Consider the following 56,559-nt stretch of genomic DNA (forward strand, 5'->3'; position numbering starts at 1 on the left):
CATGGCCACCCCCTGTCGTAACTGGCGGCCTTGAGGGCCTCGCCGAGTTTCTTGCGGGCGTAGAACATCCGGGTCTTGACGGTCGCCCCCGGGATGCCGAGCACCTCGCCGATCTCGGTCACCGACTGTCCATGAAAATAGGCGAGGTCGATCACCGTGCGGTGTTCTTCGGGCAAGGCGTCGATGAAACGCCGCAAGGCGGCGGCCTTGTCTTCCTTCATGGTGACGACTTCCGGCGTGTCGGCACTGTCGGGCACCGCGGCTGCGGCCTCATCGTCGATCCAGTCTTCCTTCTTCTTGCGCAGCAGCGACAGCGCCTTGAACCGGGCGATGCCGAGCAGCCACGTCGAGACTTCGGAGCGTCCTTCGAAACCCGGCGCCTGGCGCCACAATTCAAGGAACACTTCGTTCGCGATATCGTCAGCCATCATCTCCGATCCCGTCTGGCGCGCCACGAAGCGGTAGATCCGCGCGTGGTGACGCATGAACAGGAGCCGCACGGCGGCCCGGTCGCCCTTCGCGACCCGGTCGACAAGCGCGCGATCGGTCTCCGTCGCCGCCGTCATGGCCGGTCGAGCCGCCTGGCTCCTGCCTGCTCTGTCGCTGAACAGCCCAAAAAGGTTCATCCTCCGCCAAGGAATTCGCGGAGGCTAACCGAAGAGCGGGAAGGTTGCCAGAGTATCCCTTCTCCCCGTTCCACGGGGAGAAGGTGCCGGCAGGCGGATGAGGGGCAGCACGAGCGTTGGAGTGATCATATTCGACGTTTACGCTGCCCCTCACCCCTACCCGGAATGGGGGGAGGGGGCTCCAACGTCACGGCTGCCCACTCACACCAAAAACGGTTTCGCCTTCATCGTCGCCGGCACCGGCACCCCGAGCCGGCTCAACACCGTCGGCGCCAACTGCAACTGGTCGAGCAGTACATCTGCCTCCGGTCCCTTGCTGGCGCCGAAATAATACAGCGCGAAATCCTGCATCTCATCATCACGGCCGCCATGATGGCCGCGATCCGTTTGACCGTGATCGGCGGTAACCATGACCTCGTAGCCGGCCGCGATCCAGCCCGGCAGGAAGGCCGCCAGCATGCCGTCCATGGCGTAGCAGGCATGGTCCATCTCGTGGCAGTCATGGCCGAAACGGTGGCCCATAGAATCCAGCGTGCAGGTGTGCAGGATGCCATAGTCGATGCCGTGGCGTTTGGTCAGCATGGTCAGCGTCGCGAACAGGTCGACGTCGCTCGGCGTCATCTGGTTGCGGGCGTTGTAGCCGGTCATTGTGTGGAAGCGGCCATGCGTGATCGGCCCGCCGGGCTCGTCATATTCCATGTCCTCGACGAGATCGAATGGATAGGAACGGAAGAATTCCGACCAGTAGGAGTGGGTGACCGCGCCGGTCTTGCCTCCGGCCTTGCTGACTTCGCAGAAGATGTCGGGCTGCTCGACCCGGAACCGGTTCTCGTTGGACAGGATACCGTGCACCTGTGGCGACACCCCGGTGTGGATCGAAGCGTAGCAACAGGCGGAGGTCGACGGCAGCACGGAACGCATTTTCCACACTTGCGCCTCGCCGGACTGCACCCAACCTTCGAGATTGCCCATCAGCCGGCGCCAGTTCCGGTAGGGCACGCCGTCGAGGATGATCAGCAAGAGTTTGGACTTGAGTGCCATCAACTCCTCCATGCAATTCGGCGAAAAAGCGTGCGCCGCGTGTCGTTTGAACACGCGGCGCTATTCAGTCCCAGGGAGATATCAGGCGTTCAGCCAGCACTCGCCAAGCGCATAGCCGTCCATCATTTCACCGATCGGGTTCTTCACCCAGCCGCTGATCTTGCTGGTCGCGGCCGCGTCGATGAACTGGTTGAAGAATGGCACGATCAGCCCGCCTTCGTCGCGCATCAGGACGGCCATGTCGTGGTAGATCGCCTTGCGCTTGTCCTGGTCGAGTTCGCCGCGCGCCGCAAACAGCATCTTGTCGAATTCCGGCCGCTTGAAGCGTGTGTCGTTCCAGTCGGCGGTCGAGACATAGCCGGTGGAATACATCTGGTCCTGCGTCGGCCGCCCGCCCCAGTAGGAGAGCGAGAAGGGCTGCTTGTTCCAGACTTCCGACCAATAGCCGTCTCCCGGCTCGCGCTTGATCTCGATCTTGATGCCCGCCTTGGCGCAGGACTGCTGGTAGAGTTGGGCCGCGTCGACGGCGCCGGGGAAGGCGACGTCGGAGGTGCGCAGCAGGATGGAGCCGCTGTGACCCGACTTCTTGTAGGCTGCCGCGGCCTTCTCCGGGTCGAACTTGCGCTGTTCGATGGCGGTAAACAGGGGATAGGCCTCGTTGATCGGGAAGTCGTTGCCGACTGAGCCGTAGCCGCGCAGGATCTTCTCAAGCATTTCGTCGCGGTCGATGGCGAGCTTCAGCGCCATCCTCAGATCATTGTTGTCGAAGGGTGCCGTGTCGCAAAACATGTTGAACGGGTAATAGCCCCGGCCCGACACGTTCTCGATGCTGACGCCGGGAATGCGCTTGACCAGGTCGACGACCTTCGGCTCGATACGGTTGATCATGTGGACCTGGCCGCCCTGCAGCGCCGCCAGCCTGGCCGTGGCGTCGTTGATGACGACGATCTCGATCTGGTCGGCATGACCCGCTTTGTCGCCACGCCAGTAATTGGCGAAGCGCTCGCCGCCATGCCGCACGCCGGGCTGGTTGACCGTGACCTTGTAGGGACCGGCGCCGATGCCCGCGTTGGGGTTGTCTTTGCCGCCATTCGGCTGGATGACGAGGTGGTAGTCGGCCATCAGATAGGGGAAATCGGCGTCGGCGTCGCCGAGCGTGACGATGACTTCCTTGCCGCTGGCCTTGATGCCCTTGATGTTCTTGAGGACGCCGAGCGCGCCCGACTTCGATTTCTCGTCGGCGTGGCGCTCGAGCGTGGCGGCGACGTCTTCGGCGGCAACGGTCTTGCCATTGTGGAATTCGATGCCGTCGCGCACCTTGATCGTCCAGGTCTTGGCGTCCTTGGACGCGCCGATCTCCTCGGCGATCAGGTGCGTCAGGCTATTGTCCGGCATCAGCCTGACAAGATATTCGCCCCACTGCTTGCCAAAGCTGTAGGTGACCTGGCTGAGGTTCAGCGCCGGATCGAGGCTGTTGGTCGATTCGCCGCCCTGCAGGCCGGCCTTGAGGATGCCGCCCTTGACCGGCGTCTGTGCGAAGGCTTTCCCGGCCAGCGTCGTTGCCAGCGCCGCCGATACGCCCAGTGCCGCGGTGCGGCCAAGAAAGTCGCGACGCGATATCCGGCCCCGGCCGGCGAGTTCAGCGAGATGGTCGAGTTCAGTCTTCATGTCGTACCCCTTCTTGAAAAAAACAACGTCACACAGGCGACGCCCGTCCGAAGGACGGTGGCGTTCTTGTGTTGCATCTGGATGACGGCTGCCGTCCCTGATTCGGCCGATCGCTAATTCCCCGCACTTTCCATGCGCCGCCCCTTGATCGCCTTCTCCAGCCAGCCGATCTCCATTTCCGGAACCGACGACAGCAAAAGGTCGGTATAGGCGTCGAAAGGCGGTGTCAGCACCTTGCTCTTCGAGCCGTAGCGCACCACCTCGCCGCGATACATGACCGCGATCGAATCGGCGATCGACTTCACCGTCGCCAGATCGTGGGTGATGAACAGATAGGCGACCTTTTCGTGCTGCTGCAGGTTCAAGAGCAGTTTGAGGATGCCGTGTGCCACCAGCGGGTCGAGTGCGGACGTTACCTCGTCGCAGATGATCAGCTTGGGCTTGGCGGCCAGCGAGCGGGCGATGCAGACGCGCTGCTTCTGGCCGCCGGAAAGCTCGGCCGGATAGCGGTCGACAAAGCCCTTGCCCATCTCGATTTCGTCGAGCAGCTCGGCTACACGCCTGTCGCGCTCCCTGCCGCGCATGCCGAAATAGAATTCGAGCGGCCGGCCGATGATGGTGCCGACGGTCTGGCGCGGGTTCATCGCCACGTCGGCCATCTGGTAGATCATCTGCAGCTGGCGCAAATCCTCCTTCGGGCGGTCGGCAAGCCGGTTGGCCAGCGGGCGTCCATCGAAGGTGACCGTGCCTTGCTCAGGGGGCAAAAGCCCGGTGATGGCGCGCGCCAGCGTTGACTTGCCGGAGCCGGATTCGCCAACCACGGCCAGCGTCTGGCCGGGATAGATATCCACCGAGACGTTCTTCAATACCTTGACGTGGCCGCCGCCATAGGCGGCGGTGACGTTCTTGACCGACAGGAACGGCGTGGCGCCAGGGTTCTGCTCGGCATGTTCGATCTCATGCACCGAGACCAGGGCGTTGGTGTATTCCTGGCGCGGTTCCTTGATGATCTGGCGGGTGCCGCCCCATTCGACGAGCCGGCCATGGCGCAGCACCATGATCTCGTCGGAGACCTGGGCGACCACGGCAAGGTCGTGGGTGATGTAGAGCGCCGCCACATGGGTGTCGCGGATGGCATCCTTGATCGCCGACAACACGTCGATCTGCGTCGTCACGTCGAGCGCCGTCGTCGGTTCGTCGAAGACGATCAGGTCCGGCTCCGAGCACAGCGCCATCGCCGTCATCACACGCTGCAACTGGCCGCCCGAGACCTGGTGCGGAAAGCGTTCGCCGATGGTTTCGGGATTGGGCAGACTGAGCTTCTTGAACAGCGCGATGGCCCGCTTCTCGGCCTCGGCCCGTGTCGCCGTGCCGTGCAGCAGCGTTGCTTCCACCACCTGATCCATCAGCCTGTGCGCCGGATTGAAAGCCGCCGCCGCCGATTGCGCGACATAGCAGACCTCGCGGCCGCGCAGCTTGCGGAAACCTTCCTTGCCGCCTTTCAGGATGTCGCGGCCATTGAGAATGACTTCGCCGCCGGTGATGCGCACGCCGCCACGGCCATAACCCATCGACGACAGGCCGATGGTCGATTTGCCAGCACCGGACTCGCCGATCAGGCCGAGCACCTTGCCCTTCTCGAGCGTCAGCGAGACATCATGCACCAGCACGATGTTCCTTGGCGCCTCGCCGGGCGGGTATACCATCGCCTCGATGCGCAGGTTACGGATATCGAGCAGCACGCCGGGTTTCGCTTTGCTGTCTGCCATCACCCGCGTCCTCCCTTCAGGCTTGTCGTGCGGTTGAGAATCCAGTCGGCGACAAGGTTGACCGAGATGGCAAGGGCTGCAATGGCAGCCGCCGGAATGAGCGCCGCGGCTATGCCGAAGACGATGCCGTCCTTGTTCTCCTTGACCATGCCGCCCCAGTCGGCGTCAGGCGGTTGCACGCCAAGGCCGAGGAAGGACAGCGTCGACAGGAACAGCACCGCGTAGATGAAGCGCAGGCCGAGTTCGGAGACCAGCGGCGACAGCGCGTTTGGCAGGATTTCGCGGAAGATGATCCAGGTGCTGCCTTCGCCGCGCAGCTTCGCTGCCTCGACGTAATCCATGACGTTGATGTCGACGGCAACCGCGCGCGACAGGCGATAGACGCGGGTCGAGTCGAGAATGCCCATGACCAGGATCAGCGTCACCAGGTTCGTTGGCAGAACAGAGAGCACGACCAAGCCCATGATCAGCGTCGGGATCGACATCAAGAGGTCGACGAGGCGCGACAGGATGGTATCGAACCAGCCGCCGAACACCGCCGCCGAGAAGCCCAGTATGGCACCGAGCGAGAACGACAGCGCGGTGGCGAGAACGGCGATGAACAAGGTGATGCGGGCGCCGTAGATCATGCGGGACAACAGGTCGCGACCGAGATTGTCGGTACCCAGCCAATGCACAGCCGACATCGGTTCCCAGACGTCACCGACGATCTCGGCATTGTCGTGCGGCGAAATCCACGGTGCCAAGATCGCCGCCAGCACGAACAGGGCGGTCAGCACCAGGCCGATCAGGGCGGGGATGGGGATGCGTTTTATGTCAAGCATGCCCGCCCCTCACTTTGGATGTCTAAGACGCGGATTGGCGACGATCGCCGCAATGTCCGCGATGATGTTGAGGCTGATGTAGACGGCGGCGAAGATCAGGCCGACCGCCTGCACCACGGGCACGTCGCGCTTGGTGACGTGATCGACCAGATACTGCCCCATGCCGGGATAGACGAAGATCACCTCGACCACGACGACGCCGACGATGAGATAGGCGAGGTTGAGCATGACGACATTGATGATCGGCGCGATCGCGTTCGGGAAAGCGTGCTTGCGGATGACGGCGAAGGCCGAAAGCCCCTTGAGCTCCGCCGTTTCGACATAGGCCGACTGCATGACGTTGAGGATCGCCGCGCGGGTCATGCGCATCATGTGGGCAAGCACCACCAGCGTCAGTGCTGTCGCAGGCAGCGCGATCGCCTGCATCCGCTCGCCAAGGGGCATGCCGTCATAGACGGTCGAGATGGCGGGGAAGACCTGCCATTTCACGGCGAAGAAATAGACCAGGAGATAACCGACGAAGAATTCCGGGAAGGAGGTCGAGGCGAGCGCCAGCCCGGAGATCAACTTGTCGACCCAGCCATTGCGGTAGCGCACCGCGATCAGACCCAGGATGATCGCCAGCGGCACAGCCACGATCGCCGCCCAGAAGGCCAGGAACAGCGTGTTCCACAGCCGGTCCTTGATCGAGGTGGCAATATCTTGCCCGCTCGACATGGCCGTGCCGAGGTCGCCTGTGAGCACGCCGCCAAGCCAGCGGAAATACCTGATATAGGCCGGGTCGTTGAGCCCGAGCTGCTCGCGTAGATTGGCGAGCGACTCCGGCGTCGCCGACTGTCCGAGTATGGCTTGCGCGACGTCGCCGGGCAGGATCTGCGTGCCGGCGAAAATCAGGACCGATATGGCCAACAGAAGGAGGATGCCCAGCGCGATGCGCTGGGCAATTAGTTTCACAACGGGCGACGACATCTCTGCAAAGCCGGGCTCAGGCCTGCAGCCAGCACTTCGCCAAGGCGTAGCCGTTCATCAGTTCCTGGTGCGGATCGTCCACCCAGCCATCGACCTTGGCACCGGTGGCGTCGATGAACTGGTTGAACATCGGCAGGATGAGGCCGCCTTCGTCGCGCACCATGACAGCCATATCGTGGTACATCTGCTTGCGCTTGGCCTCGTCCAGCTCGGCGCGTGCGGCGAGAACCATCTTGTCGAAGTCCGGGCGCATGAAACGCGTGTCGTTCCAGTCGGCGGTCGACAGATAGGCGGTCGAGTACATCTGGTCCTGGGTCGAGCGGCCGCCCCAATAGGAGGCGCAGAACGGCTGCTTGTTCCAGACTTCGTTCCAGTAACCATCCCCGGGCTCGCGCTTGAGCTCGATCTTGATGCCGGCCTTGGCCGCGCTCTGCTGGAAAAGCTGGGACGCATCGACGGCGCCGGGGAAGGCGACGTCCGAGGTCCTCAGCAACACCGTGCCGTCATGACCGGACTTCTTGTAGTGGAACTTGGCCTTGTCGGGATCGTACTTGCGCTGCTCGATTTCGGTGAACAGCGGATAGGACGCGTTGATCGGGAAGTCGTTGCCGAGCGAGCCATAGCCGCGCAGCACCTTGGTCAGCATTTCTTCGCGGTCGATGGCGAGCTTCAGCGCCATGCGCAGGTCATTGTTGTCGAACGGCGCCGTGTTGCAATGCATGATGAACACGTAGTGGCCCGGACCGGCATGGTTGCGGATGGTCACGCCCGGCACGCGCTTGATCAGGTCGACGATCTTCGGCTCGACGCGGTTGATCATGTTGACCTGGCCGCCTTGCAGGGCCGCCGTGCGCGCCGTCGCGTCGTTGATGACGATGACCTCGATCTGGTCTGCGTGGCCCATCTTGTCGCCCTGCCAGTAGTTGGCGAAGCGCTCGCCGCCATGGCGCACACCGGGCTCGTTGGTCTTGACCACATAAGGGCCGGCCGAGATGCCGGCATCGGGCTTGTCCTTGCCGCCATTGGGCTGGACGATCAGGTGATAGTCGCTGAGCAGGTAAGGAAGGTCGGCGTTGGCTTCCTTGAGCGTCAGCACCACTTCCTTGCCATTGGCTTTGATGGTCTGGATGCCCTTCATGTAGCCGAGCGCGCCGGATTTCGACTTTTCGTCCGAATGGCGCTCGAGCGTGGCGGCGACGTCCTCGGCGGTCACGGTCTTGCCGTTGTGAAACTCGACGCCGTCGCGGATCTTCAGCGTCCACACCTTGGCGTCCTTGGACGAGCCGATCTCCTCGGCGATGCGGTTCTCGAGCTTACCCTCAGGCGACAGCTCGACGATCATTTCGCCCCAGCACTTGCCGAACGCGAACGGCACCTGCGTCATCATCAGCGCCGGATCGAGACTGTTGGTGGATTCACCGCCGACCAGGCCGGCCTTCAGCGTGCCGCCCTTGACCGGACCTGCCGCGCGCGCGGCGCTGGAAAGCAGTGCGTTGGCGAAGGGGGCGGCGATGCCGAGCGCGGCTGCCCGCCCGAGAAAATCACGACGGCTCAGTTTGCCGGACGCGACGCGCCGGCTAAGGAATTCCAGTTCGTTTGACATTTGAGTTCCTCACTCTGTTGGTTCGACTCTGCGGTCGATTTTCTTGCTTCTTGTTAAAGGGAATAATGACCGCAAGAGAAAGCGGTAAGCAAGACCGAATGCGACATGCCGTGGCGTAAATCGCACGTCGCTTTTGGACCAACAGGTTCGGCGTTCAAACCAGTGCGCGCGGGACCTTTTCCTCGAAATTGCGCTCGAAGACGAGTCTTTCCCCCTCGTAGGCTTCGATTCTGGCACTGACGATGAAATATTCAGCGTCCGATCGCATCTCCGCCCATGTCTCGGTGCGCACCGACCATCCATTTCGCGACAGGGTCTGTGTCCAGTGCGTCTTGCCCGAGGCTGACAAAGGATTGTCAGGATGGATCGCCCAGGTCTCGCGCACAATGCTGCCATTGGCCAGGCCATGGTCGAGATCACGGACTTCGCCGAAGTCGTCCGTTATCGAAAGCGCGACAATTCCGGTCTTTTCGTCGCGATCGACATGGCGCTCGGACTTGGCGGGCCGAACCGTCTCGGTCGCCCAGGGTGTAGCGCCTTCCGGCTCGGCGAACGTTACTTCGTCGCCCGCCGCCAGCGGGCGCAGCGGCAGGGATAGCGCGGCGGCCGACAAGGTCAGCTGGACCGGCTCCGGCGAGGGCCAGATGGCGGGCCAATAGGCGTTCGACACCGCGATGCGCAGGCGGTGGCCGGCGGGCACCCGGTAGGCGCACTGATCGAGCACCACGCGCGCCGACGCGGTTTCGCCCGGCGCCAACGCTTCGGGGAATTCGTGCGAGTTGCGGTGCGTCAGATTGAGCACGCCATAGGAGATCAATTCCGAAGCGCCGTCGGGATGCACGTCGCACAGCCGGATCGCAATATTGGCCTGCGGGCGGTCGGAAGCGAGCGTGACCCGAACTTCCGGCGCACCGACGATGTCGATGGCCTCGGTAAGTTCCGGCTGGTCGAAACACACCGACAGCGCATCGTCAAGGCGCTGGTCGCCCGGCAGTTCCGGGCCGAAGGTGAACGGAAAATACTCGCCGCCGGCGAGCCCGCAGCTTTGCGGCGAGGCGACTATGGCCGGCCTGCCGCCGACGGGGATCAGCTCGATCGAATGCGCCTTGATGGCTGGCGACGGCCATTGCTTCTCCGCCACCCAGCGGCCTGGCCGTTCCGGGTGCCAGCGTGCCGGGCGCACGCTGTCCATCACATAGGCACGGTAGGCGGGATCAGCCTCGACGCCGGTCTCTGAACCCTTCAGCCAATGGTCCCACCAGCGCAGCGCTTCCTGCAGGAAGCCGATGGCCGGCTGCGGCCCGGCATAATGCGGGTATTTGTGGATCCAAGGACCGACGATGCCCTTGACCGGCGCCTCGATGTTGGTGACGAGATGAGAGATCGTGTTGCGATAGCCGTCATGCCAGCCGCCGATCGACAGCACGGCCGCCTTGACCGCCGAGAAATCCTCGCAGATCGAACCGCGTTTCCAGTAGGCGTCGCGGTGCTGGTGGCTGAGCCACAGGGGCAGCAGGAAAGGCTGGTTCTCCAGCCGGCTGAGCCACAAATCGCGCCAGCGGTTGCCACCGGCAATCAGCGGATCCGGCGGCCGCGACGAATAGGAAAGCATCGTCGAGGCCCAGCCGAAATTTTCCAGCAGCAGGCAGCCGCCCTTGTAGTGGATGTCGTCGGCATAACGGTCAACGGTCGAGCACAGGCTGATCACCGCCTTCAGCGCCGGAGGCTGCTTGGCCGCCACCTGCAGGCAGTTGAAGCCGCCCCAGGAGATGCCCATCATGCCGACATTGCCGTTGCACCAGGGCTGCGCCGCCGCCCAGGCGATGACATCACAGGCGTCCTGCAGTTCCTGCTCGGAATATTCGTCGTCCATCAGCCCTTCGGAATCGCCATTGCCGCGCATGTCGACGCGGATCGAGGCATAGCCGTGGCCGGCAAAATAGGGATGCGTCAGCTGATCGCGAAAGATCGTGCCGTCGCGCTTGCGGTAGGGCAGATGTTCGAGGATTGCCGGCACCGGATCGTCGCCGGCATCTTCCGGCATCCACACACGCGCCGACAGCCGGCAGCCATCCGGCATGACGATGCCCATGTCGGGAAATTCGACGACCTTGCGGGGAAATTCGGTGACGATTTTCATGGCGCGCATAACGCCCCGTCGCGCCGCAACTTTCAATCGCGATTCGCGACTGGAGCAGCGAATTATGCGACCTGTGCCGCTACCGCAATTCATCCAGCAGTTCGGGGTGCCTTTCAAGCAGGGTCATCAGTTGAATGGTCGGGCCACTCGGCTCGATCAAACCGCGTTCATATTTGTCGAAGGCGTTCTCGCCAACCTTGAACAGAGATCCCGCCTCGCGCTGCGACAGTTTGAGTTTCGTGCGGACACGACGGATGGTTGCAGGGGCGGGGACACCGTCGATCTTTTCCTTGAGAACGCGCAGAGCCGCGTCGACAGCGATCATGTCGTCTCCGACATGCACGCCTTCGCCGCCCGATGCCGGATAGTAACCTGGCAGGTCGACAATCATGCTTTCGCCCTTATAGGTCACGGTGAATGGACGCACTCCGCGCATCAGCGGTTCTCCGGTTTCGGGAGAGATCATCGTATTCGTTTCACTGCTTTCTCTCGTCGCCATGGTCATTTCTCCTTGAACGACATAATCGTGAATTCGGTCACGACATCCGCCTGGAATTTCACGTACAGGATCAGGTCGCGTGGCGGGACATGATAGACATCCTGCCAGACCCGATGATCCGCGAAGGTAGTCATCGACTTTACGAACATCTTTCGCCGCCGATCACCTCGACCACGCCCGCGCGATCGAAACCAAGGCCAATGGCGCAGCGCCGATGTTGTGATTGCCACCGTATCGACAGACCCAAATGTCGTCTTGATCACATCAAGATCATAAGCAGGCCTGCGCTTCTCCATGGCGCAATATGCCCCCATAAAGGGGGCAATTCAAGAGACGATAATCTGCGAAATTCCGCGACCTTCAATTCAGCGGGATGTCGTTCTCGGCCTTGCTTGCCTGGTAGGCGTCCGACAGCTCGTCATAGCGCGCCGAGATTTTCCCGATGCGCGCTTCCAGCCGCTGGCGTTCGGCCTCGGGCAACGCCCGCACCAGTCTGCGTATGGAAAAGCTCTTCCAGTAGGCGTTCTCGGCATTGTAGCCGCCCGGATCGAGGGTGAAGACCTCTTTCAGGATTTTCAGGTCATGCGGAATGGCGAAGCTGTCACGCGAATCCTCGTGGCTGAACAGGTAGTAGAAATTGTCGAAGCCCGTCCAGGTGATCGCCGACAGGCAGAGCGAGCAGGGCTCGTGCGTGGCAAGGAAAATGGCGTCCTTGGTGTCGACGCGCTCGGCCTTGGGCATCTCGTAAAAGCGCTTCAGGCAATGCACCTCGCCGTGCCAGAGCGGGTTTTCGATCTCGTTGTTGGTTTCTGCCAGCACGAGCGAGTGGTCGGCTTTCCGCAGGATCGCCGCGCCGAACAGCTTGTTGCCATGCGCGACGCCATCCGCCGTCTTCGGCACGATGTCGTGCTCGACGACGTCGAGCAGGCGGTCGATCAGCGAAATCTCGGTCATGACTGGGTCTCGTCGGGAAGATGGATCTCATAGGCGTGCGAGAAATGGAATTCCTCGAGGTTTGAGCCGTCGCCGCCGCGGTCGACGATCAGGAAATCCTGAGGCTCGCCGATCGGCGTCAGCACGCCATGCCAGAGATTGCGGGAATGGTTGATGCCTTGTCCGGGCGCGGTGATGAAGGCGTGCGGTTCGCCTGGGCCTTCCTTGCCGTCATGGCATACGACGACCAGGAACGGGCGCGGCGACAGCGGAATGAACGCCTGGCTGCCGAAGGGGTGGCGCTCGACCATGGTCAGCTTCAGCGGCATCTCGTAAGGCGTACCGCGCACCATCGAGATCAGCACCCGGGCGTTAGGCCCTGTCGCTTCGGCGGTCGCCAGAGCATGGTAGCGCTCGGCCTTGCCGCCATTGATCGGATAGTGGTTGTCGCCGCCCATCTCGATGACGTCGCCGAACCCGGCAAAGGCCTCGCGGGTCAACGGCCGAGCCGTGATGCGGGTCACCGCGCGCGCCCGCCGATACCCGCCCCGCCGAGCTTGGCGTGCCGGTTGACGTCCTTGTAGAGCAGATAGCGGAATTTGCCGGGGCCGCCGGCGTAGCAGGCCTGCGGGCAGAAGGCGCGCAGCCACATGAAGTCGCCGGCCTCGACCTCGACCCAGTCCTGGTTAAGGCGATAGACGGCCTTGCCTTCGAGCACGTAGAGGCCGTGCTCCATGACATGCGTCTCGGCAAACGGGATGACGGCGCCGGGCTCGAGCGTGACGATGGTCATGTGCATGTCGTGGCGCAGATCGGCGGGGTCGACGAAGCGCGTCGTTGCCCAGCGGCCCTCGGTGCCGGGCATCGGCGTCGGCGTGATCTCCTGCTCGTTGGTGAAGAAGGCTTCCGGCGTGTCGAGACCGTCGACCACCTCGTAAGCCTTGCGAATCCAGTGGAAACGAGCGGCAGCCTTGGCCTCGTTGTGAACCGTCCAGCCGCTGCCTGGCGGCAGGAAGGCAAAGCCGCCGGGCCTTAAGTTATGCTTCTTGCCGGCGAGCATAACCGTCAGTTCGCCCTCGACCACGAACAGCGCGCCCTCGGCGCCTGCATCGGGCTCGGGCCTGTCGCTGCCGCCGCCGGGCGCGACCTCGACAATGTATTGCGAGAACGTCTCGGCAAAACCGGACAACGGACGCGACAATATCCAGACGCGGGTCTTGTCCCAGAATGGCAGGGCGCTGGTGACGATGTCCTGCATCACGCCCTTGGGAATGACGGCATAGGCCTCGGTGAAGACGGCGCGGCCGGTCAAAAGCTCGGTCTGGCCGGAATGGCCGCCCTGCGGTGCGTAGTAGGTGCGCTCGGGCATCCTGATCGTATCCATGGGTTCAAACCTATTGCGGTAGCATGTCCCTGAGGCGGAGCAGCGCGATGCGCTCGACCTGTTTACAGGCGGTCTCGAATTCCACGCTGCGGCTGTTGCCGATGCGCGCCTCGAATTCCGCCAGGATTTCCTCCTTGGTCTTGCCCTTCACCGCGATGATGAAGGGGAAGCCGAAAGTGGTGACGTAGGCGGCGTTGAGCTTGGAGAACAACTCGCGTTCCTTGTCGGTCAGCGCGTCGAGCCCGGCCGACGCCTGCTCCCGGGTCGATTCCGCCGTCAGCCGCTTGGCCTTGGCCAGCTTGCCGGCAAGGTCGGGATGGGCGTTGAGCACGCCGAGCCGCTGGGTCTCGCTTGCGGCACGGAAGATGCGGCAGAGCGCATTGTGCAGGCCACCTGATGTATCGTGCGCCGGACCGAGCTCCAGCTCATAGGCCCGCTCCGCGATCCAGGGCGAATGCTCGAACACGCCGCCAAAGGCGTGCACGAATGTTTCAAACTCCATCTTCGATGGTCTGAGTGCCGCCGGCCTGTAGGGATGGTTCTCTTGCCAATGGCGGGCGATGTCGACGCGCCGCGCCAGCCAGACCTTGTCGTGCGATTTCACATAGTCGACGAAACGCTTCAGCGCCGCTACCCGGCCCGGCCGCCCGACGAGGCGGCAGTGCAGGCCGATATTCATCATGCGCGGCCGCCCGGCCTTGCCCTCGGCATAGAGCGTGTCGAAACTGTCCTTCAGATAGGCATAGAACTGGTCGCCTGAATTGAAGCCCTGCGGCGTGGCGAAGCGCATGTCGTTGGCGTCGAGCGTATAGGGGATGATGAGCTGCGTGCCGCCCTCGTGCTCGAACCAGTAGGGCAGCTCGTCGTCATAGGTGTCCGACACATAGTCGAAGCCGCCTTCTTCAGCCACCAGGCGCACCGTGTTGACGGATGTGCGGCCCGTATACCAGCCGGTCGGGCGCTGGCCGGTCACCTCATAATGCAGTTTGATCGCCGCTTCGAGGTCGCGGCGCTCGTCTTCGGCGCTGTGGTCGCGGTAGTCGATCCATCTCAGCCCATGCGAGGCGACTTCCCAGCCGGCTTCCTGCATGGCCGTAACCTGGTCCGGCGAGCGGGCGAGCGCTGTGGCTACGCCATAGCAGGTCACGGGGACCTCGGCCTCGCTAAACAGCCGAAGCAGCCGCCAGAAGCCGGCGCGGGCGCCATATTCGTAGATCGATTCCATGTTCCAGTGGCGCTGGCCGAGCCACGGCGCGGCGCCGACGATCTCCGATAGGAAGGCTTCCGAGGCCTTATCCCCATGCAGAACGCAGTTCTCGCCGCCCTCTTCGTAGTTGACGACGAACTGCACGGCGACATGGGCACCGCCAGGCCATTTCGGATCCGGCGGATTGGCTCCATAGCCGCGCATGTCCCTGGTGTAACGCATCGTCCCTCCCGCCGGCATGGCCCGAAGTATGATCAGGATATCGAAAGGGTGCTTCTCGCATTCCCCCGAAAATTTTTGAAAGTGTTTTTGTCGCACTCCGCTCGACCGGGACTTATGCATCGCCTTTAATTGGCGCACAATTCATCAATATTGTTCTGTTGTACCAGCATGGGAGGCGGCCAGTGGCAGAAACGTCGAAAGCCGATGGCGGTCGTCTGACGACGCACGTCCTGGACACGGCCACCGGCAGGCCGGCGGCGGGATTGTCGATCGCGCTCTACCGTCTCGACGGCGACGCGCGGGCACATCTGAAGACAGTTACCACCAATGCCGATGGCCGCTGCGACGCGCCGCTGCTCGCAGGCAGTGAATTCCGCGCCGGTGAATACGAGCTGGTGTTCGCGGCAGGCGACTACCTGCGCGGCCAGGGCACGAAACTGCCAAAGCCGGCCTTCCTCGATAGCGTGCCGATCCGCTTCGGCATGGCGGAGGCAGTGCATTATCATGTACCGTTGCTGATCTCGCCCTACGGCTATTCCACCTACAGGGGGAGTTGAGGCATGGCCAAGGTCAATATCCGCAACGAGATCCGCTTCATCCTCAATGGCAGCGATGTCGTGCTGTCGTCCGTGTCGCCCGACGCGACCTTGCTCGACTGGCTGCGGCTCGACCGTTCGCTGCGCGGCACCAAGGAAGGCTGCGCCGAGGGCGATTGCGGTGCCTGTACCGTGCTGGTCGGCAAGCTTTCGGCCGATGGCCTGGTCTATGAAAGCGTCAATGCCTGCATCCGCTTCCTTGGCTCGCTCGACGGCACCCATGTCGTCACCGTCGAGCATCTGCGCGGGGAACCTGGCCAGTTGCATCCCGTCCAGCAGGCGATGGTCGATTTCCATGGCTCGCAATGCGGCTTCTGCACCCCGGGCTTCGTCATGTCGCTCTATGGGCTGTGGATGAAGTCGCCGGACCCATCGGATGCGGCGATCGAAAAGGCTTTGCAAGGCAATCTCTGCCGCTGCACCGGCTACGAGGCGATCATGCGTGCCGCGCACGCCATCTCCAGCTACGGCAAGGCGGCGAACGACCCGCTCGCCACGGAGCGTCAGGACATTACCGCACGACTGCAGGCGCTTGATGACCGAGCCCGGATCGAAATCGGGTCGGGCAAGGCGCGGCTAATCGTGCCGACCGATGTCGACGATCTCGCCACGGTGTTGGATAAGGAACCCGGCGCCACCATCGTCGCCGGTTCGACCGATGTCGGCCTGTGGGTGACCAAGCACATGCGCGACATCTCGCCGGCGATTTTCATCGGCGATCTCGACGGGCTTTGCACCATTTCGGAAGATGACGGCGTGATAACGATTGGCGCCGGCGTCACCTACACCGAAGCCTTCTCGACGCTGTCGAAACGCATCCCGGCGCTCGGGCCGCTGTTCGACCGCATCGGCGGCGAACAGGTGCGCAACATGGGCACTATCGGCGGCAACATCGCCAACGGCTCGCCGATCGGCGATACGCCACCGCCGCTGATCGCGCTTGGCGCGCGGCTGACACTGCGCAAGGGCGACAAGCGGCGCACGATCCCGCTGGAAACCTTCTTCATCGCCTACGGCAAACAGGACAGGCAGCCCGGTGAGTTCGTCGAGGCCGTCGACGTTCCGGTGCCGGCCAAGGGCACAAAGTTCGCTGTCTATAAGATCACGAAGCGCCGCGACGAAGACATCACGGCGGCCCTCGGCGCCTTTTTCCTGACGGTCGCCAAGGACGGCACGGTCGCGGATGTGCGCATTGCCTATGGCGGAATGGCGGCGACGCCGAAGCGAGCGTCGGCCGTCGAACAGGCCTTGCTGAGCAAGCCGTGGACCGAACAGACGGTCGAGGCTGCAATGGCCGAATACGCCAAGGATTTCACGCCGCTGACCGATATGCGGGCAAGCGCCGAATACCGGGCTCTGGCGGCTCGTAATCTTCTCTTGCGGTTCTTTGCCGAGACCAGCGGCACAAGCGAGCCGATCCAGGTTTCAAGGCACGAGGCAGCGTGATGGGCTTGCAGATCAACTCATTCGGCCAAGGGACCGGACGGTCGCGAATAGCGTCCTTCTCTCCGTTCACGGGGAGAAGATGCCGGCAGGCAGATGAGGGGCGGCGCCGTGCTGTGCCAGCTGCCGGAAACTTATCAGCCTTGGCGCGGCCCCTCATCCGGCCCTCCGGGCCACCTTCTCCCCCTGAACGGGGAGAAGGGAAAAGAGGCGCTCGATGAACAAGCACGCTGCCCCCAACCTCAAGGCCGAAAAAATCACCGGCGGCGTCGCCACCGACCAGCGGCATGATTCCGCGCACAAACATGTCAGCGGAACAGCGGTCTACATCGACGACATGCCGGAGCCGGCCGGCACGCTGCATGTCGGCCTCGGCCTGTCCAAGGTGGCGCACGGCATTCTCAGGAGCGTCGACCTGTCGGCGGTGCGGACCGCCGCTGGGGTCGTCGATGTCCTGACCTATGCCGACGTGCCCGGCGAGAACGATGTTTCGCCCAGCAACATGCATGACGACCCGGTGCTCGCCGAAGGCAAGGTGCAGTTCTTTGGCCAGCCGATCTTCGCCGTGATCGGCGAGACGCGTGAGGCCGCGCGCCACGCGGCGCGCCTGGCCAGAATCGAGTATGAAGAACTGCCTGCCGTGATCGGCATCTGGGATCTCGATCCGGTCAACGACAAGCAGGTGACCACGCCGCTGATCTTGCGCCGCGGCGATGCGGCCGCGGCCATCGCGGCAGCGCCACGCCGCATCAAGAACCGCATGTGGGTCGGCGGCCAGGATCATTTCTACCTCGAAGGCCAGGTGTCGCTGGCAATCCCCGGCGAGGACGATGAAGTGACCGTCTACTGCTCGACCCAGGGGCCGAGCGAGACGCAGCATCTGGTGGCCCACACGCTCGGCGTGCCGAGTCACGCGGTGACGGTGGAAGTGCGCCGCATGGGCGGCGGCTTCGGCGGCAAGGAAACGCAGGCAAACCAGTGTGCCGCGATCGCCGCCATCGCGGCCAAGAAGCTGAAGCGCGCGGTCAAGATCCGCCTCGACCGCGACGAGGACATGACCGCCACCGGCAAGCGGCATGATTTTGCCATCGACTATGAAGTCGGCTTCGACGACGAGGGCAATATTCTCGGCGTCGACTTCACCTACGCCTTGCGCTGCGGCTTCTCCGCCGATCTGTCCGGGCCGGTCGGCGACCGGGCGCTGTTCCACTGCGACAACGCCTATTTCTACCCGAACGTGCTGGCCAAATCGGCGCCGCTTTACACCAACACCGTCTCCAACACCGCCTTTCGCGGTTTCGGCGGCCCGCAAGGCATGGTCGGCGCCGAGCGTGTCATCGACGAGGTGGCTTTCGCTGTCGGCAAGGATCCGCTCGAAATCCGCAAACTGAATTTCTATGACCCGATGGAAGCGATCGGCGGCCGCAATGTCACGCCCTATCACCAGAAGGTCGAGGACTGCATCATCCAGCGCATCGTCGCCGAACTCGAGGAAAGTGCCAGTTACGCGCGGCGCAGGCGCGAAATTTCAGCCTTCAACGCCAACAGCCGCTTCATCAAGCGCGGCCTGGCGCTGACGCCGGTGAAGTTCGGCATTTCCTTCACCAAGACCGAGTCCAACCAGGCTGGCGCGCTGGTGCATGTCTATGCCGATGGTTCGGTGCACATGAACCATGGCGGCACCGAAATGGGCCAGGGCCTGCACCTCAAGGTGGCGCAGGTCGTTGCGGAAGAATTCCAGATCGACCTCGACCGGGTGAAGATCACCGCCACCACCACCGCCAAGGTGCCGAACACCGCGCCGACGGCGGCGTCATCGGGCGCCGACCTCAACGGCATGGCGGCGCAGAATGCAGCGCGCCAGATTCGCCAGCGGTTGACCGATTTCGCCGCCGAAAAGTACCAGGTGCCGATCGATCAGGTGGTGTTCCTGCCCAACCGGGTGCGGGTCGGCAACCAGGAGGTCAGCTTCAACGACCTGATCAAGCAGGCCTATATTGCGCGCGTCCAGCTTTCGGCCGCCGGCTTCTACAAGACCCCGAAAATCCATTGGGACCGCAGCAAGGGCCAGGGCCATGCCTTCTATTACTACGCCTATGGCGCGGCCTGCGCGGAGGTGTCGGTCGACACGCTGACCGGCGAATATGTCGTCGAGCGCGCCGATATCCTGCACGATTGCGGCCGGTCGCTGAACCAGGCGATCGATATCGGCCAGGTCGAGGGCGGCTTCATCCAGGGCATGGGTTGGTTGACGACGGAAGAGCTGTGGTGGGACGACAAGGGCCGGCTGCGCACGCATGCGCCCTCGACCTACAAGATCCCGCTGGCGTCGGATCGCCCGAAGATTTTCAATGTGGCGCTGACCGACTGGTCGCAAGCCTATGAGCCGACCATCCATCGCTCCAAGGCGGTGGGCGAGCCGCCGCTGCCGCATGGCATGGCGGTCCTGCACGCGCTGTCCGATGCGGTTGCCAGCGTTGCCGACCACAAGATCTGCCCGCGTCTCGATGCGCCGGCAACGCCGGAACGCGTGCTGATGGCGATCGAGCGGCTGAAGAACGAGGTCAAGGCCGGCGACTGAAGGCCGGCAAACGTGCAATCCCAGCCGAAAAACCCTATATTGCCTGTTCGGGAACGTGAACCATGAACTCGAAAGTGCAAAGCCTGAAAGCCTTTCTCGGCAGCACCGGCCGGCTTGCCCTGGTCGAGGTGGCCGGGACAAGAGGCTCGACGCCGCGTGAGAAGGGCGCCTTCATGCTCGTCTCGGCGTCGGCGATCTTTGGCACGATCGGCGGCGGCCAGCTTGAATATATGGCGATCGACAGGGCACGGCAGATGGTTGGGTCTTCACCCTCCCCCTTGTGGGGAGGGTCGGCCGGCAAGGCCGGCCGGGGTGGGGGCGCAGCGTCCGGAGAACCCCCACCCCGGACGACTGCGTCGTCCGACCCTCCCCACAAGGGGGAGGGTGAAGAAACCCGCATCGAGGTCGACGAAGTCTGCGCCACGCTGGATGTGCCGCTGGGGCCAGAAATCGGCCAATGCTGCGGCGGGCGCGTGGAGGTGCTGATCCGGCTGGTCGATGCCGCACTCGCCGCCGAATTGGTGGCGGCCGCCGAAGCCGAGGAGGCGCATCTGCCGCATGTCTATATCTTCGGTGGCGGCCATGTCGGCCAGGCGCTGGCGTCGACGGTAGCGCTTCTTCCCGTCCACGGCGTCGTCATCGAGACACGCGCCGAGGCGCTGGAAGGCATGCCGGAAACCGTCGAGACGCGGCTGACCCCGATGCCCGAGGCCGAGGTGCGCAACGCCCCGGCCGGCACCGCCTTCGCCATCCTCACCCACGATCATGCGCTCGATTTCCTGATCGTCGCCGAAGCGTTGAAACGTGACGACGCGGCCTATGTTGGCATGATCGGCTCGAAGACCAAGAAGGCCACATTCAGGAACTGGTTCCTAAAGTCGGCCGACGGCAGCGAAGCGGAATTTGCCCGCCTCGTCTCGCCGATCGGCGGCGATGCCGTCAAGGACAAGCGCCCGCCGGTGATCGCCGCACTCGCCGCCGCCGAGATCATGACGGCGCTGGTCGTGCACGGGGCGGCCTCAAGTGCCGACCGTCCCCATGACAGGGTGATGGCGAGCTAAGCTTGCGCCGCGGCTAAGCCGGCCGTTTCAAGCCGAGATGTTCACGCAGCGTGCGGCCCTCATAGTCCCTGCGAAACAGCCCGCGCCGTTGCAACTCCGGCACGACCAGCGTGGCAAAGGCGTCGAGTTCGCCAGGGAAGTAAGACGGCATCACGTTGAAGCCGTCGGCCGCACCACCTTCGAACCGTGCCTGCAACTCATCGGCGACCCGCGCCGCCGTGCCGACGATGCGCCAATGGCCGCGTGCGCCGGCGAAGTGGCGGGCAAGCTGGCGGATGGAGAGCCCGTCGCGGCGCGACTGCTCGACAACCAGCGTCTGCCGGCTTTTCATGCCCTCGCTCTCCGGCAGTTGGGGCAGCGGCCCGTTGACCGGATAGCGCCACAGATCTGAAATACTGAGATAGCTGGACAGCAGCGCGACGCCGACATCGTCGGGGATCAGTTCCTGCAATTCCTCATGTTTCTCCCGGGCTTCGGCCTCGGTTTCCGCCACCACGGGTGCTACGCCCGGCATGATCTTGATGTCGTCCGGCTCACGCCCATAGGCCGCCACGCGCCCCTTGAGGTCGTCATAAAAGGCCTTGGCTTCCTCGAAGGTCTGTGCCGCGGTGAACACGACGTCGGTGGTGCGGGCGGCAAGGTCGCGGCCGACATCCGAGGCGCCGGCCTGGACCATGACCGGCGCACCTTGCGGCGAGCGCGGCAGGTCGAGCGGATCGCGCACCGAAAAGCTCTGGCCCTCGTGAGCGGAACCCTTGCCGCTCCAAAGATCGGTAACTACTTCGGCGAATTCGCGCGCCCGCTCATAGCGGTCGGCATGCGGCTTGAGGCCCGTGGCGCCGAAATTGGCGGCTTCGATCGGGCTGGCCGAGGTGACCAGGTTCCAGCCGGCCCGGCCGCCGCTCAGATGGTCGAGCGACAGGAAGATTCGCGCCAGGCCGTAGGGCTCGTTGTAGCTCGTCGACGCCGTCGAAACGAGGCCGATGCGGCTGGTCTGGACGGCGAGCGCCGAAAGCAGGCTGATCGGCTCGAAGCCGATCGACCGCGACGTCTGGCTGGCGATGCTGACATTGGCTTCGCGCAGGCCGGCGGCGTCCTCGCAGAAGATCATGTCGAACTTGGCCGCCTCGGCCGTGCGCGCCAATTGGATATAATGGTCGATGTCGATGCCGGCCGTCACATGCGCCTTGGGGTGGCGCCAGGCGGCGATGTGATGGCCCGTCGCCCACAGGAAGGCGCCGAGCTTCATCTGGCGGGACGCGATCATTGGTCACCTCCGCCGGCAAGCCCAAGATGCGAGCGCAAGGTTGTTCCACGATAGCCCCCTCGAACGAGGCCGCGCCGCCGCAACTCCGGCACGACACGATCGACGAAATCGTCGAGCGCCGGACCCCGCGCCGGCATCAGGATGTTGAACCCGTCGCAACTCCTTGACTGGAACCGTTCCTCCAGCCTGTCGGCGATGGCGTCAGGTCTATCACCGGCGGCGAGCGAGACATTCATCAGCACCCGCACGGCGTCCGGATCGCGCCCGGCGGCCATGATGCGGCGTTTCAGATTGTCAAGGCGTACTTTTGCGCCTTCGGCCGGTCCATCGTCCAGCAGGATGACATCGGCGGTGCGGGCGGCGATATCCATGTCGGGCTCGGACAGGCCGGACAGAACCAGCACCGGCATCTCCTGCGGTGATCGTGCGATGTTGAGCGGTCCGCGCACGGAAAAGAATTCGCCCTTGTGATCGAGCAGGTGAATCTTGTCCGGATCGTGGAAGCGGCCGCCACTCTTGTCGAACAGCAGCGCATTCGCATCCCAGCCCTGCCACAGACCCTGCACGATGCCGACGAATTCCTCCGCACGGCGGCGAAAATCCTCGTCCGAAAATCCTTCGGGCTTGCTGAAGTTGGCGGCCTCGCGCGGGTTTTGTCTCAGCGATGCGTTCCAGCCGACACGGCCGTGGCTGATGATGTCGAGGGACGCGAAACGACGCGCCAGATTGTAGGGCTGGTGGACAACGGTCGAGGCCCCAGCGGCCAGGCCGATCCTGCTGGTTACTGTTGCCAGCGCCGCCACGAGTGTCGTCGCCTCGAACGGGCTACTGGAAACGGCGCTGCCAGGTCCGGAATCGGCGATAATGACCATGTCCAGGCCCGCCTCTTCCGCCTTGCGGGCAAGGCCGGCAACAAGGCCGAAGTCCGGCGTTGGCATGGATGTGAGATCAAGTGAGACGGCGAGATGCATTGTCGTGGTGTTGCCCATCGGCTGCTCGTATCTCATCCAGGTGCGGATTGCCCGGGTCAAACCGCGCAGAGGACGAAGCTAAGTTCGTCCTCTGGCAAGGCAAGCCCGGTGAATGGACCAGCAGGCAGTCACTTGCCGGCCAGCTCTATTTCCCGGCGAGAATATCCTTGATCAGCCGCTGGCAGCGCTCCGCCATGAAGTCGAGCAACAGCCGCACCTTCGGGTCTTGCAGTTTCTTGTGCGGATAGACGGCGGCGAATTGCACCGGCGTCGGTGGCGTGTTGGCGAGGATCACCTTAAGCCGCCGGTCGCGGATGAACGGCTCGACCTCGAAGCGCGGCTTGTTGATGATGCCGCGCCCGGACAATGCCCAGCCGGTCAGCACGTCGCCATCATCGGTATCGTAGGGCCCGTGCACCTCGAATTTCTGCGGCCCGGTGGGGGTCTGCAAGGTCCAGACATATTCGCGGGCACCGGAATAGCGCAGCATCAGGCAGTCATGCTTCCGGCCGATCAGTTCCTGCGGCTCCGCCGGCTCACCGCGCGCCTCCAGATATTTGGGCGCGGCCACCAGCACGCGTTCGCAGTCCATGATGCCGCGCATCCGCAGGCTGGAATCCTCGATGATGCCAAGCCGGAAGGCGACGTCGATGCCTTCCTTCATGATGTCGACATTGTGGTCGGAGAGCCTGAGCCGCACCTCGATATCAGGATATTTGTCGTGGAAATCGGGAATCCCCGAAGCCACCAGCCTGCGCCCGAGGCCGAGCGGCGCCGTCACCTTGATGGTGCCGCGTGGCTGGCCGGAGAGCGCCGAGACGGCGGCCTCCGCCTCGGTGATCGCCTCCAGCACCTGCTTGGCGCCGGCATAAAACACGGTGCCATGCTCGGTCGGCATCAATTGCCGTGTGGTGCGGTTGAACAGCCGCACGCCAAGATGCTTCTCCAGTTCCTTGATGCGGTTGGAGGCGACCGCTGGCGAAATGCGCATGTCGCGCCCCGCCGCCGACAGATTGCCGAGTTCGACGACGCGAACGAAGACGGCGATGTTGTCGAGATAGGCCATGCGGTTCCGGGGCTTTCATGCGGCTGCGTATAGCCAACCTAGTATTTTCCATTTTTTTTTGAAAGTCATCGCACACCTCGCCTCTTTTCGTTTGCGCGCCACACCGTAAAGTCAGCCAATCGGCAGGGACGACTTCAATGATGGATTTCGCGATTTTCTGGGACTGGCTGAGCTTCGCCGTGCGCTGGCTGCACGTCATCACCGCCATCGCATGGATCGGCTCGTCATTCTATTTCGTCGCGCTCGATCTCGGCCTGCGCCAGCGTCCAGGCATGCCTGTCGGCGCCTTCGGCGAAGAATGGCAGGTGCATGGCGGCGGCTTCTACCACATCCAGAAATATCTGGTGGCGCCGGCCGAGATGCCGGAGCACCTGACCTGGTTCAAATGGGAATCCTACGCCACCTGGCTGTCAGGCTTCGCCATGCTGTGCGTGGTCTATTACGCCGGCGCCGACCTGTTCCTGATCGATCCCAATGTGCTGCCCATGTCGGTGCCTACAGGCATCCTGCTGTCGATGGCAACGATCGGCGTCGGCTGGGTGGTCTATGATCTCCTGTGCCGCTCGCCGCTCGGCAAGAGCGACACCGGCCTGATGCTGGTCCTCTATTGCGTGCTGGTGTTCATCGCCTGGGGGCTGACGCACCTGTTCACCGGCCGCGCCGCTTTCCTGCATCTGGGCGCCATCACCGCGACGATCATGTCGGCCAACGTCTTCATGGTCATCATTCCCAACCAGAAGATCGTCGTCGCCGACCTCATCGCCGGCCGCAAGCCAGACCCCAAATATGGCAAGATCGCCAAGCAGCGCTCGCTTCACAACAACTACCTGACACTGCCCGTGCTGTTCCTGATGCTGTCGAACCACTATCCCCTGGCGTTCGGCACGCAGTTCAACTGGGTCATCGCCTCGCTGGTGTTCATCATCGGCGTCTTGATCCGGCACTATTTCAACACCGTGCACAAGCGTGCCGGCAATCCGCACTGGACATGGCTCGGCGCCCTTGTCCTGTTCATGGTCATCATCTGGCTGTCGACCGTGCCGAAGGTGCTGACTGGCGAACCGAAGGCTTCCGCCTCGGCGGAAGTCTATGTCGCCTCCGCGCATTTCCCAGCCGTGCGCGACACCGTGCTCGGCCGTTGCGCGATGTGCCATGCGGCCGAACCCGTCTATGAAGGCATCTACCATGCGCCCAAGGGCGTAATGCTGGACACCGATGCCAACATCGCCGATCACGCCCGCGAGATCTATTTGCAGGCTGGCCGCAGCCACGCCATGCCACCCGCCAATGTCAGCCAGATATCGGACAAGGAACGGGCGCTGCTGGTGGCCTGGTTCGAAGGCGCGGGGAAATAAGCATGACCTCGACACTTCTGCGCGGCCGCACGCTGTCCTTCGTGCGCTGGCCCGAAACCATCGACGATCATTCCGCCTGGCGCTACGAGGAGGATGGCGGCCTGCTGATAAGCGACGGCATGATCGTCGCTGCCGGCGCCTATGCCGATGTCGAGAAGCATGCCGGTGAGGGGACAACAAAGATCGATCACCGGCCGCATCTGCTGCTGCCGGGCTTCATCGATACGCACGTGCATTTCCCGCAGATGCAGATCATCGCTTCCTACGGCGCCGAACTGCTCGACTGGCTGAACACCTACACCTTCCCGGAAGAGACGAAATTCGCCAATGCGCAGCATGGCCGCCGCATCGCGCGGCTGTTCCTTGACGAGATGGTGCGCCACGGCACCACGACAGTGGTGGCTTATTGCTCGGTGCATAAGGCGTCGGCCGAGGCCTTCTTCGCCGAGTCGCATGATCGCAACATGCTCAACATCGCCGGCAAGGTGATGATGGACCGCAACGCGCCCGAGGGCGTGCTCGATACGGCGCAATCAGGCTATGACGACACCAAGGCACTGATCGCGGAATGGCACGGCAAGGGCCGCCAGCACTACGCCATCACCCCACGTTTCGCCATCACCTCCTCGCCGGAGCAGATGGAGATGGCCGGCGCACTCTGCCGCGAGCATCCCGGCCTGCACATGCAGACGCATCTTTCGGAAAATCATGCCGAGATCGCCTTCACGCAACAGCTCTACCCCTGGTCGCGCGACTACACCGACGTCTACGAACATTATGGGCTGCTGGGCAAAAAGAGCCTGTTCGGCCACTGCATCCATCTCGGGGATCGTGAGGCCGATGCGCTTTCGGATAGCGGTTCGGTGGCGGTGTTCTGTCCGACCTCGAACCTGTTCCTCGGCTCCGGCCTGTTCGACTATCAGCGCTACCGCCGTCGCGAGAAACCGTTGCGGATCGCGGCGGCCACCGATGTCGGCGGCGGCACCAATTATTCCATGCTGCGCACCATGGACGAAGGCTACAAGGTGATTGCGCTGAACGGCGAGAAGCTGAACCCGTTCCAGTCCTTCTGGCAGATTACGCGCGGCAATGCCGAGGCGCTGTCGATGGCGGAAAAGATCGGCACGCTGGATGAAGGCACCGACGCCGATATCGTCGTGCTCGATGCCAGGGCAACGCCCGCGATGCGGCTCAGGATGGAAACGGTCGAGACGCTGGCGCAGGAACTGTTTCTGCTGCAGACGCTGGGCGACGATCGCGCCGTGCGCGAAGTCTATGTCGCGGGGCAGCCGGCCAAGAGTGACCTGGCGAATTAGAGGCCTACGGTGCGTTCCTTGCTTGACCCGGCGGCAGCCATCGGTCAAAGCGTGCGGCGAAGTTGACAGGGGAACGACATGGCCGTTGCTGACGACATCGCTCTGATCAAGAGACAGGAAGAGACCCTTGTCTTTGCCGCCTTCGATGAAGCCGTTGCCTTCAAGATCGGCTCGGCCATCCGGGACCGGGCTCTCGCCGAAACCCTGCCCATCATCGTGGATATCAGGCTGTGGGGCCGGCCGCTGTTCTATGCGGCAATGCCCGGTTCCAACGCCTCCAATCCCGACTGGGCGCGGCGCAAGATCAATGTCGTCAAACGGTTCCTGCGAAGCACCTACCGCATGGTGCTGGAACAGCAGCGCCCGGACCGCACCTTCAAGGTCGGTGAGGGGCTCGACATCTCGGACTACGTGCTGGCCGGCGGCGGCTTTCCCGTCACGGTCAAGGGCGCCGGCGTCATTGGCGTGATCGCCGTCTCCGGACTGCCGGAGCGCGAGGATCATGGCGTGGTGGTCGAGGCGCTGTGCAATCACCTGGGCATCGAAGCAAGCGAGCTTGCTCTGTCGCCGGAAACAAATTCGTGACGTTGACGCCGCCCCTCATCCGCCTGCCGGCACCTTCTCCCCGTATAGGGACGGGGAGAAGGGATTTTGTCGCGACGCCAGCGACCCCCTCTCCCCGTTCTTCACGGGGAGAGGGTAAGGGTGAGGGGCGGCGCCAGCCTTGCAAGCATTCGCGAAGCATCGACGGCATCACACCATGACCGTGCTCGACCCCAAACCCTTTCTCACCTCGATCTTCAAGGCGGCCGTTGCCGCCGCCGACCCGGAAAAGACCATCAGGCATCATTTGCCGGCTAGACCCAAGGGCCGAACCATCGTCATCGGCGCGGGGAAAGGCTCGGCGCAGATGGCGGCGGCCTTCGAAAAGGTGTGGGACGGGCCGATCGAAGGGCTGGTCGTCACCCGCTATGGCTATGGCGCCAAATGCGAGCGCATCGAGATCATCGAGGCGGCGCATCCTGTACCGGATGCCGCTGGCCTCGAAGCCTCGCGGCGCTTGCTCGCAAAGGTCCACGGCCTCACGGCGGACGATCTGGTCGTGGCGCTGATTTCCGGCGGCGGCTCGGCATTGCTGCCGTCTCCGGCCGGGGGCTTGACACTGGCCGACGAGATCGCCGTCAACGAGGCGTTGCTCGCTTCCGGCGCACCGATCGCGGCGATGAACACCATCCGCAAGCATGTCTCCACCATCAAGGGTGGCCGGCTGGCCGCAGCCGCGTGGCCGGCCAAGGTGGTGTCGCTGGTTGTCTCCGACATTCCCGGTGACAATCCGGCACTTGTCGCGTCCGGCCCGACCGTGCCGGACATCGGCAGCCGCGAAGATGCGCTGGCGTCGATCTCGGCCTATGGTATGAACCTGCCGGAGGCAGTGATGGCGCACATCAGTTCGCCGGCGGCCGATGCGCCAAATCCCGATGATCAGCGCTTTTCGCGCAATGAGGTGCATCTGATCGCCTCGGCTGGCGTGTCACTGGAAGCAGCTGCGGCGGAAGCCAGGCGCCAAGGCGTCGAAGCCGTCATCCTTTCCGATGCCATTGAGGGCGAGGCACGTGAGGTCGGCGGTGTTCACGCGGCCATCGCTCGCGAAGTGGCGACGCGCGACCGGCCGTTCAAGAAGCCGGTGCTGATCCTGTCGGGCGGCGAAACCACCGTGACATTGCGGGCAAAGGGCAAGGGCGGCCGCAACTCGGAATTCCTGCTCGCCTTCGCCCTCGGTATCAACGGCGTGGAAGGCATCCATGCGCTGGCCGCCGACACGGACGGCATCGATGGCTCGGAAAACAACGCCGGCGCTTTCGCCGACGGCTCAACCGTGTCACGCATGCGCGCGGCCGGCGTCGACGCCAAGGCGATGCTGGCGGGTAACAACGCCTGGACGGCCTTCAATGCCGTCGGCGATCTTTTCGCGCCTGGCCCAACCGGTACGAACGTCAATGATTTGAGGGCGATCCTCGTCCGTTGACGGCAGGGCCTCCGACGTCGTCATCCTAGGGCGAAGTAGGAGCGAAGCTCCGTCGCGAAGACCCTAGGATCCATGCCGTTACCTTAGCCACAAAGTGCGTCGGAGCAGAAATTCTGCACCGTTGCAACGCGTGAAAGCAACGGCATGGATCCTCGGGTCTGCGCCGCGTCGCTTCGCTCCTTGTTTCGCCCAAGGATGACGAAACGATGAGCTTTCGGCTAATCTCCAAGCTCGCATGATCTCACGTCCCCATCAGCTTCTTCACCTGCTTCATATCCTTCAAAAACCGTTCGCGCTCGGCTTCCTTGTCGGCTGGCTCATGGATGCGCAGGATGAAGGAAGGGTGGATGGTGATGAAGACGCGCAAGCCATCTTCGCGCTCGATCACCTGACCGCGCATCTTGGTCACCGGGATCGCCTTGCCCAGCAGCGACAATGCCGCCGTGGCACCGAGCGCCACGGCGAGGTTAGGCTTGATGAGCGCGAACTCCCTGTCGAGCCACCAGCGGCAGGCCTGGACTTCGCCGGCATTGGGCTTTGAGTGGATGCGACGCTTGCCGCGCGGTTCGAATTTGAAGTGCTTGACCGCGTTGGTGACATAGACCTTCTGGCGGTCAACCCCCGCGTCGTCCAGGATGGCGTCGAACACCTTGCCGGCGGGGCCTACGAAAGGTTTGCCGGTGAGGTCCTCCTGGTCGCCGGGCTGTTCGCCGACGAAAACCACTTTGGCGTTGTCGGGCCCTTCGCCGAACACGGTTTGTGTCGCATCGCGCCATAAGGGACAGCGGCGACAACCCTTCGCGACTTCGCCCAACTCGGAGATGGTGCTCGCACCATCGTCCTCAAGCTCTTCGGCCGGCTGGCGCTTCGGCCATTGCTTTGCCTGCACCTTGGCGTGTTGCGGCGCGGGCGTTGTCGGCATCCTGGCGATCATAGCTTTAGCGGCCTTGTCCGCTTCTGCGATTGGATCTGGAATGAGCGAAGCCTCTGGAAGGTTCCGCCAATATTTTTTCGACATCTCCTTCTGCATGGCTTTCACCTTCAGCCGCGCCGGATTGAAGATGTTCTCGAATAGGTGCGCCACACTCATATGTTCATGGTATGTTCTAATTGGCCGCTACGCTCCCTGTTTTGAGGCAGGCGGCGAAAAGTGAACGCCGCCCCATCATCAGGTCGTCACACCTCGTGCAGGTAGAGATGATAATCCAGTTCGCTGACCGTGCGTGCCACGCGCAGATATTCGGACTGTTTGATCGCCACGAAGGTTCGGTGCAGATCTTCGCCAAGCGCCCCTTTCAGGAAGCTGGACGCTCTGGCGGCTTCGATGGCCGCCCGCCAGTCGGCCGGCATGGTGGTGCGGGTCACCTCGGCCTCATAGCCATTGCCGGTGGTCTCGGGGCCGGGGTCGAGCGCTTCGTCGAAACCCTTGATGATGCCGGCCAGCACCGTCGCTGCGATCAGATAGGGATTGGCGTCGACGCCCGACGGGCGATGCTCGATGCGCCGGTTCCTGGCGTCGCCCGCTGGCACGCGCAGCGCCACCGAGCGGTTGTTGACGCCCCAGGTGGGCGCCACCGGCGCATAGGATTGCGAGACGAAGCGGCGCCAGGAATTGGCGTGCGGCGCAAACACCAGCATCGATTCGGCCATGGTCTGGATCAGGCCGCCGAGACCGCGCAGCAGCGGCAGCGACCAGGTTTCGCCGGGGCTTTCCGAAAAGACGTTCTTGCCGTCCTTGTCCTGCAGCGAGACATGGAAATGCATGCCCGAGCCGGCATATTTCTCGATCGGCTTGGCCATGAAGCAGGCGGTGACGCCATGGCGGCGCGCCTGGGCCCGCACCAGCCGCTTCAGCATGACAAGGTCGTCGGCGGCCCGCATCACATCCTTGCGGTAGTTCAGCGTCAACTCGTACTGGCCTGGCGCATACTCGGAGATCACCGTCTCGGCGGGAATGCCTTGCGCCTTGGCGGCGGCATAGATGTCGGAGAACAGCGGCTCCATGCCGTGCAGATGGTCGACCGAATAGACCTCCGTCTTGCCCGAAACGCGGCCGTCCAGCACCGCGCGTGCCGGCTGCACCTTGCCGTCGGCATCGCGCTCGTTGGCCAACAGGAAAAATTCCAGTTCGAAGGCGCCCGCGGGATAAAGGCCCTTGCCCGCTAGGATCTCGACTTGCCGGGCCAGCGCCAGCCGCGGGTCCGACGACATTGGCTGGCCGTCGAGATGATACATCGCCATCAGCACCTGGCCGCGCGGTGGGCTGGTGCCATGGAGCGGCACCAGCGTGCCGGGAATCGGCCATGCCCTGAGATCGCCGTCGCCGGTCGTCCAGATCAGCCCGGTCTCGTGCACATCCTCGCCGGTGATGTCGAGGCCGAGGATCGAGATCGGCATGTGCCGGCCGCCCTCGAAGATGCTTTTCAGCTCGTGCCGGCGCACGATCTTGCCACGGCCGACACCATTGGCGTCGGTCAGCACGATATCGAAGGCCTCGATCTCGGGATGGGCATCGAGAAAGGCTTGCGCCTCGGTGGGCGAGGAGCCCGAAGGTGAAATCATGATGGCACTCGGGTTTGGCTGGGCCGCTTGTCTCATGCCGCAAGCTTTGCCGCAACCGCGCCGAAGGCGGCGATCAGCCGGTCCACCTGCGCGGCGCGGGTTGCCGGCGAGATCAGCATCATGTTGTGGAACGGCGCGATCAGCACGCCGCGATTGACCAGCGCGACATGGATGGCGGCCTCCAGTTCCGGCGCATGCGCGGTCTCCGCCTCGGCGCCGTTGCGCAACGGGCCGGGCGCGCAGATGAATTCGACGCGGGCGCCGACACGGGCGACATGCCATGGCAGGCCATAGCGGTCGATCGCTCCGGTCAGCCCGGCATCCAGACGCCGCGCGAGATGGTCCATGCGGTCATAATTCTCCTGCGTCATCACTTCTTCCAGCGTGGCGCGCATCGTGGCGAACTGCAGCGGATTGGCCGACAGCGTCGTGCCCATGCCGGAATAGCCGGGCTCTTTGGTCCTGTTGTAATCGGCATAGCGCGAGGCGACCTCGTCGCTCATGCCCCAGACGCTTGCCGGGACACCGCCGGCGATCGGCTTGCCCAGCACGAAGAGATCCGGATCGAGCCCATATTTCCTTGTGTAGCCGCCGGGCCCGGTCGAGATCGTGTGGGTCTCGTCGATCAGGAGCAGCGTGCCGGCTGCGCGGGTCAGTTTGCGCAGCGCGTCATGAAAGCCCGGATCGGCCAGCACCATGCAGGAATTGGTCAGCACCGGCTCGGCGATGACGCAGGCTACATCCCTGTCCTCGAGCGCGGCTTCCAGCGCGGCAACGTCGTTGAACTCGATGACCTTGGCCGTGCGGGTCAGGTCGCGGAATTCGCCCGCCAGCCCAGGCCGGTTGACCGGCTTGCCGTCGATCAGCCGCACCATCGTCTCGTCGACCGAGCCGTGGTAGCAGCCGTTGAAGACCAGGATCTTCTCGCGGCCGGTGACGGCGCGGGCGATGCGCAGCGCAAAGCGGTTGGCGTCGGTCGCCGTGGTCGCGATCTGCCAGAACGGCAGCCCGAAATGCCGCTGCAGCAGCGGCCCGATGGCGAGCGCGTCCTCTGAAGGCAGCATATAGGTCAGGCCGCGACCGGCCTGACGGCGGATGGCGCGCGCCACCGGCGGCGGCGAATGGCCGAACATCGAACCGGTATCGCCAAGGCAGAAATCGTCCAGCCTGTTGCCGTCGATATCAGTGATCGTGGCGCCCCTGGCGCTGTCGACCAGGATCGGAAACGGCGTCGGCCAGTCGTTCATCCAATGCATCGGCACGCCGCCGAAGAAGCCCGGCAGGCCGTTGCCGGCCCCGGCGTGCGATTTCGGCCGCGCCTTGCGGAAGACCTCGGCCTCGCTGTCGCGCAGTTCGGCGATGCGGTCACGGCCGATGCCGCCGATGGACGTCTTGGAACTGTCGCTGCTGTGCATGAAACCCCCTCTCGCTGGCCCCTCTTAGCCAATCAAGCTCCGCGACCGCAATTAGCCGCGCGTCCGTTCTGCATTGGCTCAGCAGTAGGGCAGTAGGGCAGTAGGGCAGTAGGGCAGTAGGGGAGGCAGTTTCCCGGCCAGGTCCGGTACATACTGCCTTACTGCCCTACTGCCTTATTCCCTCAGGCCGTGATGTCGATGACGCCGCAGTCGCCGGCCGCGCTGCCGAAGGCGACGCGGCGTTCTTCCTTGTCCCACATCATCGAGGTGATGGCGCCCTTGCCCGGCCGCCGCAGCAGCACTTCCTTGGCGTCGGCGAAGCGCACCGCCATGACCATGCCGTCGTCATAGCCGATGGCCGCGACGTCCTGGCTCGGATGGCAGGCGACCGAGGTCACCATGGCGTTGCCGCGCGTGCCGAGCTCCAGCGGCGCCTTGCCCATCGGCCCGTCCTTGCCGGAAAACGGCCAGACGATCGCCGCCGGCGCACCGGAACTTGCCAGCCATTTGCCCTTCACGCTCCATGAAAGGCTTTTGACCTTGCCGGGATAGCCGCTCATGCGCATGTGCTTGCCGTCGGCCAGCTTCCAGCCATGCAAGGCGTTTTCCTGCATGGTCGTGACCAGAAAGGCGCCATCGGGCGAGAAGGTGATCCCGGTATGGGCGCCGGCCCATTCAAGCTCGACCGGCTTGCTCTCGGCGGCCGGGAAATGCAGCGTCGCACCATTGTAGCGGGCGACACCGAAGCGCATGCCCTTGGGCGAGAACGCCAGCCCCTCGACGGAACGCGGATGGGCGAACTCCCTGGTCTTGCCGTCGGCAAAGCGCACGAAGGCGGTCTTGCCCGAGGCATAGGCGATGGTGCCTTGCGGTCCGGCTGCGACGCTGGTGATCCACTTCTTGCCGGCGCTCGCCAGTTCGGTCACTTCGCCGCCGGCCTTCACGGCCAACGTCTTGCCGTCCTCGCCGCCGGTGATCAGCCGGTCATTGGCCGCATCATGGAAGGCGCTGAGCAATCCGTCATTGGCCTGGACGGTCTTGTGGCCATTGTCGAGCCGATGAATGGCGCCATCGGCCAGCGCAAAATGCGGCACATCGCCGAGAAAGACGGCGGCGACGCAATGGCCTTCGAGATCAAGCGGGGCGATGGTTGGCATGATTATCTTTGTTCAACGGGATGAGATTACAGAGGCGGCTTACTCGACGTTTGCGGTTCGGGCAACCAGGAGGATCGCCAAGGGCCATCAAAGCAATCCCTTGGCGCGCAGGTCGGACGCGAACGTCGCCAAGGGCATCACCAAGATCAATTCCCGCCCTTGCACGCGCTCGGCTCCATAGCTGGCGTACCACCTCGCGGCTCGCTCGTTCTTGGCATCAATGATGAGCAGGATGCCGCCACCCTCGCCGGCGAGCCGCAGGCAGCGCAACGCGGCGGCGGCAAGCAGTTGACCTCCAAGCTCGTGACCGGCGACGGTGCGGTCGGTTGCGAGCCGAGCAAGCTTGAAACCGGAAACCTCGTGTCGCGCAAGGCCCTTCGTCATTGTTTCGGGCACGGTTTCATGAGCCACGGCAGACGGCGCGATGGTATGGAAACCGAAGATACGCTCCGAAGCTGTGTCATCGATCGCACAGAAGGTCTTGGCTGCGTTTTGATCGTGGCTCTGTCGCGCGAATCTTCGCAGGAAATCGTTCATTTGCGTGTCGCCGCAATCGAAAGACGTCCGATCGTGTCCCTTCGCAATCGGTTCCTCGTGCCAAGGCGGAAGCGTCACAGTGTATCCGGCAAGGTGGCGATCGCGGCCCGGAGCTTGGCGTTGGGTTTTGGCGGGTGTTCCAACAGGTTAAGGATGCGCGTGAAATCGCGGCCGGATACCGTCGTCACCTCGGCGGCTTCGATCACGGCCTGCGCTTCGGGCACGATCTTGTCGAGGATGAAATCGGTCATGTCCTTGTGCGACAGTGCTGCGGCGCGGGCAATCATCGCCTTTTGCGCTGGAGGAATGCGGATTTGGAAGCGCTCGCTTTTGTTGTCGGCTGATCTAGGCATAGACATTTCCCAGTGTCGATGTACACATACTATGTGTACATCGTGAGATATTCAACCCGCTAAGGCGCCGTGAGGCCAGGTCTACGCCTGGCAGGCGTCAAAGCTCTTCTTCAACCGTTCGGCTTCGAGCTCGCGGCCGATGAACACCAGCCGGCTCTCATGCTTTTCGCCGTCCTTCCAGGCGCGCTGGTGGTCGCCCTCGATAATCATGTGCACGCCCTGGATGACGTAACGCTCATCATCCCCCTTGAGCGCGATGATGCCCTTCAGGCGCAGGATGTTCGGACCTTCCATCTGGGTGATCTTCTCGATCCAGGGGAAGAACTTCTTCGGGTCCATCTCGCCGCCGCGCAGCGACACCGACTTCACCGTCACGTCGTGGATATCGGAAGGATGCGAATGGTCATGATCATGATCATGATGATGATGGTGGTGGTCATGCCCGTCGTGATCATGGTCGTGGTCGTGATGATCGTGGTCATGATGGTCGTGATCGTCGCGCGCTTCGAGGAAATGCGGGTCGTTTTCCAGCGCCCTGGACAAGTCGAACGCGCCGCGGTCGAGAACCTCCGACAGAGCAACGCCGGCGCGCGTCGTGCGATGGATCCTTGCCGCCGGATTGATGGCGCGGATCGTCGCCTCGACCTTGGCGAGTTCTTCGGGGGTGACGAGGTCGGTCTTGTTGAGCACGACGACGTCGGCGAAGGCGATCTGGTCCTCGGCTTCCTTGGAATCCTTGAGCCTGAGCGGCAGATGCTTGGCGTCGACCAGCGCCACGACGGCGTCCAGCTTGGTCTTGGAGCGCACGTCATCGTCCATGAAGAAGGTCTGCGCCACTGGCACCGGATCGGCGAGGCCGGTGGTCTCGACCACGATGGCGTCGAAGCGGCCGGGCCGGCGCATCAGGCCTTCGACGACGCGGATCAGGTCGCCGCGCACCGTGCAGCAGACGCAGCCATTGTTCATCTCGTAGATCTCCTCGTCGGATTCCACGATCAGGTCGTTGTCGATGCCGATCTCGCCGAATTCATTGACGATGACCGCGTAACGTCTGCCGTGGTTCTCCGACAGGATGCGGTTGAGCAGCGTCGTCTTGCCGGCGCCGAGATAGCCGGTGAGAACGGTTACGGGAATCTGCGTCTGTGCGTCGCTCATGGCTTGCCTCGAATGACTAGGCCCTGAAAATCCGGGCCGAATAAAGGGATTGTCGGTTCCATATAGGATGTGTGCCGGGCTTTTGCACGGGGCAAACCAATGGGCCAAAGCGGCCGGCCGGGATTGTCCTGTGGTGATAGTGGCGGAAAGTGTCGCCGTTTCTGCGATTGGAAGGCAAAGAAAGCATCTTGCCAGGAGTCGCCGATCGTCGCAGCGGCCGTCGTCGTCATCGTCGCGGATCCGAGGCTCGGGAAACTCGTTTGTCATCTAACTGAAATAAACATCTGGCATTAGCCACGGCGGACACCACAATGCTTGCCGGCAAAGCTGTTTGGGGCGCCGGAATCTTTTTCGATCGTCGATTGCCAACCGGCCGGCTGCGTCTATGCTACGCGCACCGGTACGGCCGAAGAGGGATGACCATGGCCAAGGCGGACAAGACTGCAACAATGAGCCGGCTGCATTCGGCGGCAAGGCTGGCAAGAACGGCACTTGCGGCGCGGCTTTTGGCGCATGGCTTCTATGCCGGCCAGGATCAGATCATGCTCGCGCTCGACCGCGAGGACGGCCAGACGCCGGGCAATCTCGCCGGTCGCCTTGGCGTGCGCCCGCCCACCATCACCAAGACCATTAATCGGCTGCAGGCCCAGGGCTTTCTGGAAAAGCGTGCCTCCGAGTCCGATGCCCGCCAGGCGCATATCTTCCTCACCGATACCGGCCGCGAAACCATTCGCGCCATCGAGAAGTCGGTGAAGAAGACCGAAAAGCAGGCGCTGAAGGGCCTCGACAAGAAGGACCAGAAGTCGCTGTTCAAGCTGCTTGCCCGCATCGAGGCCAATCTCTCCAACACGGAATTGGTCTTGATCGACGACGACGCCGAGTCGGACGACTGATCGCCTGATTGCAACGGTCAGGCAGCTGCCGGACCTTCCCGGATCAGCGAGGACCAGCGCCCCGGCGTCATGCCGAACGCCTTCTTGAATTGCCTGTTGAAGTGGCTCTGGTCGGTGAAGCCCGCTTCGACCGCGATCTGCGCCAGGGGCTCGCCGGCGGCGATCATCCGCCGCGCGCGCTGAAGCCGGCGCATCACCAGGAAACGATGCGGGCTGGTCGAGAAGGCGGTGCGGAAATGCCTCGATAGGGCATAGCGGTCGAGCCCGGTGACAGCTTCCAGTTCGCCGGAGGTCACGGGGCGAGTGGCGTTCTCCGTGAGATAGTCGCGCGCCAGCGCTGCAGCCCGCCACGCCGTTCTGGCCATCGGCTTAGCCGGCTGGCCGGCATGGCGCGACAGGCTGTGCATCAGCTGTGCAAGGAAATCGTCAACGAACAACTCGTCGAGTTCCTGCTGCAACGGCCCCAGCGCCGAAAGCAGCGTCGCGCAGAAGGCATCGTCCCTCACCACGGCATCCCTGACGAAGGGCAGGGATGGCCCGCCAAGGCAATCGAGCATCAGCGACGGTTCCAGATAGAGCATCCTGTAGCGCAACCCGTCCTCGGTGCCGGCGCCGCCATCATGCAATTCGTCGGGATGCAGCACGATGATCTGGCCGGGCAGGCTTATCCGCACCGCACCGCGATAGCGAAAGGTCTGCACACCCTGCAGCGTCACCCCGATCGCGTAAGTGTCGTGACGGTGCGGATCGAAGGCGCTGCCGTGAAACCGCGCCTCGATCCGCTCCATGCCGACAGGGTCGGGAGCGGAGATGATGCAGTTTTCGGCCGCGCCGGCGCACAAACGTCCAAGACCCTCGAAGGCTTGGCGGTCTAATTCGAACGACATCGTCTCCTTCAGCCTCGCAATCGGGGCCTAATTCTCGAATGGTCCATTTTCTCATGTTCGATACGAAATTTGCAATCGTCCTGCGGGAAGACTTGCCGGTCTGGCAGAAACTCAACGTCACCGCCTTCCTGACCAGCGGCGTCGTCGCGCAGTTTCCAGACATTATCGGCGAGCCCTATCGCGACCGCGCCGGCAATCTGTACAACCCGCTGTCGATCCAGCCGGTTATCGTGCTGTCGGCCGATCAGGCGACGCTGGCCACGATCCACCGGCGCGCGCTGGAGCGCGGCGTGATGACCTCGCTCTATGTCGAGGAGATGTTCTCGACCGGCTTCGACGCTGCCAACCGCGGCGTCTTCGCCGAATTCGCGCCCGAGGACGCCAAGGTGGTGGGCATTGCATTGCGCGCCGAGAAGAAGATCGCCGACAAGATCACCAAGGGCGCCCGCATGCACGCCTGATATCTCCGCGGCGATGGGCTAAGCCTGCCGGCGGACTGTTGTTGTGCCAGCCTTCATTGGGAGGCGCGGCAACCGACAAATGGCTTGCCGGCAAGCGACAATTCCCGCAAAGGTGGGCTCCAGCCCCAGCTTCCCCCGGCCTGCAAGTGAGTGCTCCCCAAAGATATGTCGAAAGCGCGACACCGCCCGTGGCGATCCTGTGCATGCTTGCGACCTACGTCTTCTTCACCTTCCTCGACACAAGCAGCAAATATCTCGTCCTCGCGGGTGTTTCCGCGCTGATCGTCGCCTGGGTGCGCTTTGCGGTGCATGTGGTGCTTGTCGGCGCGCTGCTGCGCGGCTGGCGCGAGCCGGTGCGGTTTCGTCCGGTCAACCTGCCGGCGCATGTGCTGCGTGGTGTGTTCCTGTTCGGCTCGACCATGTGCAACATCCTGGCCTTGCGCTCGCTGCAACTGGCCGAGACGACGTCGATCTATTTCTTCGGACCGATGGTGATCACCGCACTTGCCGGTCCGCTGCTCGGCGAATGGGCCGGCTGGCGGCGCTGGCTGGCCATCCTGACTGCCTTCACCGGGGTTCTGATCATCACCAGGCCAGGTGTCGGCGTCTTCGGCATCGGGCACCTCTTCGCGCTGGGCTCGATGCTGTCCAACAGCTTCTATGTCATCATGACGCGCCGCATGTCGGCCACCGAAACGCCGGAAAGCCTGATCCTGTTCTCGGCGCTGGCGCCGGCGGTGCTGCTTTTGCCGATGCTGCCGTTTTCATTCTCGCTGCCGCATGATGGCTGGCACTGGTTCGTGCTGCTCATGCTCGGCGTTTTCGGCGGCGTCGGGCACTGGCTGCTGGTCCAGGCCTATCGGCTGGCGACGACCACGGCACTGGCGCCCTATCCCTATTCGCAGATGGTATGGATGATCCTCTCCGGCTGGATCGTCTTTAGCCAATTCCCCGATCGCTGGACACTGGTCGGCGCCGCCATCATAGTCGCCAGCGGCCTCTACATCGTCCACCGTGAGCACCGGCTCCGGCTGCAGAGCCGAGCGGTCTCCGATGTCGAAGCCGAAGCGCTGGCAAAAAAACTTTGATTTGCCCCCAATCGATGGCATAAGGCCGCCTTTAAACTGTTTAATGCATGTTACCCAAAAGTGGGAACCGGTTCCGGGACAACCACATGCATAGGGACTAAAGCCGGTCGGGGAGCACAGGTCACTGGCACAGAAGATCAAGCTGTCGACGATCGCGGATGCGCTCGGCGTGTCCACCGCCACGGTGTCACTGGCGCTGCGCGACAGCCCGCTGGTTGCCGGCAGCACGCGCGATCGCATCAAGGAACATGCGCGCGCCATCGGCTACATCTACAACCGCCGCGCCGCCAGCCTTCGCACCTCGCGCTCGGGCATTGTCGGCGTCGTCGTCCACGACATCATGAACCCGTTCTTCGCCGAGATCCTGCGCTCGATCGAAAGCGAACTCGACCGCAGCCGGCAGACCTTCATCCTGTCCAACCACTACGACCAGCTCGAGAAGCAGCGCACCTTCATCGACACGCTGCTGCAGCTCGGCGCCGACGGCGTCATCATGTCGCCGGCCATCGGCACGCCAGCTTCCGACATCCTGATGGCCGAGGAGAACGGCCTGCCGGCAGTGCTGATCGCCCGCACGGTCGAGGGCGCCGACGTGCCGGTGTTTCGCGGCGACGATGCTTACGGCACCGGCCTTGCCACCAACCATTTGATCTCGCTCGGGCACAAGCGCATCGCCATGATCGGCGGCACCGACCAGACCTCGACCGGCCGCGACCGCTACCAGGGCTATGTCAACGCCATGGAGGCGGCGGGGCTCGAAGTCAGACCGTCCTGGCGCATCGCCGGGCCGCGCACAAAGCAGGCCGGCTTCGAAGCCGCCGGGCAATTCCTGGCGCTGAAGGACAAGCCGACCGCCGCCTGCTGCTGGAACGACCTCGTCGCCATCGGCCTGATGAACGGCATCGCGCGTGCCGGTTTGGTGCCGGGCATCGACATCTCCGTCACCGGTTATGACGATCTCGAGGAAGCTGCGATCGCCACTCCGGCGCTGACCACCGTCTGGAACGGCCAGCGCGAGGTCGGCCGCCGTGCCGCCAGCGCGCTGCTCGACAAGCTCAACGGGCAGACGGTGCGGCCCTCGCAGGAATTGATCAAGCCGGAGCTGCATGTGCGTCAGTCGACCGGCAAGCCGGTGGAGCGTGCATGACCAAGGCTGAACAGCTCGATACCATTGCCGTTCTGGTGCCGGCGGATTTCAGCGGCCATGCGGCAGAGCGTATCGACCGCACGTTCAGGCGCGTCGGGATCGAGCGCACCGATCCGGCGCTGGTCACCGAGGAGATGCGCCGCACGGTGCGTGGCATAGCCTCCTTTGCCGGCATCGGCGCGGCGATGATGGACGCATTGCCCAATCTCGAGATCATCGCCTCCTTCGGTGTCGGCTACGATTCGGTCGATGTCAGCCATGCGGCGGCGAAGGACATCATGGTCACCAACACGCCCGACGTCTTGACCGAAGAGGTTGCGGACACGGCGATCGGGCTGCTCATCAATACGGTCCGCGACCTGCCGCGCGCCGAGACCTGGCTGCGTGACGGCAGTTGGGTGCGCAAGGGCAACTATCCGCTGAGCCGGCTGACCTTGCGTGGTCGCAGCGTTGGTATTTTCGGCATGGGCCGTATCGGGCAAGCCATTGCCCGGCGGCTGGAAGCGTTCGGCCTGCCGATCGCCTATCACAACCGGCGTCGTGTCGAAGGTCTTGCCTACCAGTATCATCCGACACTGAAGGGCCTTGCCGAAGCGGTCGACACGCTGATTTCGGTCGCACCCGGCGGAATTTCGACGCAGAAGGCGGTCAACGCCGAGATCCTGTCGGCGCTCGGCGCCAACGGTGTCTTCGTCAACATCGGCCGCGGCAGCACGGTCGACGAGACGGCCCTTGCGGCGGCTCTTGCCGACGGCACCATCGCCGCCGCCGGGCTCGATGTCTTCGCCGACGAACCTAACGTGCCCAAGGCGCTGCTCGACGCGCCGAATACCTCGCTGCTGCCGCATGTCGGCTCCGCCTCGGAGCATACGCGCCGCGCGATGGCGGATCTGTGCGTCGATAATCTGGTGTCCTGGTTCAGCGACCGCCGGCCGCTGACACCGGTGCCCGAGACCGCGCATGTGAAGGCTCGCAGCTGAGCGGCCAGGCCACCATATTATTAACGCCAGCTTAACCCTTTGAAATCATTTTTTATCCAGAAGTTCGCAGGGTGAAGAAAGAATGAAAGTGCTTTCCGCACTGATTGCCGTCGCCGCGCTGTTTGGCGGCGTCCAACTGTTTCACGGCGGCAATGGCGAAAGCGTCGCCGAAGACGCCCCGGCGCCCGGCAACACCTACAGGCTGGTCGCCAATGGCGACGAAGGGGCCTGCGCGGTCACGCGCGGCGCCCCGGTCTCGGACGGCCTGTCGCTGTTGACGGTAGCGCCCAATTGCCGGCGGCTCTTGCCAGGCATCGAACAGGCAAAATTTTGGCGTGAAGGACAGGACGGAACGGTCGCGTTCAGCGCGAACGGCATCGATCCGATCGTGACCTTCGCCGTGGCCGATGGCGGCGGCTATGAATCCTACGCCCCGACCGCACCTTTGCTGTCGCTGGCGGGCGATCGGAAGACTGAAGACTGATTATTCCGCAGCGGCCCGTGCACCGGCTTTTGCTGTGGCGTGCAGGCGCACCGCATCGCCGAAAGCGCGGAAGATCTTGGCCGAGATGCTGTCCGATTTGACCCAATATTCCGGGTGCCACTGGACACCGACCGCGAAGGCGCGGGCATCCCTGACCGAAACCGCCTCGACCGTGCCGTCGGCGGCGACGGCTTCGAGCTGCAGTTTCGGGCCGAGCCGGTCGACGGCCTGGCGGTGCACCGAATTGACCATGATCTCGCCCTCCCCGAACACGCCGGCCAGGCAGCTTCCGGACTTGATCGTCACCCTCTGGCGGATGCCGAAGCGCTCGTCCTGATTGTCGCTCACCGGTGCGCGGTGGTCGAGCGAACCCTCGCGCTCCTGGATCTCGGTCGCCAGCGTGCCGCCCAGCGCCACATTCATCTCCTGGATGCCACGGCAGATGGCAAGCAGCGGCACGCCACGCTCGATCGCCCTGCGGATCAGCGGCAGCGTGGTGGCGTCGCGGGCCGGGTCGTAGGGGCCGTTGGCTTCACTGGGGTCGCCGCCGTAGAGCGAGGGGTGGACGTTGGATTTCGAGCCGGTGACCATCACACCATCGACCGATGACAGGAGTTCATCGAAGTCGAGCCTGTCGCCGAACGACGGCACCAGCAAGGGAAACACGCCCGCACCCACGATTGCGGCTTCCAGGTATTGCTGCGGGGCGGCATGCCAGGTGTAGTTGTCGAACTGGCGGACGTCGGTCGATATGGCGACGAGCGGCTGATGCATTTTGGGTCTGTTTTCCATCTGGCAAGGGATGTCCTGCCCTCAAAATAGGCGATCCCCTGGCTTTTTTCCATGCCAAGTTTCAGCGTGTCGGATAGGCCAGCAGACAGCCCGTTAGACTATAGTGGCAAGGTCGCGCGCCTGCGCTGTCAAATCCCTCCGCTATGCTGGACTCGACTTCTTGCCCGTGTATTGTCTCGTCCCGACCGATCCGGATACGAAGCTTGTCCTCGGCATCGGTCTGTTGATCCAAAAGGGAGGACTTCATGGATCGTCGTTCGTTCATTCGCAAGGCCGGCGTGACCGGTGTCGGCGCCGCTGCGGCGGCGGCAACTCTGGCGGCACCGGCTATAGCCCAGTCCAATCCCAAGGTGACATGGCGGCTTGCGTCGTCGTTCCCGAAGTCGCTCGACACCATCTATGGCGGCGCCGAGGTGTTTTCCAAGATGCTGTCGGAAGCCACGGATGGCAATTTCCAGATCCAGGTCTTCGCCGCCGGCGAACTCGTACCCGGCTTGCAGGCCGCCGACGCCACCACGGCCGGCACGGTCGAGGCCTGCCACACGGTGGCATATTACTATTGGGGCAAGGATCCGACCTGGGCGCTGGGCGCGGCGGTCCCCTTCTCGCTCAACGCGCGCGGCATGAACGCCTGGCATTACCATGGCGGCGGCATCGACCTGTTCAACGAATTTCTCGCCACGCAAGGCCTGTTCGGCCTGCCGGGCGGCAACACCGGCGTGCAGATGGGCGGCTGGTTCCGCAAGGAGATCAACACCGTCGCCGACCTGTCAGGTCTCAAGATGCGCATTGGCGGCTTTGCCGGCAAGGTGGTGCAGAAACTCGGCGTCGTGCCGCAGCAGATCGCTGGCGGCGATATCTACCCGGCGCTGGAAAAAGGCACCATCGACGCCGCCGAATGGGTCGGCCCCTATGACGACGAGAAGCTCGGTTTCTACAAGGTCGCGCCCTATTACTATTATCCCGGCTGGTGGGAAGGCGGCCCGACCGTCCACCTGATGTTCAACAAGGCGAAATATGAAGAGCTTTCGCCGGCTTACAAATCGCTTCTGCGCACGGCGGCACAAGCCGCCGATGCCGAGATGCTGCAGAAATACGATTATGTGAATCCGCCGGCGGTGAAGCGGCTGGTGGCTGGCGGCGCGAAGCTGCGTCCGTTCAGTCAGGACATCATGTCCGCCTGTTTCGAGAAGGCGAACGAGGTCTATGCCGAGATGGAGGCCTCCAACGCGCCGTTCAAGAAGATCTGGGAATCGATCAAGGGCTTCCGCAAGGAGCACTATCTCTGGGCGCAAGTGGCGGAATACAATTACGACACGTTCATGATGGTGCAGCAACGCAACGGCAAGCTGTAGGTCGCGACCAGCCCCTTCTCCCCGTCACTATAACGGGGAGAAGGTCCCGGCAGGGGGATGAGGGGCGGCGCGACGTAGGGCAAAAGGCGAATTCCTACGTGCAGCGCCTCGTCGTCGAACGATCAGCGCCTCACCCTCGATAAGGCACCACCAGCACCTTCACTTCGCCCGGCGCGGGCGGATTGGCAATCACCGCCGGGGCCTCTTCAAGGGTGACGTGCCTGGAGATCAGCTGGTCGATCTCGATCGTGCCAGACGCGATAAGCTCGGCGGCGCGGCCGTGGGTGTAGGGATTGAGGAAGGAGCCCAGGACCTTCAGTTCGCGAAACAGCAGGTCGAAGGGCTCGAATTGCGCCTTCATGCCTTGCGGCACCACGCCGACGATAACCACCGTGCCGCCGGCTCTCGCGATCCGCATCGACTGCTCCACGGTGTCGCGCACCCCGGCGCATTCGAACACCACGTCGGCGCCGCCCGGCATCAGCCCCGTCGGCCCGGCAATGGCATCGATGACATCGGCGGCGGCGGGATCGACCGTCGCCGTTGCGCCGAGCCTCTCGGCAAGAGCGCGCCGCGAGGCCTGCCTTGTCGACAGAACGATCGTCGTGGCGCCTGCCAGCCGCGCCAGTTGCACGGTGAGCAGGCCGATCACGCCGCCACCGAGCACGACCACCGAACTGCCCGGCTTGATCTCGGCAAGGTCGACGCCATGCAGGCAGCAGCCAAGCGGCTCGCAGAACGCGCCATGTGTCGGCGGCAAACCGGCGGACAGGACAAAGGCCTGTTTCTGCGGCAGCACGACATAGTCGGAGAAACCGCCGTCGCGGTGGATACCGATGGCGTTGAGATTGCGGCAGAGATTGACCCGGCCGGCATGGCAATGCGGGCATCGACCGCAGGCGATGTTGGGGTCGCCGGTGACGCGGTCGCCGACGGCGAAACCGGAGACGGCAGGGCCGATCGCCTCGATGATGCCCGAAAATTCATGCCCGGGCGTTACAGGCGGTCGGCAGGGAAATTCGCCATGAAACAGATGCCTGTCGGTGCCGCAGACGCCGCAGGCCTCGATCCGCACCAGAAGCTCGTCCGGTCCCGGAACGGGCTTGGCGATCTCGCGCAGCGAGATGCTGCCCACCCCCTCCAGTCGCACTGCTTTCATGGCGTCGCCCCCATCAGTTGAAGCTCGGCGGCTGCGAAAGGTCCGGCGCCGGAGCGGCCGGCTTGGCTGGCGGCGTGTCACCGAAACTCGGCGGCTGTGACAAGTCGGGTGCCGCGGGCGTGGCCGGCGCCGTACCGCCATTGGCTGGCGCCGTACCGCCCGCCGGCGGCGAGCCGAGCGGCGACAGGCCGGGCGCTTCCGGTACCTTGTAGTCGATCACGCCGGGATCGACCGCCGAGCCCTTGTAGCGCATCACCATTTGCGGGAAGGCAATGGTCAGTCCGATCATGATCACCTGGATGCAGACGAACGGCACGGCTCCCCAATAGATCTGTCCGGTCGTCACCGGCGCGATCTGCTTGCCCGTGAGACGGTCGAGATAGGGCACGCGCGCTGCCACCGAGCGCAGGTAGAACAGCGCGAAGCCGAACGGCGGATGCATGAAACTGGTCTGCATGTTGACGCCCAGAAGCACGCCGAACCAGATCAGATCGATGCCGAGCTTGTCGGCTGCCGGCGCCAGCAGCGGCACGATGATGAAGGCCAGTTCGAAGAAATCGAGGAAGAAGGCGAGGAAGAAGACCAGGATGTTGACGCCGATCAGAAAGCCGACTTCGCCGCCCGGCAGCGAGGTGAGCAGATGCTCGACCCAGATCTGGCCGTTGACACCGTAGAAGGTCAGCGAGAACACGCGCGCCCCGATCAGGATGAACAGCACGAAGGATGACAGCCGGGTCGTCGAGGCAAGCGCTTGCTTGATCACGTCCAGCGACAGCCGGCCCTTGGCCGCTGCCATTGCCAGCGCTCCGACCGCGCCCATGGCGCCGCCCTCCGTCGGCGTGGCGATGCCGAGGAAGATGGTGCCGAGCACCAGGAAGATCAGGGCAAGCGGCGGAATGAGCACGATGACGACCTGCTGCGCCAGCCGCGACATCATGCCGATCTTCATGCTGCGATCGAGGACCGCGACGACGTAGATGAAGATGACGCCGATGGCCGCGCCGAGGATGTCCGCGTTGTCGCCATGCGCGGGTACCAGATAGCGGTAGGCCGCGTAGGCGATCGCCACGGCTGCCATCAGCGCGACCGCCAGCGACACCACACCATGGCCGAGTGTCCGTGCCTCGAGCGGCAGGGCCGGCATCGACTTTGGCCGGATGATCGACATGACCAGGATGTAGCTGGTGTAGAGGCCCGTCAGCACGAGGCCTGGGATCAGCGCGCCGGCATACATGTCGCCGACCGAGCGGCCGAGCTGGTCGGCGAGCACGATCAGCACCAGCGATGGCGGGATGATCTGGGCAAGCGTGCCCGATGCCGCGATGACACCGGATGCTACCCGGCGGTCGTACCCATAGCGCAGCATGATCGGCAGCGAGATCAGCCCCATGGCGATGACGGATGCCGCCACCACGCCGGTGGTCGCGGCCAGCAACGCACCGACGAAGATCACGGCGTAGGCGAGGCCGCCCCGGATCGGTCCGAACAGCTGGCCGATCGTGTCGAGCAGGTCCTCGGCCATGCCGGATCGTTCGAGCACGATGCCCATGAAGGTGAAGAACGGGATGGCCAGCAGCGTGTCGTTCGACATCACCCGGCTGCCGTAGAAATTGTCCGGAAGCGCATAGAGCAGCGGCCAGGCGAGGTTGATCGCACCGCCCGAATAGGGCGTCAAAAGCACGCCGATGAAGAAGAACAGCAGGCCATTTGCGGCGAGCGAAAAGGCAACGGGATAGCCGACCAGCATGAACAGGATCAGTGAGGCGAACATGATCGGGGCCATGTTCTGGGCGATGAACTCCATCACGAGCGCACCTCGCCAAGCGCCTTGGTCTCTTCCACGAGCGCCTTGGCTTCGAGTTCCGCCTGTTCATGCGCCGATATGAAGGGATTGGGATCCTCCATGGCCCCGCGCATGATGGCGATCTTCTTGATGATCTCGGAAACGCCCTGCAGCGCCAGCAGGAAGAAGCCGGCAAGCAGGATCGCTTTCGCCGGCCAGACGATCAGCCCGCCGGCATTGGTCGACATTTCGCCGCTGTGGAACGACAGCGATACGTAAGGCACGAAATAGAACACCATCAGCGTCACGAACGGCATCAGGAAGAAGACGTGGCCAAAGAGGTCGATCCAGTGCTGTACGCGCCGCGGGAACAGGCCGTAGACGATGTCGATGCGGATATGCTCGTTCTGCTTCAGCGTATAGGCGGCGGCCAGCATGAAGGCGGCGCCGAACAGGTACCATTGCAGCTCCAGCCAGGCGTTGGACGAGGTGTCGAACACCTTGCGGATGACGGCATTGGCGGCGCTGACCAGGATCGCCAGCAGGATCAGCCATGAAATCCACCGGCCGATGAACTCGTTGATACGGTCGATCGTCCTGGATAGAGCAAGAAGCCCTGCCATGCCTTCCTCCCTGATGGTGGTGACGCGCGATTCCCCTTCGTCGCGCCCCCTGGACCAACGGTATGCAGTGCGTGGTCCGGTTGGTCAACACGAGGAGCGAGGATGCGCCATGTCGATCCATACGGCATGGTGGAAAACCGTAGCCTGACGGAACGTCATGCAACCAAAGTCTGATGGGATCAGACGGCCTTGCCGGCGTCCCGGCCGGCGCCGACCAGGATCAGCATGGCCACCAGGAACAGGTACATCCAGGGATCGCGCCATTCGACCGGGAAATAGCCAGCCCATAGCGATTCGGCCATGCCGAAGACGGCTGCGCCGAGCGCGGCCCGTGGCGGCGACAGATAACCGCCGACCGCTGTCACAAAGAGGATTTTCAGGCCATAGACGAGGCCGGAGCCAAAGCCGACATTGCCATAGTAGAGACTGGCCATGACACCGGCCAGCGCGGCGCAGAAACCGCCAAACAGGACGGCGCGCCGGAATACGCCGCGCACGTCGATGCCGCACATGGCGGCAGCCCTTGGATCGTCGGAGACAGCGCGCCAGGATCGTCCGAAGTTGGAGCGGGCAAACGCCCAGGTGGCGAGTGCGACCGCCGCCAGGACCACCGCGCAGTCGAGCGTCTGGATCAGCGTCAGCGTCGCTTTGAAGCCGGAGCCTTCGGCGAAAACGATGGGCTGGGCCAACAATGGCGGCAGCCACAGATCATGCGTGTCGGCTGCGATGCGGCTCGCTTCAGACAGGACGAGCAGGATACCGAGCGTGGTCACCACGATGGCATTGGGCGAGCGGTCGGCCAACGGTTCGAAGACGCTCCGCGACAGCACATGGCTGATGAGCGCGGCATAGAGGAACGCGGCGAGGATGCCGAGCAGCACCGACGCCAACACTGTCAGCCATAGCACCTGGTAGCCGAAGGCGACGGTCAGGATCATGGCCTGGCCACAGAAGGCGAACAGCGCGCCATAGGCGAGGTTGGTGCGGTGCAGGATGCCGTTGGTCAGCACGTAGCCGAAGGCCAGCAATGCATAGAGCGCGCCTGAATGCAGCCCGTTCAGCACCTGCTGGAAGAAATAGAGCATGCAAAACCCTCAAAGCATGTCGCCCAAAAGTGCGAAGCGGTTTTTGGGACAACGACATGCTTAACGACAGGCGCATGTCGCCCAAAAGTGCGAAGCGATTTTGGACGACGTGCTCAAGACAAAAACGACGATACCATGCACGCCGGAGAGGTTTGCATCGCTGAATCTAACTTGTCAAATGCCATTTATCAGTTAGATTTTCGGACTATGACAGTTGCCTGGACCCCACACCGCTTCACGGGCGGCCTGCTTGCGCTCGACACGGCGAACACCGTCGTGCTGCGTGGCGATCCGCGGCGCACCTTCGATCGCTTCGAAGATCCCGCCGAAATCACGCGCTTTGCCGACGCGGCCAGCGGCTTTCGCGCCGCCGAGCTTGGCGGCAGGCGGCTGGCGGTGTCCTCGCCGGTCGCAGTCGCGCCCGTCGTGCTGTCGATCCGCGAGGCGACCGACCGGCTGTTTCGCGGCGCGGTGTCGAAGGGCGCGGTCGCTACGGCCGACCTGCCCGAATTCCTGCAGGCCTGTGCCGAGGGGCTGGCCGGCAGCCACACCGAGATCGGTGCGCCGGGAAGGCCCTTCGGGAGTCCCGCGACACCGATCGCCTTCGAGGCGGCGCTGGCGGTTTCAGCGCTTTCGCTGCTGCGTGACGACACGGTCGCGAGGCTCAGGATTTGTCCCAACTGCACCTGGCTGTTCGTCGACAGAAGCCGCAATTCCAGCCGCCTCTGGTGCGACATGGCGGTGTGCGGCAACCGCCAGAAGGCAAGTCGTCACTATCGCCGCCGCCGCATGGCGGCCAGTGAGGTCAAGGATGCCTAGAGGATTCTCACGTGTGATCGGTGCCGGCGCCATGCTGATTGCCGCCGTTGCGCTCGGCGCCTGTCGCGACACCGGCGGCGAAGGTAAGCTGTTCGAGGTTTCCGGCAAGATATTCGTCTTCAACTACCGTCTCGCCAGGGCCACCTATGTGGTGACGCTGCGGCCCCTGCAGCCGATGGGCGAGGGGCAGGTGGCGGTTGCCAGCTTCCAGAATCCCGCCGGCGGCGCGCCTTTCGTGGTCGAGCAGAAGGTCTGGCCGAAGCTCAACAAGGTCAGCCTGGAGAGCCCGGCGCTGACCTGCATCGTCAAGAACAAGCCCTATGCCATCGCCATCACCATCAGGAGTGCCGACGGGACGGTCCTGCAGAAGATCGACACCACGCTGATGTCGACGGAAGACCAGTCGATCCTGCCCGACCGGCCGCTGGTCATCGACCAGCTCTATACGGCCAATCCCGACCTTGCCGGCCATCCCGACGGCAAACTGCCGGGTGAGCCGAAGCCGGATTGCTCGAAAGCCGGCTGATATCCTCTGACGACATCGATTTTATCTGAAATTTTCGTGCGCCGTGGCCTTGCCAAGGCGGGGTTTCGTGCGCGGCCCAGCGCCTGGCGGACCGTTTGTTGCGCGTTGCCTGGCCTCTTCGATTTTGTTTGACCTGCCTTGCAAGGGGAGAAAGGATGCGTCATCCGATCCCGACGTTGGCTGCTGCCCCGCGCGGCCTTCGCAGAGGAAATGCCTGATGACGCTGCATGATGTCGTGCTCGACGACAAGTTCGACCTCGGGAAGGAGCGCATCTTCCTGTCCGGCGCGCAGGCGGTCATCCGCTTGCTCCTGATGCAGCGTGAGCGCGACCGCCGCGCTGGTCTCAACACCGCCGGTTTCGTTTCCGGCTATCGCGGTTCGCCGCTCGGCGGCCTCGACATGCAGCTGTGGAAGGCGAAGAAGCAACTTGCCGGGGCCGATATCGTCTTCCAGCCCGGCCTCAACGAAGAGCTTGCCGCCACCGCGTGCTGGGGATCGCAGCAGACGGAATTGCTGGGCGAGGGCACCCATGATGGTGTCTTTTCGGTCTGGTACGGCAAGGGGCCGGGCGTCGATCGTTCAGGCGACGTGTTCCGCCACGCCAATCTCGCTGGTTCGTCGAAGCATGGCGGCGTGCTCGCGCTCATGGGCGACGACCATATGGCCGAATCCTCGACCAATGCGCATGCCACCGAGTTCCTGTTCGTCGACGCCATGGTGCCGATCCTCAATCCGGCTGGGGTCCAGGAGATCATCGATTACGGCCTCTATGGCTTTGCCATGTCGCGTTTCGCCGGCACCTGGGCGGCGATCAAATGCGTCAAGGACAACATCGAATCGACGGCCTCTGTCGATGCTTCGCTCGAGCGGTTGAACATCGTCGTGCCGGAGTTCGACATGCCGCCGGGCGGCCTCAACATCCGCCACGAAATCGACATGCTCGGCCAGGAGGAGCGGCTGCACGAATACAAGCGCGCAGCCGCCTCCGCCTTCATCCATGCCAACGGGTTGAACCGCATCGTCTATTCGGGTGGCCGCAACCCGAAGCTCGGCATCATTACGCTGGGCAAGAGCTATCTCGATGTCCGCCAGGCGCTGGAGGATATCGGAATCGACGAGGCGGCCGCCAACCGCATCGGCGTGCGGCTGTTCAAGGTCGGCTGCCCCTGGCCGCTGGACCTGCATCATATTGCGGAGTTTGCACGCGGCCTCGACACCATCATCGTCGTCGAGGAGAAGCGCTCGCTGATCGAGGTGCAGCTGCGCGAAGGCCTCTACGGCACCGCCTCGCAGCCGGTTATCGTCGGCAAGAAAGACGAGCGCGGCGACTGGCTGTTCCCGGCCAAGGGCGCGCTCGACCCCAACGAGATCGCGATTGCCCTTGGCGAGAGGATCGTCAAAACCATCGGTGCGTCCGAAGAGATCTCGGCGCGGGTGGCGAAGCTGCGTCAGTTCCAGGCGATGCTGGCGGACGCCACCGATATCGGTTCGCGTACGCCTTTCTTCTGTTCCGGCTGTCCGCACAATTCCTCGACCAAGGTGCCGGACGGCTCGATCGCCGCCGCCGGCATCGGCTGCCATTTCATGGCGCTGTGGATGGACCGCAACACCCTGGGTTTCACGGCCATGGGCGGAGAGGGCGCGCAATGGGTTGGTCAGGCACCGTTCTCCAAGCGTGACCACATCTTCCAGAATCTCGGCGACGGCACCTACAACCATTCCGGTACGCTGGCGATCCGCTTTGCGCTGTCGAGCGAAGCCAACATCACCTACAAGATCCTCTATAACGACGCTGTCGCCATGACCGGCGGCCAGCCGCATGAGGGCGGCCTGACGGTGGACATGATCGCCAGGCAGGTGCGGGCCGAAGGCGTCGACCGCATCGCCATCGTCACCGACGAGCCCGACAAATATGCCGGCAAGGCCGAATTCCCGGCTGGTGCCACCATTCACCACCGCGACGACCTTGATCTAGTCCAGCGCGAGCTGCGCGGCGTCAAGGGCGTATCGATCCTGCTCTACGACCAGACCTGTGCCGCCGAAAAGCGCCGCCGCCGCAAGCGCGGCACCTTTCCTGACCCCGACAAGCGCGTCTTCATCAACGAATTGGTCTGTGAAGGCTGCGGCGATTGCGGCGTGCAGTCGAACTGCGTCTCCATCCAGCCGGTCGAGACCGAATTCGGCCGCAAGCGCAAGATCGACCAGTCGAGCTGCAACAAGGATTTCTCTTGCATCAACGGCTTCTGCCCGTCCTTCGTCACCGTGCACGGCGCCAAGATCCGCAAGGCCGAAGGATTGGCCGGCAAGACCGATCCGCTCGACGGCGTGCCCATGCCCACCGAATTCCCGCTGGGCGCAGAGGGCTGGGCAGCGATCATCGACGGTGTCGGCGGCACCGGCGTCGTCACCGTAGGTGCCGTGCTCGGCATGGCGGCCCACCTCGAGGACAAAGGCTGCGGCATGATCGACATGGCCGGCCTTGCCCAGAAGGGCGGCTCGGTGTTCACCCACGTCCGCATCGCCCGCACGCCGGACGACATCCATGCCATCCGCGTCTCCGCGGGCAAGGCCGATCTCGTGCTTGGCTGCGATCTCGTCGTGTCGGGCGCCAAGAAAGTGCTGACGGCTGTCCGCGAAGGACATACGATCTTCCTCGCCAACACCGCCGAGATCATGCCTGGCGAGTTTGCCCGGTCGGCCGATTTCTCCTTGCCGGTCGAACGGCTGAAGAAGGCGATCCGTGCCGCCGCCGGCGACGAGAAGGCGCATTTCTTCGACGCCACACGCACCGCCACCACCCTGTTCGGCAATTCGCTCGGCGCCAACATGTTCATGCTTGGCTTTGCCTTTCAGCATGGCGGCCTGCCGTTGTCGGCGGAAGCCATTGAAAAGGCGATCGAATTGAATGGCGAAGCGGTGGCGATGAACATCGCCGCCTTCCGCTGGGGCCGCCGCGCCGCACACCAGCCGGATTTTGTGCGCGGTCTCATCACCAAGCCCGGCAAGGTGACGCAGGCAGCTGCGATTGCCGAGACGCTGGACGAGATCATTGCCCGCCGTGTCACCTTCCTGACTGGGTATCAGAACGCCGCCTACGGCAAGCGTTATGCCGACAGGATTTCGGCACTGCGGGCGGCCGAAACGAAGGCCATACCGGGTTCGACCGTTGTGACCGCGGCGGCCGCCAAAAGTCTGTTCAAGCTGATGGCGATCAAGGACGAATACGAGGTGGCGCGGCTCTATACCGACGGCTCCTTCGCCGCCGAGCTTGGAAAGCAGTTCCAGAGCTACGAGAAACTCGAATTCCATCTCGCGCCACCGATCATGGGGCGGCGCGGCAATGACGGCAAACCGAGGAAATCGAGCTTCGGCCCATGGATGATGAAGGGTTTTCGCCTGCTTGCGGCGATGAAGGGGCTGCGTGGCACCGCTTTCGACCCGTTCGGGTACACCGGCGAACGGCGCATGGAACGGCAATTGCTGGCTCAATATGAGGCCGACCTGGAATTGGTCGCCAGGTCGCTGGCGCCGGGCAAGGCCGAGGCGGCGGTCGCCCTCGTTTCGGTCCCCGCGCTCATCCGTGGCTACGGCCATGTCCGGCAAGCCAGTGCCGAAAGGGCCGCAGGCGAGCGTCAAAGGCTGCTCGAACGCTTGGCGGCGGCGCCGGCAAGGCCCAAGCTTCAGGCCGCGGAATGATCCAAAAAGCGCCTAAAATCAGGCGTTTCAGCCCAGGCTAAAGGTTTTTTAATGGGACTATGCCAAGGCTGGGGCTCATTGGGCGCCAGTAATGGGCAAAACAAAAACCGATAACATCCCAGTGGATGTTTATATCCAGTTTGTGCGCTCGTTGTTCGACAACGCGCATATGCTGGTCATCGGCGCGCTTTGCCACGCTGTAATCAGCCTCATGGTCTACTGGCGCAACGGCCAGCCTATTTTCCTGGCTCTGGCCGGCGCGCTGCTCGGCATCGGCGTCTGGCGCTACTTCAGCCTGCGGCGGTTCCATCGCTCGGGCGGCGAGATGCGCGACGCCGCCGATGCAACGAAGTGGGAGCGCGAATACATCCTGAAGGGCAGCCTTCAAGGGCTGTTGCTGGGGTTCTTTTGCTTCATTTCCATCTATGTCTACTCGGACTCCTATGCCGAGATCGGGGCGCTTTCGGTAACGCTGGCCTCCCTGGTGACTGTGGTCGGCCGAAATTACGGCTCGCCTCGCATGGTCATGATCTTCGCGGTCACCTTCGTCGGGCCGATCGCCGCGGCACTCATCCTCAGGTTCGACATCCCCTACGTCGTGCTTGGCCTGCTGATCATCCCCTTCATGTTCATCATCAAGGGCAGCGCCGACCATGTCCGCAACGTGCTGTTTTCGGCCGTCGTCGGGCACAAGCAGGCGAGGCAGATCGCGCAGCGCTTCAACCGCGCCCTCAACACCATGTCGCATGGCCTGGTCATGCTCGGGCCCGACGGCAAGGTGGTCGTCGGCAATGCCGAGGCTGCCCGTCTGATGTCGCTCAAATCGCCGGACCAACTGCTGGGACGGTCGATTCATTCACTGCTGCTGCGCGGCGTTGCCGGCGGCATGCTGGCGCCGAAGGACTGCCGCTATGTCGAGGCGCAGCTGACGCGTGCGCTGCGCGAGGGCCGCGACCGCAAGGTGCTGGTTTCCTTTTCCAACGGTCAGCACTTTGAATTCTCTGCCCGCGAAGGCAACCAGGAATTGGGCGTCATCACTTTTGAAGACGTCACGGCGCGTGTCGAGGCGGAGGACAAGATCCGTTTCATGGCGCGCTACGACAACCTCACCGGGCTGCCAAACCGCGCCTATTTCCATGAGCTGGTCGGCGAATCGATGGCTTCCGGCGAGCGTGATCGCCTGTGCGGCCTGGCCGTGGTCGACCTTGACGATTTCAAGAGCGTCAATGACACCCTCGGCCATCCCGTCGGCGATGGCCTGATCTATGCCGTCGCCGAGCGGCTCGCGGCCATCGCCGGGCGCGGCATTACCGTCAGCCGTTTCGGTGGTGACGAATTCATGATGTTCTTCGACCGCATCGAGGACGAAAGCCACCTGGCCAGCCTGCTCGACCAGATTTTCGCCGACCTGCAGGGTGAGGTCGACGTCGCGGGTCATGGGTTGCGGATCCAGGCCAGTGCCGGCGCGGTGCTGTCCAAAGTCGATGAAACCGATGTCGACGCCATGATCGTCAAGGCGGACCTGGCGCTTTACAAGGCCAAGGAGCTCGGCAAGAACGGCTGGCGACTGTTCGAGGCCGCCATGGATGCCGCGTTCCGCAACCGTCAGCTGATGAAGGCGGATTTGCGCACCGCCGTGGAAGGCAAGGGCCTGCGGGTCGTCTACCAGCCGATCGTGGCGATGAACACCATGCGCATCGCCAGCTGCGAGGCGCTGTGCCGCTGGGACCATCCCGATCTCGGGCCGATTTCGCCTAGCGTCTTCATTCCGCTGGCCGAGGAGATGGGCATCATCTCCGAGATCAGCACCTTCGTACTCCAGGCGGCCTGCGCCGAATGCGCCAAGTGGCCCGACCAGACCAGCGTCTCGGTCAATCTTTCCGCCAGGGATTTCCGCAACGGCGACATCATCCGCAAGGTGCGCGATGCGCTTGACTCTTCCGGGCTCGCCGCCGGCCGGCTCGAGATCGAAGTCACCGAAACCGCCCTGCTCGACGACAAGTCCCTGACGCGCCAATATATCGAGGAACTGAAACACCTCGGCGTGCGCATCGCCCTCGACGATTTCGGCACCGGCTATTCAAGCCTGAGCTACCTCCACAAGCTGCCGCTCGACAAGATCAAGATCGACCGGTCGTTCGTGATGGACGTCACCCAGAATCCACGGTCGCTCGAGCTGTTGAAGGGCGTCGTCAACCTGACCCGTATCCTGGGTCTCACCGTCACCATCGAAGGCGTGGAGACGTTCGAGCAGCTCAAGATCCTGCTGCATTCGGTGAAGCCGGATCTTGTCCAAGGCTTCCTGTTCGGCGCGGCGCTCAGCGCGTCGGGCATCGAAGCCATGTCCAATGCGACCTGGCCCTTCGCTGCGGAATTGCAGCCGGCTGCAAAGCGCGCCGCCACCTGAAATCCAGCCATCGAGCCCTGCTTCTCCCCGTATGTGCAATTTACCATTTGTTAACGTTAATTTAGGGTAAACGAAAACGCTCGGAATTTTGCTTCTGGTTTCCACTGTGCTTCGCTATTGTCGTTGTGCGGCAGTGCGAGGACAAAATGGAAAACAAGTTGTTGGATAAACCCGTTGCGGCGGCTACGGGCAGGGACAAGAATCGCCCCTCGGTCTTCTCAGATCACATCATGGATATGCTGGAGCATGTGGAGTATCGCCTTTGCGATGGCGCCGAGGATCTTGAGGCGATCTACAGGCTTCGCTACAACTCCTATATTCACGCCGGCATGGTGAAGCCGGATGCCTCCCGCATGGTGAAAGACGACTTCGACGACCTGCCCAATTCCTATCGCTTTGGCGTTTTCTTCGATGGCGCACTCGTCAGCACCATCAGAATCCACTACGCCAGCGCAAGATGTCCTGTCTCACCCAGCACCGATGTCTTCGGCGATGTGCTGGCGCGGCGCCTGGCGGCTGGCGAGACTTTCGTCGACCCGAGCCGGTTCGCTGCCGATCTCGAGTGGTCCAGCAGTCTGCGCGTGCTGCCGTATGTCACCCTCAGGCTGGCGGTGGTTGCTTGCAGCC

51 protein-coding genes (3 of these 51 running past the window's edge) are annotated in these 56,559 nt (G+C 63.4%); 20 read left to right on the top strand and 31 right to left on the bottom strand.

The window, feature by feature from the left end; genetic code table 11:
• Nucleotides 1–3, bottom strand: the beginning of a protein-coding gene (locus FJ934_RS00565; protein WP_140606709.1) for an anti-sigma factor. 666 nt of this gene lie to the left of the window's left edge; only the first 3 of its 669 coding nucleotides appear in the window; it begins with the start codon at nucleotides 1–3; its stop codon lies off the left edge, out of view.
• Nucleotides 1–566: the 5' portion of a sigma-70 family RNA polymerase sigma factor gene (locus FJ934_RS00570; RefSeq protein WP_140606710.1), read on the bottom strand. Its footprint begins 1 nt before the window's first position; the window shows 566 of its 567 coding nt (coding positions 1–566); the start codon lies at nucleotides 564–566; its stop codon straddles the left edge of the window (only 2 of its three bases are visible, at nucleotides 1–2). The genes FJ934_RS00565 and FJ934_RS00570 overlap by 4 nt, the downstream gene beginning before the upstream one ends.
• 261 nt (nucleotides 567–827) lie before the next feature.
• Nucleotides 828–1,667 (bottom strand): alkaline phosphatase family protein, encoded by an 840-nt coding sequence (locus tag FJ934_RS00575; RefSeq protein ID WP_140606711.1) that lies wholly within the window; start codon nucleotides 1,665–1,667, stop codon nucleotides 828–830.
• Nucleotides 1,668–1,748: 81 nt separating this feature from the next.
• Nucleotides 1,749–3,335: an ABC transporter substrate-binding protein gene (locus FJ934_RS00580; RefSeq protein ID WP_140606712.1), complete on the bottom strand. Its 1,587-nt coding sequence runs from the start codon at nucleotides 3,333–3,335 to the stop codon at nucleotides 1,749–1,751.
• 113 nt (nucleotides 3,336–3,448) lie between these two features.
• Nucleotides 3,449–5,104, bottom strand: coding sequence for an ABC transporter ATP-binding protein (locus tag FJ934_RS00585; RefSeq protein ID WP_140606713.1), 1,656 nt, complete (start codon nucleotides 5,102–5,104; stop codon nucleotides 3,449–3,451).
• Complete coding sequence (locus FJ934_RS00590; RefSeq protein WP_140606714.1) at nucleotides 5,104–5,928, bottom strand: ABC transporter permease; 825 nt, start codon at nucleotides 5,926–5,928, stop codon at nucleotides 5,104–5,106. The genes FJ934_RS00585 and FJ934_RS00590 overlap by 1 nt, the downstream gene beginning before the upstream one ends.
• 9 nt (nucleotides 5,929–5,937) lie before the next feature.
• Nucleotides 5,938–6,897, bottom strand: a complete 960-nt coding sequence (locus FJ934_RS00595; protein ID WP_140606715.1) for an ABC transporter permease — start codon at nucleotides 6,895–6,897, stop codon at nucleotides 5,938–5,940.
• 16 nt (nucleotides 6,898–6,913) lie between these two features.
• Nucleotides 6,914–8,500, bottom strand: a complete 1,587-nt coding sequence (locus tag FJ934_RS00600) for an ABC transporter substrate-binding protein (protein ID WP_140606716.1) — start codon at nucleotides 8,498–8,500, stop codon at nucleotides 6,914–6,916.
• 154 nt (nucleotides 8,501–8,654) lie between these two features.
• A complete protein-coding gene (locus FJ934_RS00605) occupies nucleotides 8,655–10,640 on the bottom strand; it encodes a CocE/NonD family hydrolase (protein WP_140606717.1) in 1,986 nt (661 codons plus the stop codon).
• Nucleotides 10,641–10,719: 79 nt separating this feature from the next.
• The gene (locus FJ934_RS00610; protein WP_246671400.1) at nucleotides 10,720–11,145 is read right to left on the bottom strand and encodes a type II toxin-antitoxin system MqsA family antitoxin; all 426 of its coding nucleotides are present in this window, start codon (nucleotides 11,143–11,145) and stop codon (nucleotides 10,720–10,722) included.
• Entirely contained in the window at nucleotides 11,142–11,435 is a 294-nt protein-coding gene (locus FJ934_RS00615) for a type II toxin-antitoxin system MqsR family toxin (RefSeq protein ID WP_140606718.1), read from the bottom strand. The genes FJ934_RS00610 and FJ934_RS00615 overlap by 4 nt, the downstream gene beginning before the upstream one ends.
• Nucleotides 11,436–11,499: 64 nt before the next feature.
• Nucleotides 11,500–12,093, bottom strand: coding sequence for a nucleoside deaminase (locus FJ934_RS00620; RefSeq protein ID WP_140606719.1), 594 nt, complete (start codon nucleotides 12,091–12,093; stop codon nucleotides 11,500–11,502).
• Nucleotides 12,090–12,596: an ureidoglycolate lyase gene (locus FJ934_RS00625; protein WP_140606720.1), complete on the bottom strand. Its 507-nt coding sequence runs from the start codon at nucleotides 12,594–12,596 to the stop codon at nucleotides 12,090–12,092. Before FJ934_RS00625 ends, FJ934_RS00620 begins: the two co-directional genes overlap by 4 nt.
• A complete protein-coding gene (locus tag FJ934_RS00630; protein WP_140606721.1) occupies nucleotides 12,593–13,456 on the bottom strand; it encodes a bifunctional allantoicase/(S)-ureidoglycine aminohydrolase in 864 nt (287 codons plus the stop codon). Before FJ934_RS00630 ends, FJ934_RS00625 begins: the two co-directional genes overlap by 4 nt.
• Before the next feature lie 10 nt (nucleotides 13,457–13,466).
• Nucleotides 13,467–14,885: an allantoinase PuuE gene (puuE, locus tag FJ934_RS00635; RefSeq protein WP_140606722.1), complete on the bottom strand. Its 1,419-nt coding sequence runs from the start codon at nucleotides 14,883–14,885 to the stop codon at nucleotides 13,467–13,469.
• A gap of 182 nt (nucleotides 14,886–15,067) precedes the next feature.
• Here puuE and uraH point away from each other — a divergent pair, with 182 nt between their 5' ends.
• From uraH to xdhC, 4 genes are all read left to right on the top strand, one after another.
• A complete protein-coding gene (gene uraH / locus FJ934_RS00640) occupies nucleotides 15,068–15,442 on the top strand; it encodes a hydroxyisourate hydrolase (protein WP_140606723.1) in 375 nt (124 codons plus the stop codon).
• 3 nt (nucleotides 15,443–15,445) lie between these two features.
• On the top strand, nucleotides 15,446–16,927 hold the full coding sequence (xdhA, locus tag FJ934_RS00645) for a xanthine dehydrogenase small subunit (RefSeq protein ID WP_140606724.1): 1,482 nt from the start codon (nucleotides 15,446–15,448) through the stop codon (nucleotides 16,925–16,927).
• A gap of 214 nt (nucleotides 16,928–17,141) precedes the next feature.
• Nucleotides 17,142–19,505, top strand: coding sequence for a xanthine dehydrogenase molybdopterin binding subunit (gene xdhB / locus FJ934_RS00655; RefSeq protein ID WP_140606726.1), 2,364 nt, complete (start codon nucleotides 17,142–17,144; stop codon nucleotides 19,503–19,505).
• A 62-nt stretch (nucleotides 19,506–19,567) separates the two neighbouring features.
• Nucleotides 19,568–20,566, top strand: a complete 999-nt coding sequence (gene xdhC / locus FJ934_RS00660; RefSeq protein WP_140606727.1) for a xanthine dehydrogenase accessory protein XdhC — start codon at nucleotides 19,568–19,570, stop codon at nucleotides 20,564–20,566.
• Nucleotides 20,567–20,579: 13 nt separating this feature from the next.
• Here xdhC and FJ934_RS00665 read toward each other — a convergent pair whose 3' ends face one another.
• From FJ934_RS00665 to FJ934_RS00675, 3 genes are all read right to left on the bottom strand, one after another.
• Nucleotides 20,580–21,833, bottom strand: a complete 1,254-nt coding sequence (locus FJ934_RS00665) for an LLM class flavin-dependent oxidoreductase (RefSeq protein ID WP_181165458.1) — start codon at nucleotides 21,831–21,833, stop codon at nucleotides 20,580–20,582.
• Nucleotides 21,830–22,822: an LLM class flavin-dependent oxidoreductase gene (locus tag FJ934_RS00670; RefSeq protein ID WP_140606728.1), complete on the bottom strand. Its 993-nt coding sequence runs from the start codon at nucleotides 22,820–22,822 to the stop codon at nucleotides 21,830–21,832. Before FJ934_RS00670 ends, FJ934_RS00665 begins: the two co-directional genes overlap by 4 nt.
• Before the next feature lie 127 nt (nucleotides 22,823–22,949).
• Nucleotides 22,950–23,870, bottom strand: a complete 921-nt coding sequence (locus tag FJ934_RS00675; RefSeq protein WP_140606729.1) for a LysR family transcriptional regulator — start codon at nucleotides 23,868–23,870, stop codon at nucleotides 22,950–22,952.
• A gap of 137 nt (nucleotides 23,871–24,007) precedes the next feature.
• Between FJ934_RS00675 and FJ934_RS00680 the strand changes: the two genes are divergently transcribed.
• From FJ934_RS00680 to FJ934_RS00695, 4 genes are all read left to right on the top strand, one after another.
• Nucleotides 24,008–25,225: a urate hydroxylase PuuD gene (locus FJ934_RS00680; RefSeq protein WP_140606730.1), complete on the top strand. Its 1,218-nt coding sequence runs from the start codon at nucleotides 24,008–24,010 to the stop codon at nucleotides 25,223–25,225.
• 2 nt (nucleotides 25,226–25,227) lie between these two features.
• Nucleotides 25,228–26,541 (top strand): guanine deaminase, encoded by a 1,314-nt coding sequence (guaD, locus tag FJ934_RS00685; RefSeq protein ID WP_140606731.1) that lies wholly within the window; start codon nucleotides 25,228–25,230, stop codon nucleotides 26,539–26,541.
• A 78-nt stretch (nucleotides 26,542–26,619) separates the two neighbouring features.
• Complete coding sequence (locus FJ934_RS00690) at nucleotides 26,620–27,126, top strand: heme-degrading domain-containing protein (protein ID WP_140606732.1); 507 nt, start codon at nucleotides 26,620–26,622, stop codon at nucleotides 27,124–27,126.
• A 175-nt stretch (nucleotides 27,127–27,301) separates the two neighbouring features.
• Nucleotides 27,302–28,567 (top strand): glycerate kinase, encoded by a 1,266-nt coding sequence (locus FJ934_RS00695; protein ID WP_140606733.1) that lies wholly within the window; start codon nucleotides 27,302–27,304, stop codon nucleotides 28,565–28,567.
• A 241-nt stretch (nucleotides 28,568–28,808) separates the two neighbouring features.
• Here FJ934_RS00695 and FJ934_RS00700 read toward each other — a convergent pair whose 3' ends face one another.
• The 7 genes from FJ934_RS00700 to FJ934_RS00730 form a co-directional block, all read right to left on the bottom strand.
• Complete coding sequence (locus FJ934_RS00700; protein WP_246671401.1) at nucleotides 28,809–29,651, bottom strand: UdgX family uracil-DNA binding protein; 843 nt, start codon at nucleotides 29,649–29,651, stop codon at nucleotides 28,809–28,811.
• Between the two features lie 92 nt (nucleotides 29,652–29,743).
• The gene (locus FJ934_RS00705) at nucleotides 29,744–31,129 is read right to left on the bottom strand and encodes a glutamine synthetase family protein (protein ID WP_181165459.1); all 1,386 of its coding nucleotides are present in this window, start codon (nucleotides 31,127–31,129) and stop codon (nucleotides 29,744–29,746) included.
• Between the two features lie 32 nt (nucleotides 31,130–31,161).
• Nucleotides 31,162–32,544, bottom strand: a complete 1,383-nt coding sequence (locus tag FJ934_RS00710; protein WP_140606735.1) for an aspartate aminotransferase family protein — start codon at nucleotides 32,542–32,544, stop codon at nucleotides 31,162–31,164.
• 182 nt (nucleotides 32,545–32,726) lie between these two features.
• On the bottom strand, nucleotides 32,727–33,701 hold the full coding sequence (locus FJ934_RS00715) for a WD40 repeat domain-containing protein (RefSeq protein ID WP_140606736.1): 975 nt from the start codon (nucleotides 33,699–33,701) through the stop codon (nucleotides 32,727–32,729).
• Between the two features lie 87 nt (nucleotides 33,702–33,788).
• Nucleotides 33,789–34,316 carry a GNAT family N-acetyltransferase gene (locus FJ934_RS00720; protein ID WP_140606737.1) on the bottom strand — a complete coding sequence of 176 codons (528 nt, stop codon included), beginning with the start codon at nucleotides 34,314–34,316 and terminating at the stop codon, nucleotides 33,789–33,791.
• Nucleotides 34,313–34,591, bottom strand: coding sequence for a DUF1778 domain-containing protein (locus tag FJ934_RS00725; RefSeq protein ID WP_140606738.1), 279 nt, complete (start codon nucleotides 34,589–34,591; stop codon nucleotides 34,313–34,315). Before FJ934_RS00725 ends, FJ934_RS00720 begins: the two co-directional genes overlap by 4 nt.
• Nucleotides 34,592–34,672: 81 nt before the next feature.
• On the bottom strand, nucleotides 34,673–35,746 hold the full coding sequence (locus FJ934_RS00730) for a GTP-binding protein (RefSeq protein WP_140606739.1): 1,074 nt from the start codon (nucleotides 35,744–35,746) through the stop codon (nucleotides 34,673–34,675).
• A 422-nt stretch (nucleotides 35,747–36,168) separates the two neighbouring features.
• Between FJ934_RS00730 and FJ934_RS00735 the strand changes: the two genes are divergently transcribed.
• The gene (locus FJ934_RS00735; protein WP_140606740.1) at nucleotides 36,169–36,639 is read left to right on the top strand and encodes a MarR family winged helix-turn-helix transcriptional regulator; all 471 of its coding nucleotides are present in this window, start codon (nucleotides 36,169–36,171) and stop codon (nucleotides 36,637–36,639) included.
• 17 nt (nucleotides 36,640–36,656) lie between these two features.
• On the opposite strand, the gene FJ934_RS00740 is transcribed toward FJ934_RS00735, so the two are convergent.
• Complete coding sequence (locus FJ934_RS00740) at nucleotides 36,657–37,526, bottom strand: AraC family transcriptional regulator (RefSeq protein ID WP_140606741.1); 870 nt, start codon at nucleotides 37,524–37,526, stop codon at nucleotides 36,657–36,659.
• A gap of 53 nt (nucleotides 37,527–37,579) precedes the next feature.
• On the opposite strand from FJ934_RS00740, the gene FJ934_RS00745 reads away from it, so the two are divergent.
• The 5 genes from FJ934_RS00745 to FJ934_RS00765 all read left to right on the top strand — a co-directional run bounded on the left by FJ934_RS00745 (nucleotide 37,580) and on the right by FJ934_RS00765 (nucleotide 41,686).
• Nucleotides 37,580–37,987, top strand: a complete 408-nt coding sequence (locus FJ934_RS00745; RefSeq protein WP_140606742.1) for a DUF2000 family protein — start codon at nucleotides 37,580–37,582, stop codon at nucleotides 37,985–37,987.
• Nucleotides 37,988–38,190: 203 nt separating this feature from the next.
• The gene (locus FJ934_RS00750) at nucleotides 38,191–39,075 is read left to right on the top strand and encodes a DMT family transporter (RefSeq protein WP_181165460.1); all 885 of its coding nucleotides are present in this window, start codon (nucleotides 38,191–38,193) and stop codon (nucleotides 39,073–39,075) included.
• Between the two features lie 124 nt (nucleotides 39,076–39,199).
• Nucleotides 39,200–40,222 (top strand): LacI family DNA-binding transcriptional regulator, encoded by a 1,023-nt coding sequence (locus FJ934_RS00755; protein ID WP_140606744.1) that lies wholly within the window; start codon nucleotides 39,200–39,202, stop codon nucleotides 40,220–40,222.
• Nucleotides 40,219–41,202: a 2-hydroxyacid dehydrogenase gene (locus tag FJ934_RS00760; protein WP_140606745.1), complete on the top strand. Its 984-nt coding sequence runs from the start codon at nucleotides 40,219–40,221 to the stop codon at nucleotides 41,200–41,202. Before FJ934_RS00755 ends, FJ934_RS00760 begins: the two co-directional genes overlap by 4 nt.
• A gap of 82 nt (nucleotides 41,203–41,284) precedes the next feature.
• The gene (locus tag FJ934_RS00765) at nucleotides 41,285–41,686 is read left to right on the top strand and encodes a hypothetical protein (RefSeq protein WP_140606746.1); all 402 of its coding nucleotides are present in this window, start codon (nucleotides 41,285–41,287) and stop codon (nucleotides 41,684–41,686) included.
• On the opposite strand, the gene FJ934_RS00770 is transcribed toward FJ934_RS00765, so the two are convergent.
• Nucleotides 41,687–42,460, bottom strand: coding sequence for a gamma-glutamyl-gamma-aminobutyrate hydrolase family protein (locus FJ934_RS00770; protein ID WP_140606747.1), 774 nt, complete (start codon nucleotides 42,458–42,460; stop codon nucleotides 41,687–41,689).
• A 263-nt stretch (nucleotides 42,461–42,723) separates the two neighbouring features.
• On the opposite strand from FJ934_RS00770, the gene FJ934_RS00775 reads away from it, so the two are divergent.
• Nucleotides 42,724–43,833: a TRAP transporter substrate-binding protein gene (locus FJ934_RS00775; protein ID WP_140606748.1), complete on the top strand. Its 1,110-nt coding sequence runs from the start codon at nucleotides 42,724–42,726 to the stop codon at nucleotides 43,831–43,833.
• Between the two features lie 130 nt (nucleotides 43,834–43,963).
• Here the strand turns inward: FJ934_RS00775 and FJ934_RS00780 are convergent, their stop codons facing one another.
• The 4 genes from FJ934_RS00780 to FJ934_RS00795 all read right to left on the bottom strand — a co-directional run bounded on the left by FJ934_RS00780 (nucleotide 43,964) and on the right by FJ934_RS00795 (nucleotide 48,483).
• The gene (locus FJ934_RS00780) at nucleotides 43,964–44,992 is read right to left on the bottom strand and encodes a zinc-dependent alcohol dehydrogenase family protein (protein ID WP_140606749.1); all 1,029 of its coding nucleotides are present in this window, start codon (nucleotides 44,990–44,992) and stop codon (nucleotides 43,964–43,966) included.
• Between the two features lie 13 nt (nucleotides 44,993–45,005).
• Nucleotides 45,006–46,799 carry a TRAP transporter large permease subunit gene (locus FJ934_RS00785; protein ID WP_181165461.1) on the bottom strand — a complete coding sequence of 598 codons (1,794 nt, stop codon included), beginning with the start codon at nucleotides 46,797–46,799 and terminating at the stop codon, nucleotides 45,006–45,008.
• Nucleotides 46,796–47,398 (bottom strand): TRAP transporter small permease subunit, encoded by a 603-nt coding sequence (locus FJ934_RS00790; protein ID WP_140606751.1) that lies wholly within the window; start codon nucleotides 47,396–47,398, stop codon nucleotides 46,796–46,798. Before FJ934_RS00790 ends, FJ934_RS00785 begins: the two co-directional genes overlap by 4 nt.
• Before the next feature lie 179 nt (nucleotides 47,399–47,577).
• A complete protein-coding gene (locus tag FJ934_RS00795) occupies nucleotides 47,578–48,483 on the bottom strand; it encodes a branched-chain amino acid ABC transporter permease (RefSeq protein ID WP_140606752.1) in 906 nt (301 codons plus the stop codon).
• A 207-nt stretch (nucleotides 48,484–48,690) separates the two neighbouring features.
• On the opposite strand from FJ934_RS00795, the gene FJ934_RS00800 reads away from it, so the two are divergent.
• From FJ934_RS00800 to FJ934_RS00820, 5 genes are all read left to right on the top strand, one after another.
• The gene (locus tag FJ934_RS00800) at nucleotides 48,691–49,302 is read left to right on the top strand and encodes a CGNR zinc finger domain-containing protein (protein WP_140606753.1); all 612 of its coding nucleotides are present in this window, start codon (nucleotides 48,691–48,693) and stop codon (nucleotides 49,300–49,302) included.
• Nucleotides 49,295–49,828, top strand: coding sequence for a hypothetical protein (locus tag FJ934_RS00805; protein ID WP_140606754.1), 534 nt, complete (start codon nucleotides 49,295–49,297; stop codon nucleotides 49,826–49,828). The genes FJ934_RS00800 and FJ934_RS00805 overlap by 8 nt, the downstream gene beginning before the upstream one ends.
• A gap of 217 nt (nucleotides 49,829–50,045) precedes the next feature.
• Nucleotides 50,046–53,525: an indolepyruvate ferredoxin oxidoreductase family protein gene (locus FJ934_RS00810; RefSeq protein WP_140606755.1), complete on the top strand. Its 3,480-nt coding sequence runs from the start codon at nucleotides 50,046–50,048 to the stop codon at nucleotides 53,523–53,525.
• Between the two features lie 91 nt (nucleotides 53,526–53,616).
• Nucleotides 53,617–55,932 (top strand): EAL domain-containing protein, encoded by a 2,316-nt coding sequence (locus FJ934_RS00815; RefSeq protein WP_140606756.1) that lies wholly within the window; start codon nucleotides 53,617–53,619, stop codon nucleotides 55,930–55,932.
• Nucleotides 55,933–56,093: 161 nt separating this feature from the next.
• Nucleotides 56,094–56,559, top strand: the 5' portion of a protein-coding gene (locus FJ934_RS00820) for a hypothetical protein (RefSeq protein WP_348642476.1). It continues 290 nt past the right edge of the window; only the first 466 of its 756 coding nucleotides appear in the window; the start codon lies at nucleotides 56,094–56,096; its stop codon lies beyond the right edge, outside the window.

It is taken from the genome of Mesorhizobium sp. B2-4-12, assembly GCF_006441575.1.
Classification (GTDB): Bacteria; Pseudomonadota; Alphaproteobacteria; order Rhizobiales; family Rhizobiaceae; genus Mesorhizobium.

What these genes read in the sequence shown, in the direction of transcription:
- FJ934_RS00590 (WP_140606714.1), bottom strand. Translation starts at nt 5,928, where the DNA reads ATGCTTGACATAAAACGCATCCCCATCCCCGCCCTGATCGGCCTGGTG.
- FJ934_RS00690 (WP_140606732.1), top strand. Translation starts at nt 26,620, where the DNA reads ATGGCCGTTGCTGACGACATCGCTCTGATCAAGAGACAGGAAGAGACC.
- FJ934_RS00760 (WP_140606745.1), top strand. Translation starts at nt 40,219, where the DNA reads ATGACCAAGGCTGAACAGCTCGATACCATTGCCGTTCTGGTGCCGGCG.
- xdhC (WP_140606727.1), top strand. Translation starts at nt 19,568, where the DNA reads ATGAACTCGAAAGTGCAAAGCCTGAAAGCCTTTCTCGGCAGCACCGGC.
- FJ934_RS00680 (WP_140606730.1), top strand. Translation starts at nt 24,008, where the DNA reads ATGATGGATTTCGCGATTTTCTGGGACTGGCTGAGCTTCGCCGTGCGC.
- puuE (WP_140606722.1), bottom strand. Translation starts at nt 14,885, where the DNA reads ATGCGTTACACCAGGGACATGCGCGGCTATGGAGCCAATCCGCCGGAT.
- FJ934_RS00665 (WP_181165458.1), bottom strand. Translation starts at nt 21,833, where the DNA reads ATGATCGCGTCCCGCCAGATGAAGCTCGGCGCCTTCCTGTGGGCGACG.
- xdhB (WP_140606726.1), top strand. Translation starts at nt 17,142, where the DNA reads ATGAACAAGCACGCTGCCCCCAACCTCAAGGCCGAAAAAATCACCGGC.
- FJ934_RS00805 (WP_140606754.1), top strand. Translation starts at nt 49,295, where the DNA reads ATGCCTAGAGGATTCTCACGTGTGATCGGTGCCGGCGCCATGCTGATT.
- FJ934_RS00575 (WP_140606711.1), bottom strand. Translation starts at nt 1,667, where the DNA reads ATGGCACTCAAGTCCAAACTCTTGCTGATCATCCTCGACGGCGTGCCC.
- FJ934_RS00790 (WP_140606751.1), bottom strand. Translation starts at nt 47,398, where the DNA reads ATGGCAGGGCTTCTTGCTCTATCCAGGACGATCGACCGTATCAACGAG.
- FJ934_RS00750 (WP_181165460.1), top strand. Translation starts at nt 38,191, where the DNA reads ATGCTTGCGACCTACGTCTTCTTCACCTTCCTCGACACAAGCAGCAAA.
- FJ934_RS00600 (WP_140606716.1), bottom strand. Translation starts at nt 8,500, where the DNA reads ATGTCAAACGAACTGGAATTCCTTAGCCGGCGCGTCGCGTCCGGCAAA.
- FJ934_RS00610 (WP_246671400.1), bottom strand. Translation starts at nt 11,145, where the DNA reads ATGACCATGGCGACGAGAGAAAGCAGTGAAACGAATACGATGATCTCT.
- FJ934_RS00580 (WP_140606712.1), bottom strand. Translation starts at nt 3,335, where the DNA reads ATGAAGACTGAACTCGACCATCTCGCTGAACTCGCCGGCCGGGGCCGG.
- FJ934_RS00810 (WP_140606755.1), top strand. Translation starts at nt 50,046, where the DNA reads ATGACGCTGCATGATGTCGTGCTCGACGACAAGTTCGACCTCGGGAAG.
- FJ934_RS00715 (WP_140606736.1), bottom strand. Translation starts at nt 33,701, where the DNA reads ATGCCAACCATCGCCCCGCTTGATCTCGAAGGCCATTGCGTCGCCGCC.
- FJ934_RS00730 (WP_140606739.1), bottom strand. Translation starts at nt 35,746, where the DNA reads ATGAGCGACGCACAGACGCAGATTCCCGTAACCGTTCTCACCGGCTAT.
- FJ934_RS00630 (WP_140606721.1), bottom strand. Translation starts at nt 13,456, where the DNA reads ATGGATACGATCAGGATGCCCGAGCGCACCTACTACGCACCGCAGGGC.
- FJ934_RS00800 (WP_140606753.1), top strand. Translation starts at nt 48,691, where the DNA reads ATGACAGTTGCCTGGACCCCACACCGCTTCACGGGCGGCCTGCTTGCG.
- FJ934_RS00775 (WP_140606748.1), top strand. Translation starts at nt 42,724, where the DNA reads ATGGATCGTCGTTCGTTCATTCGCAAGGCCGGCGTGACCGGTGTCGGC.
- FJ934_RS00740 (WP_140606741.1), bottom strand. Translation starts at nt 37,526, where the DNA reads ATGTCGTTCGAATTAGACCGCCAAGCCTTCGAGGGTCTTGGACGTTTG.
- FJ934_RS00705 (WP_181165459.1), bottom strand. Translation starts at nt 31,129, where the DNA reads ATGATTTCACCTTCGGGCTCCTCGCCCACCGAGGCGCAAGCCTTTCTC.
- FJ934_RS00815 (WP_140606756.1), top strand. Translation starts at nt 53,617, where the DNA reads ATGGGCAAAACAAAAACCGATAACATCCCAGTGGATGTTTATATCCAG.
- FJ934_RS00765 (WP_140606746.1), top strand. Translation starts at nt 41,285, where the DNA reads ATGAAAGTGCTTTCCGCACTGATTGCCGTCGCCGCGCTGTTTGGCGGC.
- FJ934_RS00605 (WP_140606717.1), bottom strand. Translation starts at nt 10,640, where the DNA reads ATGAAAATCGTCACCGAATTTCCCCGCAAGGTCGTCGAATTTCCCGAC.
- FJ934_RS00745 (WP_140606742.1), top strand. Translation starts at nt 37,580, where the DNA reads ATGTTCGATACGAAATTTGCAATCGTCCTGCGGGAAGACTTGCCGGTC.
- FJ934_RS00595 (WP_140606715.1), bottom strand. Translation starts at nt 6,897, where the DNA reads ATGTCGTCGCCCGTTGTGAAACTAATTGCCCAGCGCATCGCGCTGGGC.
- FJ934_RS00780 (WP_140606749.1), bottom strand. Translation starts at nt 44,992, where the DNA reads ATGAAAGCAGTGCGACTGGAGGGGGTGGGCAGCATCTCGCTGCGCGAG.
- FJ934_RS00615 (WP_140606718.1), bottom strand. Translation starts at nt 11,435, where the DNA reads ATGGAGAAGCGCAGGCCTGCTTATGATCTTGATGTGATCAAGACGACA.
- FJ934_RS00725 (WP_140606738.1), bottom strand. Translation starts at nt 34,591, where the DNA reads ATGCCTAGATCAGCCGACAACAAAAGCGAGCGCTTCCAAATCCGCATT.
- FJ934_RS00770 (WP_140606747.1), bottom strand. Translation starts at nt 42,460, where the DNA reads ATGCATCAGCCGCTCGTCGCCATATCGACCGACGTCCGCCAGTTCGAC.
- FJ934_RS00695 (WP_140606733.1), top strand. Translation starts at nt 27,302, where the DNA reads ATGACCGTGCTCGACCCCAAACCCTTTCTCACCTCGATCTTCAAGGCG.
- FJ934_RS00585 (WP_140606713.1), bottom strand. Translation starts at nt 5,104, where the DNA reads ATGGCAGACAGCAAAGCGAAACCCGGCGTGCTGCTCGATATCCGTAAC.
- FJ934_RS00670 (WP_140606728.1), bottom strand. Translation starts at nt 22,822, where the DNA reads ATGGGCAACACCACGACAATGCATCTCGCCGTCTCACTTGATCTCACA.
- xdhA (WP_140606724.1), top strand. Translation starts at nt 15,446, where the DNA reads ATGGCCAAGGTCAATATCCGCAACGAGATCCGCTTCATCCTCAATGGC.
- FJ934_RS00675 (WP_140606729.1), bottom strand. Translation starts at nt 23,870, where the DNA reads ATGGCCTATCTCGACAACATCGCCGTCTTCGTTCGCGTCGTCGAACTC.
- FJ934_RS00735 (WP_140606740.1), top strand. Translation starts at nt 36,169, where the DNA reads ATGGCCAAGGCGGACAAGACTGCAACAATGAGCCGGCTGCATTCGGCG.
- FJ934_RS00795 (WP_140606752.1), bottom strand. Translation starts at nt 48,483, where the DNA reads ATGCTCTATTTCTTCCAGCAGGTGCTGAACGGGCTGCATTCAGGCGCG.
- FJ934_RS00710 (WP_140606735.1), bottom strand. Translation starts at nt 32,544, where the DNA reads ATGCACAGCAGCGACAGTTCCAAGACGTCCATCGGCGGCATCGGCCGT.
- guaD (WP_140606731.1), top strand. Translation starts at nt 25,228, where the DNA reads ATGACCTCGACACTTCTGCGCGGCCGCACGCTGTCCTTCGTGCGCTGG.
- FJ934_RS00620 (WP_140606719.1), bottom strand. Translation starts at nt 12,093, where the DNA reads ATGACCGAGATTTCGCTGATCGACCGCCTGCTCGACGTCGTCGAGCAC.